The sequence below is a fragment of the Achromobacter sp. CSND-B12 genome (assembly GCF_052906545.1).
In genome coordinates, this window is sequence record NZ_JBREGJ010000001.1 from 3,665,023 (window position 1) to 3,722,121 (window position 57,099).

The 57,099-nt window shown below is 69.2% G+C and carries 48 protein-coding genes (2 of these 48 cut by a window edge); 29 read left to right on the plus strand and 19 right to left on the minus strand.

The window, feature by feature from the left end; translation table 11 throughout:
* The 3 genes in view from maiA to gtdA are tightly spaced (at most 59 nt apart) and all read right to left on the minus strand, a layout consistent with a single transcriptional unit that may run on beyond the window.
* A protein-coding gene (maiA, locus tag ACUTAG_RS17235) for a maleylacetoacetate isomerase (protein WP_006386926.1) crosses the window boundary here: on the minus strand, window positions 1–348 show its 5' portion. The gene continues 291 nt to the left of window position 1, outside the view; the window shows 348 of its 639 coding nt (coding positions 1–348); its start codon is at window positions 346–348; its stop codon lies off the left edge, out of view.
* A gap of 12 nt (window positions 349–360) precedes the next feature.
* A complete protein-coding gene (locus ACUTAG_RS17240; protein WP_047993004.1) occupies window positions 361–1,059 on the minus strand; it encodes a fumarylacetoacetate hydrolase family protein in 699 nt (232 codons plus the stop codon).
* Between the two features lie 59 nt (window positions 1,060–1,118).
* Entirely contained in the window at window positions 1,119–2,171 is a 1,053-nt protein-coding gene (gene gtdA, locus ACUTAG_RS17245) for a gentisate 1,2-dioxygenase (protein ID WP_020925339.1), read from the minus strand.
* A gap of 169 nt (window positions 2,172–2,340) precedes the next feature.
* On the opposite strand from gtdA, the gene ACUTAG_RS17250 reads away from it, so the two are divergent.
* Together ACUTAG_RS17250 and ACUTAG_RS17255 are read left to right on the plus strand one after the other, a co-directional pair.
* On the plus strand, window positions 2,341–3,276 hold the full coding sequence (locus tag ACUTAG_RS17250) for a LysR family transcriptional regulator (protein WP_006386930.1): 936 nt from the start codon (window positions 2,341–2,343) through the stop codon (window positions 3,274–3,276).
* Window positions 3,276–3,833: a hypothetical protein gene (locus tag ACUTAG_RS17255; RefSeq protein ID WP_006386931.1), complete on the plus strand. Its 558-nt coding sequence runs from the start codon at window positions 3,276–3,278 to the stop codon at window positions 3,831–3,833. The genes ACUTAG_RS17250 and ACUTAG_RS17255 overlap by 1 nt, the downstream gene beginning before the upstream one ends.
* 43 nt (window positions 3,834–3,876) lie before the next feature.
* Here the strand turns inward: ACUTAG_RS17255 and glpK are convergent, their stop codons facing one another.
* Window positions 3,877–5,400, minus strand: a complete 1,524-nt coding sequence (glpK, locus tag ACUTAG_RS17260; protein WP_429927867.1) for a glycerol kinase GlpK — start codon at window positions 5,398–5,400, stop codon at window positions 3,877–3,879.
* Window positions 5,387–6,841 (minus strand): DHA2 family efflux MFS transporter permease subunit, encoded by a 1,455-nt coding sequence (locus ACUTAG_RS17265; protein WP_446650252.1) that lies wholly within the window; start codon window positions 6,839–6,841, stop codon window positions 5,387–5,389. Before ACUTAG_RS17265 ends, glpK begins: the two co-directional genes overlap by 14 nt.
* A gap of 98 nt (window positions 6,842–6,939) precedes the next feature.
* On the opposite strand from ACUTAG_RS17265, the gene ACUTAG_RS17270 reads away from it, so the two are divergent.
* From ACUTAG_RS17270 to ACUTAG_RS17285, 4 genes are all read left to right on the plus strand, one after another.
* Window positions 6,940–7,128 (plus strand): DUF3460 family protein, encoded by a 189-nt coding sequence (locus tag ACUTAG_RS17270; protein WP_006386935.1) that lies wholly within the window; start codon window positions 6,940–6,942, stop codon window positions 7,126–7,128.
* 16 nt (window positions 7,129–7,144) lie between these two features.
* A complete protein-coding gene (locus ACUTAG_RS17275; RefSeq protein ID WP_024067627.1) occupies window positions 7,145–8,035 on the plus strand; it encodes a segregation and condensation protein A in 891 nt (296 codons plus the stop codon).
* A gap of 46 nt (window positions 8,036–8,081) precedes the next feature.
* A complete protein-coding gene (gene panC / locus ACUTAG_RS17280; protein ID WP_060720760.1) occupies window positions 8,082–8,936 on the plus strand; it encodes a pantoate--beta-alanine ligase in 855 nt (284 codons plus the stop codon).
* 125 nt (window positions 8,937–9,061) lie between these two features.
* Complete coding sequence (locus ACUTAG_RS17285; RefSeq protein ID WP_148317636.1) at window positions 9,062–9,466, plus strand: response regulator transcription factor; 405 nt, start codon at window positions 9,062–9,064, stop codon at window positions 9,464–9,466.
* A gap of 133 nt (window positions 9,467–9,599) precedes the next feature.
* Here ACUTAG_RS17285 and ACUTAG_RS17290 read toward each other — a convergent pair whose 3' ends face one another.
* Window positions 9,600–10,376 (minus strand): copper resistance protein NlpE N-terminal domain-containing protein, encoded by a 777-nt coding sequence (locus tag ACUTAG_RS17290; protein ID WP_148317634.1) that lies wholly within the window; start codon window positions 10,374–10,376, stop codon window positions 9,600–9,602.
* A 182-nt stretch (window positions 10,377–10,558) separates the two neighbouring features.
* Between ACUTAG_RS17290 and ACUTAG_RS17295 the strand changes: the two genes are divergently transcribed.
* The 8 genes from ACUTAG_RS17295 to ACUTAG_RS17330 all read left to right on the plus strand — a co-directional run bounded on the left by ACUTAG_RS17295 (window position 10,559) and on the right by ACUTAG_RS17330 (window position 23,350).
* Window positions 10,559–11,416 (plus strand): prepilin peptidase, encoded by an 858-nt coding sequence (locus ACUTAG_RS17295; protein ID WP_020925331.1) that lies wholly within the window; start codon window positions 10,559–10,561, stop codon window positions 11,414–11,416.
* Window positions 11,417–11,489: 73 nt separating this feature from the next.
* Window positions 11,490–12,137: a dephospho-CoA kinase gene (gene coaE, locus ACUTAG_RS17300; protein WP_006386940.1), complete on the plus strand. Its 648-nt coding sequence runs from the start codon at window positions 11,490–11,492 to the stop codon at window positions 12,135–12,137.
* Window positions 12,138–12,179: 42 nt separating this feature from the next.
* Window positions 12,180–12,932: a cell division protein ZapD gene (zapD, locus tag ACUTAG_RS17305; protein ID WP_026383627.1), complete on the plus strand. Its 753-nt coding sequence runs from the start codon at window positions 12,180–12,182 to the stop codon at window positions 12,930–12,932.
* A 137-nt stretch (window positions 12,933–13,069) separates the two neighbouring features.
* Entirely contained in the window at window positions 13,070–14,347 is a 1,278-nt protein-coding gene (locus ACUTAG_RS17310; protein ID WP_035200201.1) for an MdtA/MuxA family multidrug efflux RND transporter periplasmic adaptor subunit, read from the plus strand.
* 15 nt (window positions 14,348–14,362) lie between these two features.
* Window positions 14,363–17,461, plus strand: coding sequence for an MdtB/MuxB family multidrug efflux RND transporter permease subunit (locus ACUTAG_RS17315; protein WP_148317632.1), 3,099 nt, complete (start codon window positions 14,363–14,365; stop codon window positions 17,459–17,461).
* Window positions 17,458–20,568 (plus strand): multidrug efflux RND transporter permease subunit, encoded by a 3,111-nt coding sequence (locus tag ACUTAG_RS17320; protein WP_058665359.1) that lies wholly within the window; start codon window positions 17,458–17,460, stop codon window positions 20,566–20,568. The genes ACUTAG_RS17315 and ACUTAG_RS17320 overlap by 4 nt, the downstream gene beginning before the upstream one ends.
* A complete protein-coding gene (locus ACUTAG_RS17325; RefSeq protein WP_240294716.1) occupies window positions 20,565–22,142 on the plus strand; it encodes an efflux transporter outer membrane subunit in 1,578 nt (525 codons plus the stop codon). Before ACUTAG_RS17320 ends, ACUTAG_RS17325 begins: the two co-directional genes overlap by 4 nt.
* Before the next feature lie 209 nt (window positions 22,143–22,351).
* Entirely contained in the window at window positions 22,352–23,350 is a 999-nt protein-coding gene (locus tag ACUTAG_RS17330; RefSeq protein WP_148317630.1) for a Bug family tripartite tricarboxylate transporter substrate binding protein, read from the plus strand.
* A 73-nt stretch (window positions 23,351–23,423) separates the two neighbouring features.
* Here the strand turns inward: ACUTAG_RS17330 and ACUTAG_RS17335 are convergent, their stop codons facing one another.
* The 13 genes from ACUTAG_RS17335 to ACUTAG_RS17395 all read right to left on the minus strand — a co-directional run bounded on the left by ACUTAG_RS17335 (window position 23,424) and on the right by ACUTAG_RS17395 (window position 37,632).
* Window positions 23,424–24,677: a D-amino acid dehydrogenase gene (locus ACUTAG_RS17335; RefSeq protein WP_006386947.1), complete on the minus strand. Its 1,254-nt coding sequence runs from the start codon at window positions 24,675–24,677 to the stop codon at window positions 23,424–23,426.
* A 50-nt stretch (window positions 24,678–24,727) separates the two neighbouring features.
* Window positions 24,728–26,227, minus strand: a complete 1,500-nt coding sequence (locus ACUTAG_RS17340) for an N-acyl-D-amino-acid deacylase family protein (protein WP_020925323.1) — start codon at window positions 26,225–26,227, stop codon at window positions 24,728–24,730.
* Between the two features lie 7 nt (window positions 26,228–26,234).
* Window positions 26,235–26,900: a TetR/AcrR family transcriptional regulator gene (locus ACUTAG_RS17345; RefSeq protein WP_020925322.1), complete on the minus strand. Its 666-nt coding sequence runs from the start codon at window positions 26,898–26,900 to the stop codon at window positions 26,235–26,237.
* A complete protein-coding gene (locus tag ACUTAG_RS17350; protein ID WP_107316713.1) occupies window positions 26,887–27,816 on the minus strand; it encodes a DUF6963 family protein in 930 nt (309 codons plus the stop codon). Before ACUTAG_RS17350 ends, ACUTAG_RS17345 begins: the two co-directional genes overlap by 14 nt.
* A gap of 9 nt (window positions 27,817–27,825) precedes the next feature.
* The gene (locus tag ACUTAG_RS17355; RefSeq protein WP_006388536.1) at window positions 27,826–28,725 is read right to left on the minus strand and encodes a carbohydrate ABC transporter permease; all 900 of its coding nucleotides are present in this window, start codon (window positions 28,723–28,725) and stop codon (window positions 27,826–27,828) included.
* On the minus strand, window positions 28,715–29,659 hold the full coding sequence (locus ACUTAG_RS17360) for a carbohydrate ABC transporter permease (RefSeq protein ID WP_262352240.1): 945 nt from the start codon (window positions 29,657–29,659) through the stop codon (window positions 28,715–28,717). The genes ACUTAG_RS17355 and ACUTAG_RS17360 overlap by 11 nt, the downstream gene beginning before the upstream one ends.
* Window positions 29,656–30,777 (minus strand): ABC transporter ATP-binding protein, encoded by a 1,122-nt coding sequence (locus ACUTAG_RS17365; protein ID WP_047992993.1) that lies wholly within the window; start codon window positions 30,775–30,777, stop codon window positions 29,656–29,658. The genes ACUTAG_RS17360 and ACUTAG_RS17365 overlap by 4 nt, the downstream gene beginning before the upstream one ends.
* Before the next feature lie 4 nt (window positions 30,778–30,781).
* On the minus strand, window positions 30,782–32,218 hold the full coding sequence (locus ACUTAG_RS17370) for an ABC transporter substrate-binding protein (protein WP_148317628.1): 1,437 nt from the start codon (window positions 32,216–32,218) through the stop codon (window positions 30,782–30,784).
* A 297-nt stretch (window positions 32,219–32,515) separates the two neighbouring features.
* Window positions 32,516–33,478, minus strand: a complete 963-nt coding sequence (locus ACUTAG_RS17375) for a Nudix family hydrolase (protein WP_020925317.1) — start codon at window positions 33,476–33,478, stop codon at window positions 32,516–32,518.
* The gene (locus ACUTAG_RS17380; protein WP_020925316.1) at window positions 33,471–34,337 is read right to left on the minus strand and encodes an ATP-binding protein; all 867 of its coding nucleotides are present in this window, start codon (window positions 34,335–34,337) and stop codon (window positions 33,471–33,473) included. The genes ACUTAG_RS17375 and ACUTAG_RS17380 overlap by 8 nt, the downstream gene beginning before the upstream one ends.
* Window positions 34,338–34,637: 300 nt before the next feature.
* Window positions 34,638–35,864, minus strand: coding sequence for a bifunctional glutamate N-acetyltransferase/amino-acid acetyltransferase ArgJ (gene argJ / locus ACUTAG_RS17385; RefSeq protein ID WP_148317626.1), 1,227 nt, complete (start codon window positions 35,862–35,864; stop codon window positions 34,638–34,640).
* Between the two features lie 122 nt (window positions 35,865–35,986).
* On the minus strand, window positions 35,987–37,027 hold the full coding sequence (locus ACUTAG_RS17390; protein WP_047992990.1) for a hypothetical protein: 1,041 nt from the start codon (window positions 37,025–37,027) through the stop codon (window positions 35,987–35,989).
* Window positions 37,028–37,137: 110 nt separating this feature from the next.
* Window positions 37,138–37,632, minus strand: coding sequence for a MarR family winged helix-turn-helix transcriptional regulator (locus ACUTAG_RS17395; RefSeq protein ID WP_006388545.1), 495 nt, complete (start codon window positions 37,630–37,632; stop codon window positions 37,138–37,140).
* A gap of 260 nt (window positions 37,633–37,892) precedes the next feature.
* On the opposite strand from ACUTAG_RS17395, the gene ACUTAG_RS17400 reads away from it, so the two are divergent.
* From ACUTAG_RS17400 to ACUTAG_RS17470, 15 genes are all read left to right on the plus strand, one after another.
* A complete protein-coding gene (locus ACUTAG_RS17400) occupies window positions 37,893–39,056 on the plus strand; it encodes an ABC transporter substrate-binding protein (RefSeq protein WP_006388546.1) in 1,164 nt (387 codons plus the stop codon).
* A 152-nt stretch (window positions 39,057–39,208) separates the two neighbouring features.
* Complete coding sequence (locus ACUTAG_RS17405; protein WP_006388547.1) at window positions 39,209–40,129, plus strand: branched-chain amino acid ABC transporter permease; 921 nt, start codon at window positions 39,209–39,211, stop codon at window positions 40,127–40,129.
* Complete coding sequence (locus ACUTAG_RS17410) at window positions 40,129–41,100, plus strand: branched-chain amino acid ABC transporter permease (RefSeq protein WP_392388249.1); 972 nt, start codon at window positions 40,129–40,131, stop codon at window positions 41,098–41,100. The genes ACUTAG_RS17405 and ACUTAG_RS17410 overlap by 1 nt, the downstream gene beginning before the upstream one ends.
* Entirely contained in the window at window positions 41,097–41,897 is an 801-nt protein-coding gene (locus tag ACUTAG_RS17415; RefSeq protein WP_058665353.1) for an ABC transporter ATP-binding protein, read from the plus strand. Before ACUTAG_RS17410 ends, ACUTAG_RS17415 begins: the two co-directional genes overlap by 4 nt.
* On the plus strand, window positions 41,897–42,601 hold the full coding sequence (locus ACUTAG_RS17420) for an ABC transporter ATP-binding protein (protein ID WP_006388550.1): 705 nt from the start codon (window positions 41,897–41,899) through the stop codon (window positions 42,599–42,601). Before ACUTAG_RS17415 ends, ACUTAG_RS17420 begins: the two co-directional genes overlap by 1 nt.
* A gap of 217 nt (window positions 42,602–42,818) precedes the next feature.
* Entirely contained in the window at window positions 42,819–44,813 is a 1,995-nt protein-coding gene (siaA, locus tag ACUTAG_RS17425) for a biofilm regulation protein phosphatase SiaA (protein WP_024067650.1), read from the plus strand.
* Window positions 44,814–44,836: 23 nt separating this feature from the next.
* Window positions 44,837–45,376 carry a biofilm regulation protein kinase SiaB gene (gene siaB / locus ACUTAG_RS17430; RefSeq protein ID WP_006388552.1) on the plus strand — a complete coding sequence of 180 codons (540 nt, stop codon included), beginning with the start codon at window positions 44,837–44,839 and terminating at the stop codon, window positions 45,374–45,376.
* Window positions 45,377–45,414: 38 nt separating this feature from the next.
* Window positions 45,415–45,792: a biofilm regulation phosphoprotein SiaC gene (siaC, locus tag ACUTAG_RS17435; protein ID WP_006388553.1), complete on the plus strand. Its 378-nt coding sequence runs from the start codon at window positions 45,415–45,417 to the stop codon at window positions 45,790–45,792.
* A complete protein-coding gene (gene siaD, locus ACUTAG_RS17440; protein WP_006388554.1) occupies window positions 45,789–46,586 on the plus strand; it encodes a biofilm regulation diguanylate cyclase SiaD in 798 nt (265 codons plus the stop codon). Before siaC ends, siaD begins: the two co-directional genes overlap by 4 nt.
* A 39-nt stretch (window positions 46,587–46,625) precedes the next feature.
* Window positions 46,626–49,202 (plus strand): sensor domain-containing protein, encoded by a 2,577-nt coding sequence (locus ACUTAG_RS17445; protein ID WP_223203282.1) that lies wholly within the window; start codon window positions 46,626–46,628, stop codon window positions 49,200–49,202.
* A gap of 1,137 nt (window positions 49,203–50,339) precedes the next feature.
* Entirely contained in the window at window positions 50,340–52,691 is a 2,352-nt protein-coding gene (locus ACUTAG_RS17450; protein WP_148319513.1) for a bifunctional salicylyl-CoA 5-hydroxylase/oxidoreductase, read from the plus strand.
* Window positions 52,688–53,479 (plus strand): SDR family NAD(P)-dependent oxidoreductase, encoded by a 792-nt coding sequence (locus tag ACUTAG_RS17455; protein WP_020925307.1) that lies wholly within the window; start codon window positions 52,688–52,690, stop codon window positions 53,477–53,479. The genes ACUTAG_RS17450 and ACUTAG_RS17455 overlap by 4 nt, the downstream gene beginning before the upstream one ends.
* A gap of 38 nt (window positions 53,480–53,517) precedes the next feature.
* Entirely contained in the window at window positions 53,518–54,375 is an 858-nt protein-coding gene (locus ACUTAG_RS17460) for an enoyl-CoA hydratase family protein (RefSeq protein WP_047993559.1), read from the plus strand.
* 2 nt (window positions 54,376–54,377) lie between these two features.
* Window positions 54,378–55,547 carry an acyl-CoA dehydrogenase family protein gene (locus tag ACUTAG_RS17465; RefSeq protein WP_020925305.1) on the plus strand — a complete coding sequence of 390 codons (1,170 nt, stop codon included), beginning with the start codon at window positions 54,378–54,380 and terminating at the stop codon, window positions 55,545–55,547.
* 60 nt (window positions 55,548–55,607) lie between these two features.
* A protein-coding gene (locus tag ACUTAG_RS17470; protein ID WP_058665312.1) for an AMP-binding protein crosses the window boundary here: on the plus strand, window positions 55,608–57,099 show its 5' portion. The gene runs 149 nt beyond the window's last position; 1,492 of the gene's 1,641 nt are visible here — the first part of the coding sequence; the start codon lies at window positions 55,608–55,610; its stop codon lies off the right edge, out of view.

Genomic DNA, 57,099 nt, shown 5'->3' on the forward strand with positions numbered 1-57,099 from the left:
CTGCAGGTAGCGCAGGATGCGCATGTTGTTGACCGGGTGGATGTCGCAGGCGATGGCGTTGGCCAGTTCCAGCACCCGCGCGCGTTCGCGCGGCGCGGCCGGGATCAGGCGCGGCTCGGGGTGCGTAGCGTCCAGGTAGTCGATGATGGCGAGCGATTGCGACAGCTGGAAATCGCCTTCCGTGAGCAGCGGCACGCCGGCCGACGGGTTCCGCGCCACGTAGTCGGCGGCGCGCTGCTCCTGTTTGCGCAGGTTCACCGGCACGATGTCGACCGGCAGACCCTTGAGCGCCAGCGCGATGCGCACGCGATACGAGGTGGAACTGTTGAAGAAGCTGTGCAGTTGCATGGGCGGGCTTCCTCAGGCGATCCGCACGCTTAGCGTGCCCAGGCCGTCGACGCCGCCGACCATCGTGTCGCCGCGCACCACCGGGCCCACGCCTTCGGGCGTGCCGGTATAGATCAGATCGCCGGCTTCCAGGCGGAAGTACCGGGACAGGTAGGCGATGGTCTCGGCCACCGACCAGATCAGCTTGCCGATGTCGCTGCGCTGCTTGTCGGCGCCGTTGACCTGCAGCCAGATGCCGGCGCGGTGGATGTCGCCGGCCTGCGCGGCGGGCACCAGCGGGCCGATCGGCGCGCTCTGGTCGAAGGCCTTGCCCAGTTCCCACGGGCGGCCGGCTTCGCGCATCTTCATCTGCAGGTCGCGGCGCGTCATGTCCAGGCCGACGGCGTAGCCCCACACGTGTTCCAGCGCGGCGTCGACCGCGATGTTGGCGCCGCCCTTGCCGATGGCCGCCACCAGTTCGATTTCATAGTGGAAGTTGGCGGTCTCGGACGGATAGGGCAGCGTCAGCGTGGCGTCCCGCGCCACCGGCACCACGGCGTCGGCCGGCTTGCAGAAGAAGAAGGGCGGTTCGCGGTCGGGATCGAAGCCCATCTCGCGGGCGTGGGCGGCGTAGTTGCGGCCGACGCAATAGACGCGGCGCACGGGGAAGCGATCCGGGCTGCCGGCGACGGGCACGGCGACGGGGTCGGCGGGAGCAAACACGTAAGACATGAATCAACCTTTGAAGGCGGAACGGAAAGGGGGAGGGCGGGCGCCGCGGCCCGCCCGCGTCAGGCGGTGCGTTCTTCGCGCCACAGGCCCAGCGCGTCCTGCACCGGGCGGTCGGAATAGCTGAACAGGGTGGCGTCTTCCAGCGCCGCCAGCTGCACCGGCTGCCACGACGGCGCCACGAACACGTCGCGCGGGCCGAAATGGAATTCGGCGTCGCCGACGCGGGCGATGCCGCGGCCTTCCACCACGCTGTAGACGGTGGAATCGGTGCTGCGATAGACCTTGCCCTGGAAGCCGGCCGGCAGCAGCTGCATGAAGGTGGCCATGGTGGGCATGGGGTAGCCGCCCGTGGCCGGGTTCAGGTAGCGCAGCTTGACGCCGTCCCAGGGGTCCAGCTCGCCATGGCGGTAGAGCGCGTCCAGCGCCTCGCGGCTGCGCTCGTAGGGATAGTTGAAGATCGGCGAGGTGCCGCTGGTGGCGCGGTGGCGCACCGGCGCCATGTTGTGGCCGTAGCGCGCCATGCTGTCGCCTTCGGGACGCGTGACCGGCTGGGTGGCGGACGGATAGTTCTCGGCGAAGCCGGCGTCCAGGAAGCGCAGCAGCGGGATGTCCAGGCCATCCAGCCAGACCACCGGTTCGCCGCCGTCGACGGTCTCGGCGTTGCCGTGGTCGTGCCAGGTCCAGGACGGCGTGATGATGAAGTCGCCCGGATGCATGGTGGTGCGCTCGCCATTGACGGCGGTGTAGGCGCCGCGGCCTTCGACGATGAAACGCAGGGCCGACTGGGTGTGGCGGTGGCTGGGCGCGATCTCGCCCGGCAGGATCAGTTGCAGGCCGGCGTACAGGCTCTGCGTGATGCTGGCCTGGCCGGGCAGGCCCGGGTTCTCCAGGATCAGCACGCGCCGCACGGCTTCCTCGGCGCTGATGAGCGAGCCGGAAGCCAGCACGTCGTCGCGCACCTCGTCGTATTTCCAGATGGCGGGCACGCAGCGCGGCGCGGGCTGGCGCGGCACCAGGTTGTGCAGCGACTCCCACAGCGGGGCCATGTGCTTCTGGGCGATGCGCGCGTAATAGGCGGCGCGATCCGCGCCGGGGGGGTGACCGTCGGGCATGTCTGTCTCCTGGGGCCGGCGTCGGGGCCGGCTTCTGTGGGCCCGACGCGGCGGGCGCGGCGGGGCCTGATATGGAGACGATTATGCGTAACGAGCTATGTGTTTTGAAATGAAATTATCTTATTATCCATACCAATAACTATATGGATAAGAGACCAAAGGGGACTCCATGGACTGGACTCACCGGTTGCGCCTGCGCAACCTGAAAATGCTCCTCAGCCTGGCCCAGACCCGCAACATCAGCCACTCGGCCGCGATGCTCAACACGACCCAGCCGGGGTTGTCGAAATGGCTGAAGGATCTGGAGGACGACATCGGCCTGCCGCTGTTCGAGCGCCATGCGCGCGGCCTGCGGCCGACGCCGCATGGCGACGTGCTGATCGCGCACGCGCAGCGGGTCGAGGCGCAGCTGGACCGCGCCAGCGCCGACATGGCCGCGCTGCGCGAGGGCGGCGGCGGACGGGTGGTGATCGGCGCCTCGGGCGCGTCCGCGTCGGACACCGTGCCGCTGGCGGTGATGAAGCTGCTCGAACGCATGCCGCAGGCCCGCGTGAAGCTGGTGGAGGGCACCACCGACCGCCTGCTGGCGCAACTGGCGCAGGGCGACCTGGACATCGTGGTGGGCCGCTCGGCGCCCGAGCATCATGATCCGGCCATCCGCTTCGAGGCCCTGTACCTGGAGCCGATCCATCTGGTGGCGCGGCCGCGCCATCCCCTGTTCGCGCTGGAGCAGCCGGGCTGGCCCGAACTGCTGTCGTACCGCTGGATCCTGTGGCCCAAGGGCACGCCGATCCGCAACGCGGTCGACGCCGCGCTGGCGGCGGCCGGCCAGGCGCCGCCGGCCGATCATGTCGAATCCAATTCGGTCACCATCAACCTCACCCTGATCAACAACAGCGACATGATCGGCGTGGCCTCGCATCGCGCCGCGCTGCGCTTCACGCAGATGAAGGCGATGCGCATCATCCCGGTGCGGCTGTCGGGCTTCGGCTCGGTGGCCATGTACTGGCGCGAGGACGCATTCAGGCCGACCGCCGTGCAGGAGGCGATGGCCGCGCTGCGCAACACGGTGGCGGAACATGCGCCGGGCGTGACGAGGCTCTGATGGCGCCATCCGGGCCCGGACTGAATGCGCTGATCGCGCAATGCCGCCGGCTGGAGGCGGCGCTGCGGGACGAGGCGGGCGCGCCGGACACGTCAGCGGCCATGCACCGCTTCGTCGCCGAGATGGATGCGCGCGCCGCGCCGCCGGGGCTGTGGTCGCCGCTGGCGCTGGCCGTATTGACGATGGTCGGCGGCATCGGTGTCGGCATCGGCCTGTTGAGCCTGCTGCTGCGGCCGGCCGGGCCGGCCCTGGCCGCCTTCGCGCTGGTGCTGGCCTGCGCCGTCACGGCCTTGGCGCTGGCGATCGGCGTGGTGGCGTTCATGGGCGGCTACAGCCTGGGGCTGGTGCTGCTCAAGCGCACCGCGCTGGCGTTGGCCACTGCCGGCGCGCTGGGCCTGATCGCCTGGTCGCAGGGCGACATGCGCGCGGTCGGCCCGGTGGTCGCGCTGCTGGGCGGCGCCGGCGCGTGGCTGCTGATGAACAGCAATGCGTTCTATCTGTTCGCCGGCTATCGCATGGCGTTGCGGGTGATGCAGGCGCAGGCGCGGCGGCCGTGAGCCGCCGTTGGCGCGGGCGAGGCGAGGACCGCCCGGCCGGCCATCACTTGGCCGTGTTGGACCAGCCCTTGGACAGTTCCACCGCCTGGCGCCAGCGCCGCATGCGGGCCTCGCGCACCGAGTCCGGCCAGGCCGGTTCGAAGGTGCGCTCGGCCTGCCACTTGGAGGCGAACTCGTCCTGCCCCGACCAGAAGCCGACCGCCAGGCCGGCCAGCCCGGCCGCGCCCAGCGCGGTCGATTCCGGCACCCGCGGGCGCACCACCGGCACGCCCAGCAGGTCGGCCTGCATCTGCATCAGCAGGTCGTTGCGGGCGGCGCCGCCGTCCACCCGCAGCTCGGTCAGCGCGATGCCGCTGTCGCCGTTCATGCAGGTCAGCAGTTCGGCGCTCTGCAGCGCGATGGATTCGAGCGTGGCGCGGGCGATGTGGGCGCGGGTGGTGCCGCGCGTCAGGCCGACCAATGTGCCGCGGGCGTAGGGGTCCCAGTGCGGCGCGCCCAGGCCGGCGAAGGCCGGCACCATGAAGACGTCGTCGGTGTCGGCCACGCTGGCGGCCAGCGATTCGATTTCCTCGGAGCGCTGGATGATGCCCAGGCCGTCGCGCAGCCATTGCACCGCGGCGCCGGCGACAAATACGCCGCCTTCCAGCATGTAGGCCGCACGCCAGCCGTCCTGGCCCGCGGTGGGCATGCCCCAGCCGACGGTGGACAGCAGGTGGTTGCGCGACTGCACCGGTTTGTCGCCCACGTTCATCAGCATGAAGCAGCCGGTGCCGTAGGTGTTCTTGGCCATGCCCGGCTTGAAGCAGGCCTGGCCGAAGGTGGCGGCCTGCTGGTCGCCGGCCACGCCGGCGATGGGAATGGAGCCGCCCAGCCATTCGGGCAGGGCTTCGCCCACCACCGCGCTGCTGGGCGCGATGGATGGCAGCACGCTGCGCGGAATGTTGAGCAGCGCCAGGATCTCGTCGTTCCAGTCCTGCGTATGCAGGTCGAACAGCATGGTGCGCGAGGCGTTGCTGGGGTCGGTGCTGTGCACCGCGCCGCCGGTCAACTGCCAGATCAGCCAGGTGTCGACGGTGCCGAAGGCCAGTTCGCCGCGCTCGGCCTTCTGGCGCGCGCCGGGCACGTGATCCAGCAGCCAGGCCAGCTTGGTGCCCGAGAAATAGGCGTCCAGCACCAGCCCGGTGCGCGATTGCAGGAAGTCGGCGTGGCCGTCCTGGCGCAGCTGGTCGCACATGGGCGCGGTGCGGCGGTCCTGCCAGACGATGGCGCGGGCCAGCGGGCGGCCGCTGGCGCGCTCCCAGATCAGGGTGGTTTCGCGCTGGTTGGTGATGCCGATGGCGGCTACGTCGGCGGCGCTGGCGGCGGCGTTGCGCAAGGCCTCGCGCGCCACGTCCAGCTGGCTGTGCCAGATTTCGCCGGGGTCGTGCTCGACCCAGCCCGGTCGCGGGTAGTGCTGGCGGAATTCACGTTGGCCGATGCCGCGCACCACGCCGTCGCGATCGAACACGATGGCGCGGGAGCTGGTCGTGCCCTGGTCCAGGGCCAGGATAAATTCATTCGTCGTCACTGTTCTTGGCGCCGTTCAGGTGTGCCCCGGCCAGCGGGTCGAGGCGTCTAAAGGAGAAGGCCGAAGCCGCGCACATCAGGCCGATGACGATGAAGCCGGCGATCACGTCGCCGACCGCCAGCGTTTCGGCCCCGCGCAGGGTCATGCTGATGTTCAGGGTCACCGCGGCCACGCCCACGCCCAGGCTGATGCCCAGTTGCTGCGCCATGGCGGCGAAGCTGCTGGCGCGGCTCATCCTGGCCGGGGGTATGTCGGCATAGGTTAGCGTATTTACGCCGGTGAACTGCAGCGAGCGGAAGAAGCCGCCGATCAGCAGGATGGCGATCATCAGCCAGACCGGGGTGGACGGCGTGAACGTGGCGCAGACCACGATGAAGGCGCCGGTCAGCACCGCGTTCACCGTCAGCACGCGGCGAAAGCCGAAATGCCTGACGATGGGCGTGGCGACGAATTTCATCAGCAGCGCGCCGGCGGCGCTGGCGAAGGTGATCAGGCCGGCCGAGAACGGCGACAGGCCGAAGCCCACCTGCAGCAGCATGGCCAGCAGGAAGGGCGTGGCGCCGACCGCGAAGCGGCACAGGTTGCCGCCCAGCGTCGAGATGGCGAAGGTCGGGATGCGCATCAGCGCCAGATCGATGATGGGGTGTTCGGTGCGGCGCGCATGCCAGCCGTAGAGCAGGCCGCAGGCGATGCCGACCGCGATCAGGCCCAGCAGCAGCGGTAGCGGCATGACGTCGCGGCCGATGGCCTCGAAGCCGCTGACCAGCGTGGCCAGGCACACCGCGCTGAGCAGGAAGCCGAGCCAGTCCAGGCGCGGCGCCGATTCTTCCTTGATCTCGGCCACGTAGCGCAGCACCAGCGCGATGCCGAGCACGCCAATGGGGATGTTGATCAGGAAGATCCAGTGCCACGACATGTACGTGACCATGAAACCGCCCAGCGGCGGCCCGATCACCGGCCCCAGCAGCGCCGGGATCGACAGGAACGACATGGCTTTGAGCAGGTCCTGCTTGGGCACGGTGCGCAGCAGGATGATGCGGCCCACCGGCACCATCATGGCCCCGGCCATGCCCTGCACCACGCGGGAGACGACCAGCTGCGGTAGGTCCTGCGACAGGGCGCAGGCCACGGAGCTGAGGGTGAACAGGCCGATGGCGGCGATGAAGACGCGGCGCGCGCCGTAGCGGTCGGCGGCCCAGCCGCTGACGGGCACGAACACGGCCACCGACAGCAGGTAGGAGGTGATGGCCACGTTCAGCCGCACCGGGGTTGATCCCAGGGCCCGGGCCATGGCCGGCAGGGCGGTCGCCACTACGGTTGCGTCCAGCATCTGCATGAACAGCGCGCAGCCGACGATGAAGGGAATCATGCGCGCCGCGCGTGCCGCGTCCGGGGTCGAGGGAGGAGCGGGATTGGCTGCGGCTGCTGATTCTGCGGACATGGCGGAGGAGGGCGGAGGGACCTGGAAGATTGTAACGCCGGGTCTCGGCCCCGGGTGCAGTAAACTGGCGGCATCCGAAACCCACTGAAATTGGTGCCATGGCGACCAACTACGAATCCGAGATCACCAAGTTCCTGAAAGACTACAAGCAGTCGCATCCTGGCACCGAAGAGCGCCAGCGTGAAGGCCGCGCCCGTCTCTGGGACAAGCCGCAGGACGCGGAATTGCTGGAAGGCTTCCGCGCGGCCCGCGTGCCGCAAAAGCCGTACGTGTATCAGGCCGACTGATACCGTTGCGGCAGCCATGGCCCACAACCCCTCCGTCCCGGGCGACGCCCTGGCCGCGCTAGTGGAACCGCCCGTCGACAGCACGCCCGATACCGTTGACAGCGTCGCCTTCGCGCGCCTGTACGGCGAGCCGCTGTTCCAGATGCCGACGGACCTGTACATCCCGCCGGACGCGCTGGAGGTGTTCCTCGAGGCCTTCGAGGGGCCGCTGGACCTGCTGCTGTACCTGATCCGCAAGCAGAACTTCAACGTGCTGGACATCCCCATGGCGGATGTCACGCGGCAGTACCTGTCGTACGTGGAGCAGATCCGCATCCACAACCTCGAACTGGCCGCCGAGTATCTGCTGATGGCGGCCATGCTGATCGAGATCAAGTCGCGCATGCTGCTGCCGGTCAAGAAGACCGACACCGGCGAAGAGCCCGAGGATCCGCGCGCCGAGCTGGTGCGCCGCCTGCTCGAGTACGAACAGATGAAGCTGGCCGCGCAGAAGCTCGACGCCATGCCGCAGCTGGGCCGCGACTTCGTCAGCAGCCACGCGGTCGCCGACCTGAGCGTCGAGCGCATGCTGCCCGACGTCAGCGTGGACGACCTGCGCGCCGCGTGGGCCGACATCATGAAGCGGGCCAAGCTCAACCAGCACCATCACATCACCCGCGAACAGCTGTCGGTGCGCGATCACATGACGCACATCCTGCGGCGCCTGAACGACGTGCGCTTCATGGAGTTCGGCGACCTGTTCATGGAACGGGTGCGCGAAGGCGCGCCGGCCGCGGTGGTGGTGGTGCACTTCATCGCCATGCTGGAACTGGCGCGCGAGTCGCTGCTGGAAATCACCCAGGCCGAGCCCTACGCGCCCATCTACGTGCGCCTGGCCTACACCAGCGTCGCGGCGGTCGCGGCCTGATCCGATTCCCCCCCCCGGGCTGTGCGCCCAACCCCGGAGATTCCCCTTGAAAGTCGTCCACACCATCCAGGAACTGCGCGACCACCTGCGCGGCCAGAACCGTGTCTCGTTCGTGCCCACCATGGGCAACCTGCACGAAGGCCACCTGGCGCTGATGAAGCTGGCGCGCCAGCACGGCGATCCGGTGGTCGCCAGTATTTTCGTGAACCGCCTGCAGTTCGGGCCGAACGAGGATTTCGACCAATACCCGCGCACCCTGGCCGCCGACATCGAGAAGCTCGAGCGCGAGCGCGACGTCTACGTGCTGTTTGCGCCCAACGAACGCGAGATGTACCCCGAGCCGCAGAATTACCGCGTGCAGCCGCCGGACGACCTGGGTGACATCCTCGAAGGCGAGTTCCGCCCCGGCTTCTTCGCCGGCGTCAGCACCGTGGTGCTCAAGCTGTTCTCCTGTGTCCAGCCGCGGGTGGCGGTGTTCGGCAAGAAGGACTACCAGCAGCTGATGGTGGTGCGCAACATGTGCCGCCAGTTCCAGCTGCCGGTGGAAGTGCTGGCGCACGAGACCGTGCGCGCCGACGACGGCCTGGCGCTGTCCTCGCGCAACCGCTACCTGAGCGACGCCGAGCGCGCCGAGGCCCCGGCTCTCTATGCCGCGCTGCGGAACGTGGGCCAGCGCCTGGCGGCCGGCGAGCGCGACGCCGCCGAGCTGGAACGCGAGGCCACCCAGCACCTGACCGATCGCGGCTGGAAGGTGGACTATATCGCCCTGCGCCGCCAGCGCGACCTCAAGCGCCCGGAAGCCGCCGACCTGCAGGCCGGCGAGCCGGTGGTGGTGCTGGCCGCCGCCAAGCTGGGCGCGACGCGCCTGATCGACAACCTGGAGCTGTCCTACACGGCCTGAGGCCGCGCCGGGCCGGCTACGCCGTGCCGTGCCGCGCCCGGCCCCCTGGCAAAATTGCCAGCTTACGCCGCCCGCCTCGGCACGGCAGACTCTCTGCAAGTCTTCATTGCAGAACATAGAGTCCCATGCCCGTCCCCCATCCCGATCTCCCTGTCATCCTGGCCACCCTGACGCCGCGCGAGCGCGAGATCGTCGCCTACGTCGCGGCCGGGCAGCCCAACAAGGTCATCGCGATCGACCTGGCCATTTCATTGCGCACCGTCGAAGCCCATCGCGCCCGCATCTTCGCCAAGCTGGGGGTGCGCAACGCCATGCAGCTGGCGTGCCGCCTGTGCGCCTACGCGCGGCAGGGCCTGTCCCCGGTGGCGGGCTGCGGCGCGCCGGGCGAGGGCCAGGCGCCGGCCGGGCCGGCGGCGTCGGCGGAGCCGGCGCGAACCGGCGCGGGCTACGCGGTGGCGGCCACGCCGATCGATGTGATCATCTCCGATTGTTCGGCGAGTCTCATAAACAAAGGGTTTTGGAGTAAGTAGACGCTTACATTCGACTGGAGCATGCGCGGCGTTCCTGCCAACCGAAAAGCACAGGGCCCGGCGGACGGGGTGTCCGACGGGCCCTGTGGTGGCAGGTCTTCGGTTCAGGCCGGGCGGATCCGGCCTGCCGGGTTCAGGGGCACTGGGGCGCCTTGGCCTTGGCCAGCTCGTCGATGGGATCGAGGTCCGGCTGGCGGGTCAGGTTGTAGTTCAGGTTCGGCGTCTGGCCGGCGACGGAGCGCACGCGCAGCACGTTATTGGCGGCGACGACGAATTCGACCCGCACGTTGCCCTGGCCGTCGAGCAGGATGACGCGCGGCGGGCGTTCGTCGGTGGCGTCCCAGCAACCTTGCTCGACCACCGGCGCGGCCTTCTTGGGGTCGTTTTCCAGGTAGGCCGTGCGACCGCGCCAGCGGCCATTGGGTGCCAGCGTCAGCGTGACGCGCTGCGCCGTGCACTGCATGGCGGGGGAGAAACACGGCAGGGTGCCCATGTAGGTCTGCGGTTGCGGCACCAGGCTGTTGGCCGCGGCGCTCTGGGCAGAGGCCGGCGCCACGGGGGCCGGCGCCGCGCCGGAGGAAACCGAGCCGCTGTCGGCGCCTTCCGGCACGGCCTGGCCGTCTTCGGTGGTGGCGGCGCCCTGGGCCGCGGCGGCCGTCTGGCTCGGCGTCTTCTTCTGGTCGGGCTTGAGCGCGATCTGCACCTGCGACGGCGCCCGCAGCACCGTGCGGTAGCCGGCGCCGGACCCCTGGTACTGGGCGTCCGTGACCGTGCTTTCGACGGGAGGATCGTAATAGCCTTCGGTGCGCTGCTGGGCACACCCCGCGGCCCCCAGCGCCGTGCCCGCTAGCAGCAGCCCCATGATGCTGAGTTTGCGGGGGCGGGTAAGGATTTCGACGCGCGCGGCCATGGCAGCTGATCCGTAAGTTGAGTCTGTCTCCGATTTTACGCACTTATGCGAAGATTCGATACGATCCCCCCTCACCCAGAAAGGCGTTGCCGGCACTTTATGCACAAATTACGACACGGCCCCGGGCCTCATGCCCGCCGCCCCGGCGTCGAGACCGGACAACGGCCGCCGAGGGACCGCTTATGACGACTTTGTGGCACGTCTTTCCCGTGCCGCTGGCGCCGTTCGTCGCGCTGGCCGCGCTGGCCGGCCTGTTCGCGGGGGGCTGGCTGACGCGCCTGACCCATCGTCTGCCGCGCATGATGGAGCACGAGTGGCAGGCGCAATGCCAGGAGGCGGCCGGCAAGCCGCGGTCCGCCGCCGCTTACGGCCTGCTGGCGCCGGCGGCCCACTGCCCCGCCTGCCAGGCGCCGGTCACCGGTTGGCGGCGCCTGCCGCTGCTGGGCTGGCTGGCGCTGCGGGGCCGTTGCGCCGCCTGCCACGCGCCGATCGGCTGGCGCTATCCGGCCATCGAGTCGATGACCTGCATCCTGTTCGCCGCCTGCGCCTGGCGCTTCGGCGCCACGCCGATCGCGCTGTGCGCCATGGGCTTGTCGGCGGCGCTGGTGGCGCTGGCCTGGATAGACCTGGAGACGACCCTGCTGCCCGACGCGATCACCCTGCCGCTGGCCTGGGCCGGGCTGCTGGTGAATCTGTTCGACGCGTTCACGCCGTTGTCGATGGCGGTGGTGGGCGCGGTGGCTGGCTACGTGTTCCTGTGGGTTATCTTTCATGCATTCCGCCTGCTGACCGGACGCGAGGGCATGGGCTTTGGCGATTTCAAGCTGCTGGCGGCGCTGGGCGCGTGGTTCGGCGTCGGCGCCTTGCCGATGCTGCTGCTCGCCGCGTCGGTGGCGGGGGTGGTGGTCGGCGGCGCATTGACGCTCAGTGGCCGCGCCAGCCGGGGACAGGCGCTGCCGTTCGGCCCCTATCTGGCGCTGGCGGGCGTGGCCGTGCTGCTGCTGGGCGGGGAGCAGGGCCTGGGATGGTTGCTGCACTGAGCGCGCGAAGCGCCGCCCGGCAGGAGGCGATGCGCGGAACCGGCCGAGGCAGGGCCGCGGAGGGATGAAGACTATGTTCAAGATTGGTTTGACCGGCGGCATCGGCTCCGGCAAGTCGCGCGTGGCCGACATGCTGGGCGAATGGGGCGCGGCGGTCGTCGACACCGACGAGATTGCGCGCGCGCTGACGGCGGCCGGCGGCGCCGCGATGCCGGCCATCGAGCGCGAGTTCGGGCCCGGCGCCTTGACGCCTGCCGGCGCGCTCGACCGCGACTGGATGCGTGAACGCGCCTTTGCCGATCCACGGGTGCGCCAGCGCCTCGAAGCCGTGCTGCACCCGGTCATCGGCCAGGAAACCGAGCGCCAGGCCGAGGCCGCCCACGGGCACTACCTGGTATTCGTGGTGCCGCTGCTGGTGGAGTCGATCGCGCGTTGGCGCGACCGGGTCGACCGCATCTGCGTGGTCGACTGCGATCCGGAAACGCAGGTGGCGCGCGTGCGTTCGCGCAGCGGGCTGACGGACTCAGCCATCCGGCGTATCATGGCGGCACAGGCTGCGCGGGCGAGTCGGCTCGAAGTCGCGGACGACGTCATCGACAATGGCGGCGCGACATCACCCGAACAATTGCGCGCGCAGGCGAAGACCCTGCATGACCGCTGGCTGGCGCTGGCGGCCACGACGGGCCGGCAAGCCCCGGGCTTGGCCGGCACCCCTGAATAATCTCGGCCCGCGGGCCGACCTCCGATGGGCCTGTTTACCAGCGTGATCGTTTTCGAATATCCCTTCAATGAGCGCATTCGCGCTTACCTGCGGCTTGAATACCTGTTCGACAGGTTGTTCTTCTTTGCCCGCGAGGGGGATTCACGGCAGCACCAGGTCGCGGTCAGTTCGCTGTTCGATCTGCTCGACGTGTGCGAACGCACCGACGTGAAAGGCGCGGTGCTGCAGGATCTCGAACGCCAGCGCGTGGCGCTGGTGGGGTTGCGCGATCATCCCGGGGTGGCGCAGGACGCGCTCGAAGGCATGCTGCGCGAACTCGAGAAAGTGGTGGCGGCCCTGGCCGCGCCCGGCAAGACCGGCCAGTCGCTGCGCGAGAACGAATGGCTCACCAGCCTGCGGGGCCGCCTGTCGGTGCCGGGCGGCGCCACCCAGGTCGACATGCCGTCGTACTACGCCTGGCAGCACAAGCCGGAAGCGGCGCGCTGCGCCGACCTGCAGGCCTGGCTGGCGCCCTTCATTGCCCTGCACGACGGCCTGACCCTGGCCCTGCGCCTGTTGCGCGAATCCGGCCGCAAGGCCGACATCGTGGCCGAGCAGGGCGCCTACCAGCAGATGCTGGGCGGCAAGCAATACCAGCTGCTGCGCGTCTGGATCGACCCCGACCAGGGCGTGTTCCCTGAGATCAGCGCCAACAAGTACATGATCTGGATCCGCTTTTCGACCCAGGACGGCGAGTTCAAGCCCCAGCAGGTGGCCCGCAGCATCCCGTTCCAGATGACCCTCTGCAACTCCTGACCCTGACGCAATGCCAGGGGGGGCGATACCGCCCCGATTCCTGTTGCGGCCTATTTCAGCGGCAACGGACAATGACGGAAATGTCGGCCGTCTAGGTCACAATACGGCTTTCTCCGTCAGTGCCGGAACCGTTTCCCATGTCCGATAGCCGCCCCGTTTCGTCGCCTTCCCGCTGGACCCGCCGCAGAATCATCGGGCTGGCGGTGCTTTTGCTGGTGGCGGCCGGCATCGCCTGGTGGGCGCTGCGGCCCGCGACCGCGCCAGGCAATGCCGGCGGCGGACGCCCGGGCGCGGGCGGGCGGCCCAACATGGCCGCGGCGATGGCCAATATGGCGGTGCCGGTGCGGGTGGCCAGCGCCGTCACGCAGGACATCGACATCTATCTCAAGTCGCTCGGCACCGTCACCGCCTACAACACCGTCACGGTGCGCAGCCGCGTCAGCGGCGAACTGGTGGACGTGCCGTTCCAGGAAGGGCAGCGGGTCAAGGCCGGCGACCTGCTTGCCCAGGTCGACCCGCGCGCCTTCCAGGTGGCGCTGGACCAGGCCCGCGGCACCCAGATGCAGAACCTGGCGCTGCTGGAAAACGCGCGCCGCGACCTGCAACGCTACCAGGCCCTGTTCAAGCAGGACTCGATCGCCAAGCAGCAGGTCGACACCCAGGCCGCGCTGGTGCGGCAATACGAAGGCACCATCAAGAGCGACCAGGCCAATGTCGACAATGCCCGCCTGCAGCTGGACTACGCCCGCATCACCGCGCCGATCAGCGGCCGCCTCGGCCTGCGCCAGGTCGACCGCGGCAACCTGGTGTCCAGTTCGGACACCAACGGCCTGGTGGTGATCACGCAGACCCAGCCGATCTCGGTGGTGTTCACGCTGCCCGAGACGCAATTGCCCGAAGTGCGCGCCGAACTGGCCCAGGGCCGCACGCTGGCGGTGGAGGCCTATGACCGCGCCGACACCCGCCGCATCGCATCCGGCACGCTGGAGACGCTGGACAACCAGATCGACGTCACCACCGGCACCCTCAAGCTCAAGGCCAGGTTCGACAACCAGGATGACGCCCTGTTTCCCAACCAGTTCGTCAACGTGCGCCTGCACGTCCTGACGCGCAAGGGCGTGACCGCGATCCCGACGGCGGCGGTGCAGCAGGGTTCGGCCGGGGCCTTCGTGTTCCTGGTGCAGCCGGACGATACCGTGCAGGTCAGGCAGGTCAAGCTGGGCGCCATCAACAATGGCATGGTGGCCGTCAACGAAGGCCTGCAGCCGGGCGACCGCGTCGTCACCGAGGGCACCGACCGCCTGCGCGCCGGCGCCAAGGTCGAGGTCGTGGGCGGGGGCGAGGTGATCCCCGCCGCCAAGGACAAGTCGCTGGGCGGGGGCGCGCCGGCGGGCACCACGCCCGCCACGCGCTGATCGAGGGGCCGCCCCGTGAGCCCGTCGCGCCTGTTCATCCTGCGGCCCGTGGCCACCACGCTGTCGATGGTGGCCATCCTGATCGCGGGCTTCATCGCTTACCGCATGCTGCCGGTGTCGGCGCTGCCCGAAGTCGACTACCCCACCATCCAGGTGACCACGCTGTATCCGGGCGCCAGCCCGGACGTGATGACGTCGCTGGTGACCTCGCCGCTGGAACGGCAGTTCGGCCAGATGCCGGGCCTGAACCAGATGTCGTCGACCAGTTCGGGCGGTGCCTCGGTCATCACCATGCAGTTCAACCTGACGCTGCCGCTGGACGTGGCCGAGCAGCAGGTGCAGGCCGCCATCAACGCGGCATCCAACCTGCTGCCCAGCGACCTGCCGGTGCCGCCGACCTACAACAAGGTCAATCCGGCCGACGCGGCGGTGCTGACGCTGGCCATCACCTCGCCCACCATGCCCTTGCCGCAGGTGCGCGATCTGGTCGATACGCGGGTGGCGCAGAAGCTGTCGCAGATTCCGGGCGTGGGCCTGGTGAGCGTGGCGGGCGGGCAGCGCCCGGCCGTGCGGGTGCAGGTCAATCCGCAGGCGCTGGCGGCCAATGGCCTGGGGCTGACCGACCTGCGCGCCGCCGTGGTGGGCGCCAACGTCAATCAGCCCAAGGGCAACCTGGACGGGCCGCTGCGCTCGACCACCATCAACGCCAATGACCAGCTCAAGTCGCCGACCGACTACAACGACCTGATCATCGCCTACAAGAACAACGCGCCGCTGCGCCTGTCGGACGTGGCGCGCGCGGTCGAGGGCGCCGAGGACACGCGCCAGGCCGCCTGGGCCGGCGACAAGCCGGCCATCCTGCTGAACATCCAGCGCCAGCCCGGCGCCAACGTCATCGACGTGGTCAACCGCATCCAGGCGCTGCTGCCGCAGCTGCGCGCCGCGCTGCCGGCCACGCTGGACGTGACGGTGGTGTCGGACCGCACCCAGACCATCCGCGATTCGGTGGCCGACGTGCAGTTCGAGATGCTGCTGGCCGTGGCACTGGTGGTGATGGTGACCTTCGTGTTCCTGCGCAGCCTGACCGCGACGCTGATCCCCAGCGTGGTGGTGCCGCTGTCGCTGGTGGGCACCTTCGGCATCATGTACCTGGCCGGCTTCTCCATCAACAACCTGACGCTGATGGCGCTGACCATCGCCACCGGCTTCGTGGTGGACGACGCCATCGTCATGATCGAGAACATCGCCCGCCACATCGAAGAGGGCGAGACGCCGCTGCAGGCCGCGCTCAAGGGCGCGCAGCAGATCGGTTTCACGCTGATCTCGCTGACCTTCTCGCTGATCGCGGTGCTGATCCCGCTGCTGTTCATGACCGAGGTGGTGGGGCGGCTGTTCCGCGAGTTCGCCATCACGCTGGCGGTGTCGATCCTGATTTCGCTGGTGGTGTCGCTGACGCTGACGCCGATGATGTGCGCGCGCCTGCTGCGTGCCGAATCCGAGCAGAAGCACGGGCGCTTTCACCAGGTCACCGGCGCCTTCATCGACCGCACCATTGCCGCCTACGACCGCATGCTGCAGAAGGTGCTGCGGCACCAGCCGTTGACGCTGCTGGTGGCCCTGGCCACCTTCGCGCTGACGGTGCTCCTGTACATCCTGGTTCCCAAGGGCTTTTTCCCGCAGCAGGACACCGGGCTGATCCAGGCCATCACGCAGGCGCCGCAGTCCATTTCGTTCACCGCCATGGCCGAGCGCCAGCAGGCGGCGGCGCGGCTGGCGCTGGAGGATCCGGACGTGCAGGCGGTGTCGTCGTTCATCGGCGTGGACGGCAGCAACGCCACCCTCAGCGCCGGCCGCATGCAGATCGCGCTCAAGCCGCAGGCCGAGCGCAACGGCGACCTGCGCACGGTCATGGCGCGGCTGCAGCAAGCCTTCGGCAAGCAGGACGGCCTGACGGTCTACATGCAGCCGGTGCAGGACCTGACCATCGAGGACCGCGTCAGCCGCACCCAGTACCAGATGACCCTGTCCAATCCGGACCTGAAGGTGCTGAGCGAATGGACGCCCAAGCTGATCGACCGGCTGCGCCAGGTGCCGGGCCTGAAGGACGTGACCGATGACCTGCAGGACGACGGCCTGCAGACCTGGGTCGAGATCGACCGCGACGCCGCCTCGCGCCTGGGCATCACCGCCTCCGTGGTGGACGAGGCGCTGTACGACGCTTTCGGACAGCGCCTGATTTCGACCATCTTCACCCAGTCCAACCAGTACCGCGTGGTGCTGGAGGTGCAGCCGCAGTTCCAGATGAACCCGGCCGCGCTGGGGCAGATCCACGTGCCGACCTCGACCGGCGCGCAGGTGCCGCTGTCGTCCATCGCCCGCATCACCGAGGGCAAGACGGTGCTGGCGGTGAACCGGCTGGACCAGTTCCCGATGGTGACGGTGTCGTTCAACCTGGCGCCGGGCGCGTCGCTGTCGGCCGCGGTCGAGGCAATCACCGCGGCCGAGGCCGAGATCGGCATGCCGGCCAGCGTCGAGACGCGCTTCCAGGGGGCGGCGCTGGCGTTCCAGAATTCGCTGTCGAGCACGCTGTGGCTGATCCTGGCGGCCATCGTCACCATGTACATCGTGCTGGGCGTGCTGTACGAAAGCTATATCCACCCGATCACCATCCTGTCGACGCTGCCGTCGGCCGGGGTGGGGGCGCTGCTGGCGCTGCTGATCAGCGGCACCGAGCTGGACATGATCGGCATCATCGGCATCATCCTGCTGATCGGCATCGTCAAGAAGAACGCCATCATGATGATCGACTTCGCGCTCGACGCCGAGCGCAAGCGCGGCCTGTCGCCGCGCGCGGCGATCCATGAGGCGGCGCTGCTGCGTTTCCGGCCGATCCTGATGACCACGCTGGCGGCGCTGTTCGGCGCGCTGCCGCTGATGCTGTCCACGGGCACCGGCGCCGAGCTGCGCCAGCCGCTGGGCCTGGTGATGGTGGGCGGCCTGCTGCTGAGCCAGGTGCTGACGCTGTTCACCACGCCGGTGATTTATCTGATGTTCGACCGCGTGTCGCGGCGCTGGCGCGGCATGCGCGAGGCGCGCGCCGGGAGCGCGCCGTGATCCTGTCGGCGCCCTTCATCGTCCGGCCGGTGGCGACCACGCTGTTGTCGCTGGCGGTCGTGCTGGCGGGCATGCTGTCGTTCTTCCTGTTGCCGGTGGCGCCGCTGCCGCAGATGGACATTCCCACCATCTCGGTGTCGGCCAGCCTGCCGGGCGCCAGCCCGGAGACCATGGCGTCCAGCGTCGCCACGCCGCTGGAGCGCTCGCTGGGCAGCATCGCCGGCGTGACCGAGATGACCTCCAGCAGCTCGCAGGGCTCGACCCGCGTGACGCTGCAGTTCGACCTGTCGCGCGACATCAACGGCGCCGCGCGCGACGTGCAGGCGGCCATCAACGCCGCCCGCTCGCTGCTGCCCACCAGCCTGCGCAGCAACCCCACGTACCACAAGTCCAATCCGTCGGACGCGCCCATCATGACGCTGGCGATGACGTCCGACACCCTGAGCCAAGGCCAGATGTACGACCTGGCCTCGACCATCGTGGCGCAGAAGCTGGCGCAGGTCGATGGCGTGGGCGAGGTCACGGTGGGCGGCAGTTCGCTGCCGGCGGTGCGCGTGACCGTGCTGCCGGGCGCGCTGGCCAATCGCGGCGTGTCGCTGGACGAGGTGCGCACGGCGCTGGCCAATGCCAACGCCAATCGGCCCAAGGGCGTGCTGGAGAACGACCAGTACCACTGGCAGATCATGGTCAACGACCAGCTCAGCCGCGCCGAACAATACCGGCCGCTGATCGTGGCCTGGCGCGACGGCGCGCCGGTGCGGGTGTCGGACGTGGCCAAGGTCGAGGACTCCGTCGAGGACCTGTTCCAGACCGGTTTCTACAACCAGCGCAACGCGATCCTGATGATCGTGCGGCGCCAGGCCGACGCCAACATCATCGAGACCGTGGACGCGGTGCGCGCGCAATTGCCGACGCTGCTGGCACTGATGCCGGCCGACGTGCAGCTGACCGTGGCGCAGGACCGCACGCCCAGCATCCGCGCCTCGCTGCACGAGGCCGAGCTGACGCTGATCATCGCGGTGGGTCTGGTGGTGCTGGTGGTGTTGCTGTTCCTGAGGCGCTGGCGCGCGGCCATCATTCCCAGCGTCGCGGTGCCGGTGTCGCTGATCGGTACCTTCTGCATCATGTATCTGTGCGGGTTCACGCTCAACACCATTTCGCTGATGGCGCTGATCGTGGCCACCGGCTTCGTGGTGGACGACGCCATCGTGGTGCTGGAGAACATCATGCGGCACGTCGAGAACGGCATGTCGCCGATGCGGGCGGCGCTGCGCGGCTCGCGCGAGGTGGGCTTCACGGTGCTGTCGATGAGCCTGTCGCTGGTGGCGGTATTCATCCCGATCCTGCTGATGGGCGGGGTGGCGGGGCGCCTGTTCCGGGAATTCGCGGTGACGCTGTCGGCATCCATCATGGTGTCGCTGGTGGTGTCGCTGACGCTGACGCCGATGATGTGCGCGCGCCTGCTCAAGGCCGAGCCCAAGGAACCGAAGCCGCCCGGCCGGCTGGCGCGCTGGGCGGAACGCGGCTTCGACTGGATGCAGGACGGCTACCGCCGCAGCCTGGCGTGGGCGCTGGCCCATGGCCGGCTGATGATGCTGGTGCTGGCGGCGGCGGTCGGCCTGAACGTGTACCTGTACACCGTCGTGCCCAAGGGCTTCTTCCCGCAGCAGGACACCGGCCAGCTGCTGGGCTTTTTCCGGGTGGACCAGGGCACCTCGTTCCAGGCCACGGTGCCCAAGCTGGAAGCGCTGCGCAAGGTGGTGCTGGCCGATCCGGCGGTGCAGAGCATGACCGGCTACGCGGGCGGGCGCGGCGGCAGCAACAGCAGCTTCATGCAGATCCAGCTCAAGCCGCTGGGGGAACGCAAGGTATCGGCCGACCAGGTCATCAACCGGCTGCGGGCGCGATTGCAGAACATGCCGGGCGCGCGCATGTTCCTGGTGGCGCAGCAGGACATCCGGGTCGGCGGCCGCCAGAGCCAGGGCTCGTATGACTACACCCTGATGTCCGGCGACCTGCAATTGCTGCGCGCCTGGATGCCCAAGGTGCAGCAGGCCATGGCGAAGGTTCCCGAGATCACCGACGTCGATACCGACGTCGAGGACAAGGGCCGCGAAATCAACCTGGTGATCGATCGCGACGCCGCCACGCGGCTGGGCGTGAGCATGGCCACCATTTCCACGGTGCTGAACAATTCCTTCAGCCAGCGCCAGGTGTCGGTGATGTACGGACCGCTGAACCAGTACCACGTGGTGTTGGGGGTGGACCAGAGGTTCGCGCAGGACATCGAGTCGCTCAAGCAGGTCGAGGTCATCACCTCGACCGGCGCGCGGGTGCCGATGGCGGCCTTCGCCCGCTTCGAGAACGCCAACGCGCCGCTGAGCGTGCAGCATCAGGGCCTGTTCGTCGCCGACACGGTGTCGTTCAGCCTGGCGCCGGGCGTGTCGCTGGGCCAGGCCACCGCCGCTATCGATGCCGCGGTGGCGCGCATCGGCCTGCCGTCGGATCAGATCCAGGCTGGTTTCCAGGGCACGGCGGCGGTGCTGCAGCAGACCCTGGCGCAGCAGCCCTGGCTGATCCTGGCGGCGCTGGTCACGATGTACATCGTGCTGGGCATCCTGTACGAGAGCTTCGTGCATCCGCTGACGATCCTGTCGACGCTGCCGTCGGCCGGGCTGGGCGCGCTGCTGGCCCTGCTGCTGGTGCGCACCGATTTCACGCTGATCGCGCTGATCGGGGTGTTCCTGCTGATCGGCATCGTCAAGAAAAACGCCATCATGATGGTGGACTTCGCGCTGGAGGCCGAGCGCAACCAGCACATGGCGCCGCGCGAAGCCATCTTCCAGGCCTGCCTGACGCGGTTCCGCCCCATCATGATGACCACCATGGCCGCCATATTCGGCGCCTTGCCGCTGGTGCTGGCCACCGGCGCCGGCGTCGAGATGCGCCAGCCGCTGGGCATCACCATCGTGGGCGGGCTGGTGCTGAGCCAGATTCTCACGCTGTACACCACGCCCGTGGTCTATCTTTACCTTGACCGCTTCCGCCTCTGGGCCGCGCGCGGGCGCGCCCGGCGCGGCGGGGCCGCTTCGATAGAACAACCATGATCCGCAACGCCAAGCTTTTTCCCCACGCATTCCTGCCGCGCGCCGGCCTGACGCTGGCGCTGTGCGCGGCGCTGGCCGCCTGCGCCGTCGGCCCCGACTACCAGCGCCCCGCGCTGGACGTGGGCGCGGCCTACAAGGAAGGACAGGTCGAGGTGCCAGGCTGGAAGCGGGCCGAACCGCGCGACGACGTCGACCGCGGACAATGGTGGCGCGTCTACGATGACGCCACGCTCAACGGACTGGTGGACAACCTGAATGCGTCCAACCAGACCATCGCCCAGGCCGAGGCCAACTACCGGCAGGCGTTGGGGCTGGTGCGTGGCGCGCGCGCCGGGTTCTTCCCCACGGTGGGCGCGGGCGCCGGCCTGACGCGCTCGGGCAGCGGCGGCGGCAACGGTTCGTCGTCCTCGTCGGCCGGCGGCGGCAATGTGTCCAACCAGTACTCGCTGACCGGCAACGTCAGTTGGGAACTGGATGTGTGGGGGCGGGTGCGCCGCAGCGTCGAGTCTTCCGAGGCCAGCGCCGCGGCCAGCCTGGCTGATCTGGCCGCCACGCGCCTGAGCGCGCAGGCAGCCCTGGTGCAGGCCTATCTGCAATTGCGCGTGCTGGATGAGCAGAAGCGCCTGCTGGATGCCACCGTGGCGGCCTACGAGAAGTCGCTGCAGCTGACGCAGAACCGTTACAACGTCGGCGTGGCGGGGCAGTCGGACGTGGCGGTGGCGCGCACCCAGGTCGAAAGCACGCGCGCGCAGTCGATCGACCTGGACTGGCAGCGCGGCCAGTACGAACATGCCATCGCGGTGCTGATGGGACAGGCGCCGTCGCGCTTCAGCCTGCCGCCGGCGCCGTTTTCGCTGCAACTGCCGCAGATTCCGGTGGGCCTGCCGTCCGAGCTGCTGGAGCGCCGTCCCGACGTGGCCGCCGCCGAGCGCCGCGCCGCCGCCGCCAATGCGCAGATCGGCGTGGCGCAGGCGGCCTGGTTCCCCAACCTGACCCTGTCCGCCGACGGGGGCTTTCGCAACGGCCAGTTCGCCGAGCTGCTGACCGCGCCGGCGCGCTTCTGGTCGCTGGGGCCGGCGCTGGCGTTGACGATTTTCGATGGCGGCGCGCGCCAGGCGCAGGTCGAGCAGGCGCGCGCATCCTACGATGCGCAGGCGGCCGCGTACCGGCAGGCGGCGCTGACAGGATTGCGCGAGGTCGAGGACTATCTGATCCAGCTGCGGGTGATGGAAAACGAACAGACGGTGCAGCGCCGCGCATTGGAGTCGGCGCGCGAATCGCTGCGGCTGATGCAGAACCAGTACAAGGCCGGGCTGGTCGATTACCTGAGCGTGGCGGTGGTCGACGCCACCGCGCTCAGCAATGAACGCAGCGCGCTCAGCCTGTATGGCAACCGCCTGATTGCCAGCGTCAACCTGATCGTCGCGCTGGGCGGAGGCTGGCAGGGGCTGGCGCCGGCGCAGGGCGGCGCCGCGGCCGGCGGCCAGGCCGCTGGCGCGCCGATGGCCGGCGATCGGCCGGGCGCGGGCCAGAGCGTGGCGCCGGCCGGCGCGCAGCCGGCCAGCCAACCTTAGTAGGGATAACGCCCGACTCCTCCTTCTCCCGATTGACAAGCCGGGGCCTCGGGTTCCTAATGCGGAAAAAGTGACCGTATGGTCACGTCGGGCGTCAGCCCACGATGCGACACCCCGCCCATGGCGAGGCCGGCCGCGTCGAACCGCGAAGTACCGATGCACCCGATTCCGTTTGATCAATCGAACACTTCACACGAAGGGGAAAGAGGATGGGCAGGTTGTTTCGTGCAGGGACCGGCGCCGCCGCGGCGTGCGCCGGCGTGATCGCGATGGCGGCAGGCATGGCCGCGCCGGCGGCCGCGGCAACGTGGCCGCAGCGGCCCATTACGCTGATCGTGCCGTTCCCGCCCGGCGGCACCACCGATATCTTCGCGCGCACCATCGCCGAGCACATGCGGCAGGCGCTGGGCCAGTCCATCGTGGTCGAGAACAAGCCGGGCGCCGCCGGCAACCTGGGCGTGGCCGCCGCGGCCCGCGCCCAGCCGGACGGCTACACCATCGTGCTGGGTTCGGTCGGCACCCAGAGCGTCAACCAGTTCCTCTACAGCAACATCGGCTTCAATCCCGCCACCGACCTGGTGCCGCTGGGCATGATCGCGTCCACGCCCAACGTGATGGCGGTCGCGGCCGGCTCGCCGTGGCGCACGCTGCAGGACGTCATGGCCGCGGTGAAGAAAGACCCGGGCAAGTATTCCTACGCCTCGCCCGGCATCGGTTCGTCGGTGCACCTGACCGGCGCCTATTTCGAGTCGATGGCCGGCCTGCAGATGCTGCACGTGCCATTCAAGGGCTCGTCGGCGGCGATTCCCGCGGTGATCGGCGGCCAGGTCGACATCCTGATGGACAACCTGCCCAGCTCGATGGCCGCGCTCAAGTCGGGCGACCGCCTGCGGGGCATCGCGGTCACGTCGGCCGAGCGCAGCCCCGCCGCGCCCGACCTGCCCACCATGGCCGAAGCCGGCCTGCCCGGTTTCGAAGTCACCGCATGGTCGGGCCTGTATGCGCCGCGCGGCACGCCGGCGCCGGTGGTCGACAAGCTGATCGCGGCGATGAAGCAGGCGCTGCAATCGCCGGCCCTGAAGCAGTCGCTGGCGCAAGGCGGCGCCACTCCGGGCAACCTGTTCGGCGCGGATCTGGCGGCCTTCGAGGTGAAGGAGCGTGACAAGTGGGGCAAGCTGATCCAGAGCCGCGGCATCAAGGCGGACTGAGGCGGCCAGGCCGGCCGCGATCTTCCGCAAGCGCCGGCCTGAAGCGCCGGCGGTGCGGGGCCGGGACGGGCCTTCAGGCGGCCAGCGCGAATGCCGCCGGATCGACGGCGGGGCGGCGCCCGCGCATCAGGTCCACCAGCATCCGAGCGCTGCCCGCTGCCAGCGTGAAACCCAGGCCGCCATGCCCGGCGTTCAGCCACAGATTGCGCCACGGCGTGGCGCCGATCAGCGGCTTGCCATCGGGACGCGCGGGGCGCAGGCCGGCCCAGGGCTGCGGCGCGCCAGCGGGATTCAGGCGCGGGAAGAAGCGCGCCACGTCCGCCTCCAGGCTGCCGGTGCGCAGCCGGTCGATGGCCGCATCGGCGGCGCCGATATCGACCATGCCCGCGACCCGCAGCCGCTGCCCCAGCCGCGCATAGACGACCTTGCGGCCGATATCGCTGATGCTCGACATCGGCGCGACGCTGTCGGGCGTCAGGGTGTACGTCAGGCTGTAGCCCTTGAGCGGATAGATGCGCAGGTCCAGTCCGATGCGGCGCGCCAGCGCCTGGGCGCCGATGCCGCCGGCCAGCACGTAGTTGTCGGCCCGCAGCTCGCCCCGCGGCGTGTCCAGCGCGACGATGCGGCCGTTCTCGCCGCGCAGCGCCGTGACTGGCGTGTCGAAGTGAAAGTCCACCGGGCCGGGCGTGGCGCGCAGCAGCCGCTCCAGTTCCGTGCACAGGCGCAGGCAGTCGCCGGCATCCTCGGTCGGCGTGTAGATGGCGCCGGCGATGCTGGCGCCGATGTCGGCCAGCGCCGGCTCCAGGTCCAGGCAGGCCTGGCGGTCCAGCGCGCGCTGCTCGCAACCGAGCGTGGCCTGGTAGTCCATCTGCGCCAGCGCGCGGCCATAGGCGGCGGCGTCCTGGTACACCAGCAGCTTGCCGCGCGAACTGAAATCGAAATCGGGCCGCTCGCGGCCGACCAGCTCGTGCACGCACTGACGGCTGTAGAGGCCCAGCGCCAGCAGTTCGCGCGTGGTGGCGCGGCTCTTGCCGCGGGTGCAGGCGCGCAGGAAGTCCAGGCACCAGCGCCATTGCGCCGGATCCAGCCGCGGCCGCCAGCGCAGCGGCGTGTCGCGCCCCAGCAGCCAGGCCGGCAGCTTGGGCAGCACGGCGGGGTCGGCCAGCGGCGCGACGAAGCTGTAGCTGAGCTGGGCGCCGTTGGCCCGGCTGGTGGCCAGGCCCGGGCCCGGGCTGGCGTCGACCACGCTGACCCGATGGCCCTCGCGATGCAGGTAGTAGGCGGTGGCCATGCCGACCACGCCCGCGCCGATGACGATTGTGTGCATGATGCTCCGGAAGAGGGGCGGCGTGCGCCGACGACGCCGGATGGCGGGGTTCAGGCAGCCCAGGCGGGCGTCTCGAAACCGGGCGCGGCGCGTTCTGCGCCGCGCAGCAGGCGGCCGGGCCGGGCGCCGGTGGGCGCGCCGCCTTCTTCCACCAATTGGCCGTTGACCAGCACCGCCTGGATGCCGGCGGACGGTTGCAGCGGTTCGGCGAAGGTGGCCAGGTCGGCCACCACGGCCGGGTCGAACACCACCACGTCGGCATAACAGCCGGCGCGCAGCACGCCGCGGTCGCGCAGGCCGAACTGGGCCGCCGTCAGGCTGGTCATGCGGCGGATCGCCTCTTCCATGCCCAGCACCCGCATCTCGCGCACGTAGCGCCCCAGCACCCGCGAGAACGCGCCCCACAGGCGCGGATGCGGCCGCTGGTCGTGGGGCAGGCCGTCGGAGCCGATCATCACGCTGCCATGGCCGATGACGCGCTTGACGTCGTCCTCGTCCATCGAGAAGTAGATGGCGCCGCCGGGCGACAGTTCCTCGGCCAGGCGCTGCGGATCCTTGCCCTCGCGCGCCGCCAGTTCGCGCAGGTCCACGCCCTGGATCTCGGGCCGCGTCTGCGACCAGGTGACGATGATCTTTTCGCCGGCCGGCACGCGGCGCGGCTCCAGGATGGTGGACGAGGCGGCGTAGGGGTAGACGTCCATGCCCAGCGGCTGGTCGGCGCGGGCGCGATCGAACAGCGCCAGCGTTTCGGCGGTGCGGCCGTGGTTGTGCTTGCCGGTGACCTTGTGGTGCGACAGGATCGCCGGCACGTCGGCGGCGCGGCCGATCAGGAAGGCTTCTTCCATGGCGTCGCAGACGTGGTCGGCCTCGTCGCGCAGGTGGGTGGTGTACAGGCCCTGCCAGGACGACAGCGGCTCGGCCACCCCGATCACCTCCTCGGTGCTGGCGTGCATCGCGGTGGGGTAGTACAGGCCGGTGGACAGGCCCGCCGCGCCGGCGGCCATGGCCTGGTCCAGCGCATGGCGCATGGCGGCGATCTCGCGCTTGTCGGCGGGCCGGTCCAGGCGCTCCATGGCCGACACCCGCAGGCTGGAATGGCCCACCAGCGCCAGGCTGTTGACCGCCGCCGGGCTGGCGTCGAGGGCAGCGGCGTAGTCCTGCATGCGGGCGTACAGTTCGCCGGTGTGCTGCGCCAGCAGGTTCAATGGCGGCGGCACCGTATCGCCGGGCGCGTGCACCGGCGCCAGGCTGATGCCGCAGTTGCCGGTGACCACGGTGGTGACGCCCTGGCTGACCTTGGGCCGCATCAGCGGCGAGCCGAGCAGGGCGCGGTCATCGTGGGTGTGGCAGTCGATGAAGCCCGGCGCCACCACCCGGCCGCTCGCGTCGATGCGGCGCCGCGCCCGCCAGCCCGAGCCGTCGCCGATGGCGGCGATGCGTTCGCCGTTGATCGCCACGTCGGCGCGGCGCGCGGGGCCGCCCAGGCCGTCGGCGATCAGGCCGCCGCTGATGATGAGGTCGTATTCCTGCGGGTCGGGTTGCGCGGGCATGGGCGTGTCAGGTCTCGGTGTCGGCGGGCGGCCGGGGTTTCTTGCGGCGCGCTTCCAGGTTGGCCAGGGATTCTTGGTTGAGCGTGTCGGGAAAGCCGTGCTTGACCAGGTGTTCGAGCGCGCCATTGATGCGGTCCCAGCCTTCCTGCGTGCGCAGCGGCACGCCCAGGAAGTGGCTTTCAGTCTTGGCGCGCAGCATCAGGTACAGCACGCCCGCCAGCATCACGCTGACCACGGCGGGCGCGTCCATGTCGTCGGTCAGGCCGTCGACGCGGTCGATGAAGCCGCGCGCGGCGCGTTCGCGGCGTTCGGCCAGCGGCGCGGACACCTCGTTGCGTTCGATCAGTTCCCAGCGCCGCACCTCGCGCAGCGTCTCGTTGCCGGCCAGCGCGTCGATCTGCGCGCGCAGCATCGACAGCACCAGTTCGCCGGGGCTGCGCTGGCTGGATTCGTCGGCCGCCAGCAGACCCGGGTTGCGGGTCCAGAAATCCTGTTCCTGCATCCAGGCCAGCATCAGGCCGGGCATGCCGTCGAAATAGCGGTAGATCAGTTCCTTGCTGACGCCGGCGCGCTTGGCGATGGCGTTGATGCCCACGCCGCCCATGCCGGTTTCCTTGATCTGGTCTTCCAGGGCCTGCAGTATCTGGCGCTCGGTATTCTCACGTCGGGACATTGGCCGGTTCCTTCATGATGAGGAGGGAGCGGGCGGGGTCCGGCAGACCGGATACCCGACCGTCGGCCATGTCCACAACCAGTTCGCTGACGGTATGGCCGATATGCCTGCCATCTTGCCAGACTTCGCTGCCCAGGTAGACGGCATTGGCGCGCCGCCGCGTCGCCGGCAGCGACGGATCGGCCTGTTCGATGCCGGTGACGCGCAAGCGGTCGTCCACCAGCACCCGGTCGCGCGGGCCGGCGCTGATGGCCACGGGCGCGCGCAGGCTCAGGGCGCGGTAGGCGCCGACGCCGCCGGTCAGCAGGTGCCAGGCCAGATCGGCCATGGCCTCGGCCAGGGGCGGGCAGGGGAAGATCGAATTGTGCAGGACCGCCAGCCGGCAGGCGCCGTCGTCGCGCCAGGCCTGTCCCTGGTCGGGCCGGCGCGCCACGCGGGCGGTGTTGCCCCAGGCCAGTTGGCCCGACGCGGACAGCGCGATCAGGCCGGCGTCGACTTCCGGGTGGGCCCGCAGCGTTTCGGCCACGGCGACCCCCGCGGCCTCGCCCGCCGCCAGGCGCCGCAGCACGGCCTGGTTCAGCGGCACGCCGTCGGCGCCGGGGCGGTTGGGCAGGCGGTGGCCGGTCACCAGGCCGACGCCGTCGGCGCCGGGCAGGAACTGCGCCAGCGGTTCGGGGCGGTCGGGGCCGCTTTCGATCAGGGCGGCATGGCGCGCCCGCAGCCAATCCGGCGGCAGGTCCAGCGCGGTCACGCCGCCGCGCTGGACGGTCGCGTGCCGCGCGCGGCCCTGCTCGTCCAGCACCGCGAACACGGCGAAGCCGCCGATGGCGCCGTGCCCCAGCAGCTCGGCGCCCAGGGCGGCGGCGCGTACCGCCGCGCCGGCGTTCGGTCCGTAAGCCGCGATGCCGATGGTCATGCCTGGTTCCTAGTCCGTATTGCTCGTCACGGGATCGACGATGTTCAGGTTGGTGATGAAGCGCTGGAACAGCATGGCCAGCGCCAGCGGCGGCAGGGCGGCCAGCATGCTGGCGGCGGCGAACAGCCCCAGGTCGGCGCGAAAGCCCGGCATCAGCGGCGACAGGCCCAGCAGCGCCGCCGACAGCGTCTGCGCCGAGGTGCCGCCGGTCAGCACGATGGCGAACAGCAGGTCGTTCCAGCCCACCAGGAAGGCGATGATGAAGGCCGCCGCGATGCCCGGCAGCGCCATCGGCAGCGTCACGTGCCGCAGCATCTGCCAGCGGGTGCAGCCGTCCATGCGCGCGGCCCGTTCGATCTCGACCGGCAGCGAGGCGAAATAGCCCATCAGCACCCACGACAGCAGCGGGATCACGGCGGTCAGGTAGACGATCCACAGCCCGAACAGGCTGCCGGCCAGGCCGATGGCGGCGAAGAACACGTAGTAAGGAATCAACAGCGCGATCGGCGGCAGCGTGCGCGAGGCCAGCAGCACGTACAGCAGCGGTCCCTTGAACGGGAACTCGAAGCGCCCCAGCACGTAGCCGGCCAGCGTGGCGATGGCGGTGCCGGCGGCCGCGGCCGGCAGCGCCACCAGCGCGCTGTTGACGAAGCCGGCCATGATGGCGCGGGTCTGGCCGCCGAAGATCGAATCGGAACTGGACAGGCCCAGCACCCGCAGGTAGTTCTCGAAGGTGTAGCCGCCCGCATGGTGCGCCACGCCCATGATGATGGCCGACTCGTCCATGAACGAGGCCTTCAGCGTCCAGTACAGCGGGAACAGGCACCAGAACGCCACCAGGGCCACGCCCGCGCCCACCAGCCAGGGGCGCCAGCCTTCGCCGGCCACGCGGGCCGCGTCATTGCGCATGGTTGCCTCCTTGCGGGCGCTTCTTGCGGATCAGCATGAAGTAGGCGGTGGCCAGCAGCAGCGACAGCACCGTCAGCAGGAACGCGGCGGCCGAGGCCAGGCCGTACTTCGAGAACTCGAAGTTGTAGCGGAAGATCAGCAGCGGCAGGATCTGCGTCGACGTGCCGGGTCCGCCGCGCGTCAGCGAGAACAGCAGGTCGAATTGGCGCACGGCCTCCACCGTCATTACCACCAGCACGATCAGCGTGGTGTGTTGCAGGTGCGGCAGCGTGATGTGGCGAAAGCGCGCCAGCGGACCCGCGCCGTCCACCCGCGCGGCGCGGTACAGGTCGCGCGGAATGGTCTGCAGCGCCGCCAGGTAGAAGAAGCTGCCCAGCGGCGCGACGTGCCAGACGAAGGCCAGCGCCACCCAGAACAGGGCCCAGTCGCTGCTCAGCCACACCGTCCCCGGCCCGGCCAGCCCGAGCGGCGCCAGCAGTCCCGTGAGCGCGCCGAAGCTGGGGTTGAGCAGGAACGAGAACACCGTCGCCGTCACCACCTGCGACATGGCCCACGGCAGCAATGCCAGGCCGCGCACCAGGCCGCGCAGCGGCATGTCCTCGTTCAGCACCAGGGCGATGCCCAGCGCTGCCACGAACGAGCCGGCCACGCACATCGCCACGAAGCCCAGGCTGCGCCAGATGGCGTCGGTGACGGCGCTGTCGGACAGCACCTCGGCATACAGGTCGGCGCCGACGAATTCCTGGGTCCGCAGGATCGCGTTGGTGTCGTGCAGGCTGAGCCAGAACGAGTAGCCCAGCGGCACGCCGATGATGAGGGTGTTGAGCGCGTACACCGCGATGATCACCGTGAGCGCGAAGCCCAGGTCCGACATCTCCTTGCCGCCGCGCGCGGGCAGCGGCAGGGACGCGCGCGGCAGGCTGGCGGCGCTCATGCGCGCGGCTCCTCGCCGCCATGGACCCGCAGGCCGGCGGCGTCGAACAGGTAGAGGCGGGCCGCGGGCAGCGCCAGCGCGATCGGCGCGCCGACTTCGTAGCGCTGTTCCGGCGACAGGCGGGCGCGCAGGCGCGGGCCGTCCTCGCCGGCGGTGATGATGTCGACGAACTGGTCCGATCCGACCGGTTCCACCGCCCACACCTGGCCTTGCAGCAGCAAGCCGTCGCCGGCCAGCGGCGCCGGCGCCATGGCCTCGGGGCGGATGCCGATCGCCGCCTGGCTGCCCGCCGGCAGCCGGCGCGCGGCGGCCGCCAGCGCGGCGGGCAGCGGATAGGCGCCGCCCGTGGTGCGCAGCGCCGGCGCGCCGTCTTGCGCTTCCAGCGTGCCGCGCAGGAAGTTCATGCCGGGGTTGCCGATGAAGTCCGCCACTTCCATGGTCGCGGGGCGACGGTAGATGGTGTCCGGATCGGCGAACTGCAGCAGGTTGCCGCCCGACATGACGGCGATGCGGTCCGCCAGCGTCATGGCCTCGACCTGGTCGTGGGTGACGTAGATGAAGGTCGCGTTCAGGCTGCGATGCAGGCGCTTGAGCTCGACCCGCATGTCGGTGCGCAGCTTGGCGTCCAGGCTGGACAGCGGCTCGTCGAACAGGAACAGGTCGGGGTCGCGCACCACCGCGCGGCCGATGGCCACGCGCTGGCGCTGCCCGCCCGACAGCTGGTAGGGCTTGCGGTCCAGCATCGATTCCACCCGCAGCAGCGCGGCCGCCCGCTCGACCTTGCCGCGCACTTCGGCGGCCGGCAGCTTCTGCATGCGCAGCGGAAAGCCGATGTTCTCGCGCACCGTCATGTGCGGATACAGCGCGATGCTCTGGAACACCATGGCCACGTTGCGCCGGTGCGGCGGCACCTGGTCCACGCGCCGGTCGTCGATGCGGATCTGGCCGCCGGTGGGCGTGTCCAGGCCGGCGATCATGTTCAGCGTGGTGGTCTTGCCGCAGCCCGATGGCCCCAGCAGCACCACGAACTCGCCGTCGCGGATGTCCAGGTCGAGCGAGCGCACCGCCTGGAAGTGGGTGTATGACTTCTCGATGCCTTGCAGGGAGACGCTGGCCATGTCATCAGCTCCGCTTGAGGATCTTGGCGTACTTCTTGTACAGGCCGTCCCAGCGCGCGCGCAGCTCGGTGGCCACTTGCGCGGGCGTGCGGGTGCCCTTGATCAGCATGTCCTGCGCGATCATCTCATGCATGCCGGTATCCCATTCCTGGTACCAGGGGGCCTTCAGGATATTGGCGGCCACGGCCTTCTCGCGCCCCTCGAACAGCCATTGGTAGACCTGCTCCCGATGCGCCGGGTACATCCATTTCATGATGGCGGCGCGGCTTTCGGGATCGCGGTAAAGCTCGGGAAAGGGCACTTCCAGGTTGGCCTTGGCGATCCAGTTCTTGTGCGTGGTCAGTTGCCCGGCGCGGTCGCGGTAGCCGAAGTACTTCACCAGTTCCCACAGCGCGGCCTGCTCGGCGTCGCTGCGCTTGCGCGTCGACATGCACAACAGCGCATGCCCCACCAGCACGGTGTCGTGGGTGGCGCCCGGCACCACCGGGTTGTAGCTGGAGTATTCGGCGATCTGGCTCTTGGCGGGATCGTTGTAGTTGAAGCTGTAGTAATCGATGTTCAGGTGGAAGGCGTGCTGGCCCTTCATCCAGGAGCTGGAGGTCTCGGTGCCCGACCACGTCAGCACGGCGCGCTGCACCAGCTCGTCGTCCCACCAGCGCTTCCAGTCGCTCAGCACCTTGGTCAGCGGCGTGTCGGGGCCGAAGGTCGCGCGCAGCTCGCCGTCGACGAAGCGCTCGCCCTCGGCGAAGCATTGCGCGATCAGGGCCCATGGCAGGCCGGTCCAGGCGTTGTACCAGGGCATCAGCATCGGGTGCTGCGCCAACCCTTTTTGCTTGATTTCGCGCGCCTGCTTTTCGACCGTGGCCCAGTCCCGCGGGTAGTCGGCGGCGTTGGCGGTGCCCCCGTAGCCCGCCTCGCCCAGCATCTTCTCGTTGCGGAACAGCGCGTAGGGGCCGCCGTTGTAATAGGTCAGGCCGAGGTAGCGGCCGTCGGTGGCCTTGGCGTCCTCGACGATGCCGGGGAACATCTGCTTCTGGATGTCCGCCAGCCCGGGCATGTCGTCGATCGGGCGGATCCAGCCGGCCGCGTACCAGCGCGAGGCCTGGCCGCGCTGCGCATAGAACATGTCCAGCGGCGCCTTGGCGGCCAGTTGGGTTTCCAGCACGGCGGCGTAGTCGCCGGGGATCGGCGACAGATTCACCGGCACGCCGCTTTCCTGCGTGAAGCGGGCGGCGCCCTGTTGCACGATCTCGCTGCCCCAGGGCCAGAAGGCGAAGGTCAGCGGCGAGGCGGCCTGTGCCAGCGCCTGAAGGGGCCAGCCGCCGGCCGCCAGCCCGGCCGCGCCGGCCAGGCCCGCGGCGCCGCGCAGGATGAAGTCGCGACGCTGGGCGTCGGCCGGAACCGGGTTGGGGCGGCCATCGGGATGGAGGGGCTGGGGCATGCTGGACTTCCTTGTGGTGGGATCGACGACAAAGAAACGGTGCAGCAAAAGCGATGAAGCGGGATGGCGGCGCGATGGCGCCAGCGGGCGGGCGTCGGGGTGTTGAACCGGTTGCTCCGCCTCGTGTTCGGCGAGCTGGCCATCCGAAGTGACCATGTGGTCACATCAGTAGCGAAGATAGGACCTGGCCACCTTTCGCGGCAAGGGGGGAGTTTCCCTAGGACGTAAAAAAAACCGGCGCGGCGCGCCGGTCATGGACAGGGCGGCGGACCGGCGATCCCGCCTGCGCCGCCCGCGTCAGATCAGGCCGCGAATGCCGGCGATGCCGTGCGCGCCGTGGCGCAGGGCCTGCGAGACCGTCTGGGTGGATTGGCCGCCGAGCGCGAAGACCGGGATGCCGGCGTCGCGGTTGCCGGCGACGAAGCCGTCCCAGCCCAGCGTCGGCGCGCCGGGGTGCGAGGGCGTGTCCAGCACCGGGCCGAGCACGGCGAAGTCCGCGCCCAGCTCGCGCGCTTGCACCACCTGGGCGTTGTCGTGCACCGAGACGCCGACCAGGGCGCCTGCCCGCAATTCGGGGCGCGAGGTCAGCCTTGCGGCGTCGGCGCTGCGCAGGTGCACGCCGTCGGCCTCGCGCCACCAGGCGGCCGGATGGGCGCTGTTGACCAGCACGCGGGCGCCGGCGGCACGGCAGCGCTTGACGATCTGCTGCAGCGCCTCGTGCAGCGAGGCCGAGGCCGGGCCGTCGGGCCACTGCGGTTCACGCAGTTGCACCAGCCTGACGCCGCGCGCCAGCGCCGCGTCCAGCCGGCCCAGGAACGCCGACAGGCCGGCGCGCGAGCCGATCGAACTGATGCCATAGACGGTCGGTAGTTGCAGCCAGCGCAGCGGCGGCAGGGTGGCGGGCAGCAGGTCGCCGACGGACGCGGCGTTGGCCGGGTCGACCCATTCCAGGCGCTGGTTCTCCAGGCTGCGCGGCTCGCCTTCCCAGCCGGTGACGTGGCAGAACGCCAGGCGCACCGTGGTGTGCGGGTAGGCGTGCACGTAGGTCACCCACGGGCGAGATTGCGTCACGCGGATGCCGATCTCTTCCTGCAGCTCGCGCGCCAGCGCCTGCAGCACGGTCTCGCCGGGTTCGAGCTTGCCGCCGGGCAGCTCCCACCAGCCCGACCAGGGCTTGCCTTCGGGGCGTTGCCCCAGCAACAGCATGCCGTCCGGACGCAGGATCAGGCCGGCGGCGACATCGATGATTTTGTCAGACATGGCGGGCAGCCCAGTCACGGGCGAATTGATAGGCGACGCGTCCCGAGCGCGAACCGCGCTCGATGGTCCATTGCAGCGCCTCGGTGCGGGACGGTTCGATCTGGTCTTCCGGGCAGCCCAGTTCGCGCAGCCAGTGGTAGACGATGTCGAGGTAGTCGTCCTGCTTGAAGGGATAGAACGACAGCCACAGGCCGAAGCGCTCGGACAGCGAGATCTTCTCCTCGACGGTTTCGCCGGGGTGGATCTCGCCGTCGGGCTGGTGCTTGGCCTGCAGGTTCTCGCTCATGTATTCCGGCATCAGGTGGCGCCGGTTGGAGGTGGCGTAGATCAGCACGTTGTCGCCCGAGGCGGCCACCGAGCCGTCCAGCACGGACTTGAGCGCCTTGTAGCCGGCCTCGCCTTCCTCGAACGACAGGTCGTCGCAGAACACGATGAAGCGCTCGGGGCGCGCGGCCACCAGTTCGACGATGTCGGCCAGGTCGCCCAGGTCGGACTTGTCGACCTCGATCAGGCGCAGGCCGCGGTCGCCGTAGGCCGCCAGCATGGCCTTGACCAGCGAGCTCTTGCCGGTGCCGCGGGCGCCGGTCATGAGCACGTTGTTGGCGGGCTTCTTCTCGATGAACTGCACGGTGTTGCGGTCGATGATGCCCTTCTGGCGCTCGATGTGCTGCAGGTCTTCGAGTTCGATGCGGGCCACGTGGCGCACGGCGTCGAGCCAGCCGCGCGAACCGCGCTTGCGCCAGCGGAACGCGTGGGCGTTCCAGTCGATGTCGGGAGGGGCGGGCGGCAGCCAGGCTTCGAGCTGGGCCAGGACGCGCTCGGCGCGCTGGATGAGGGTGGTGAATTCGGTCGCGGTCACGGTGTGATCCTGGAAGAGCGAACGGGCGGGCCCGGCACCGGGCCCGCGTCGCATTCGCGGGCATCGTCGGAAGAAGAGGGCGCGTATCCCGCCGCAAGGCGTCGTGGGGACGCGCGCCGCTCAACGGTTGTCACCTGCCGGGGACCGCGGTGGTGCCACGGATTCCCCGGGGGCAGTGACCGGCGATGGGTAAGGCGCAGCCACTGGATTTCATTGCTGCCGCCATCCCGCGAGGCCCGGCGCGCAACTGAACGCCGTCGCTTCGCGCCCGGGGTCAGCCGGGCGGATGGCGGGTCTTGATCAGGAACGGTAGTCGGCGTTGATCGACACGTACTCGTGCGAGAAATCGCAGGTGTAGACGGTGTCGCTGACCTGGCCGCGGCCCAGCGCGATGCGCACGGTGATCTCGGCCTGCTTCATCACGCGCTGGCCATCGGCCTCCTGGTAGGCCGGGTTGCGGCCGCCGTCCTTGGCCACCAGCACGTCGTCGAGCCACAGGCGGATCTTCGACACGTCCAGGTCGTCGATGCCGGCATAGCCGACCGCGGCCAGGATGCGGCCCAGGTTGGGGTCCGAGGCGAAGAAGGCGGTCTTGACCAGCGGCGAGTGGGCCACGGCGTAGGCCACCTTGAGGGCTTCCTCGGTGGTGCCGGCCTCTTCCACGCGGATGGTCATGAACTTGGTGGCGCCTTCGGCGTCGCGCACGATTTTCTGCGCCAGTTCCAGCGCGGCGGCGGTCAGGGCCTGGCGCACGGCGGCGTAGGCGGCGTCGGACTCGGCGTTGACCTCGACCCCGGACTTGCCGGTGGCGACGATGATGAACGAGTCATTGGTGGAGGTGTCGCCGTCCACGGTGATGCGGTTGAACGAGGCGTCGGCGATCTCGACCGCCAGCTTGCGCAAGAGCGGCTGGGCGATGCCGGCGTCGGTAGCCAGGAAGCTCAGCATGGTCGCCATGTTGGGGCGAATCATGCCGGCGCCCTTGCTGATGCCGGTGAATGTGACGGTCTTGCCGCCGATCTGGACGCGGCGCGACGAGATCTTGGGCAGCGTGTCGGTGGTCATGATGCCGTGCGCGGCGCTGGACCAATGGTCGGCGCCGAGGTTGGCGATGGCGCCCGGCAGGCCGGCGAACAGGCGGTCCAGTGGCAGCGGCTCCAGGATCACGCCGGTCGAGAACGGCAGCACCTGGGCGGCGGGCACGCCGAGCAGGCGGCCGAGCTCGGCGCAGGTGTCCTGGGCCTTCTTCAGGCCTTCGGCGCCGGTGCCGGCGTTGGCGTTGCCGGTGTTGATGACCAGCGCGCGGATCGGGCCGCCGTCGGCCAGGTGGGCCTGGCAGACCTGCACGGGGGCGGCGCAGAAGCGGTTGCGGGTGAACACGCCGGCCACGCTGCTGCCTTCGGCCAGGCGGAATACGGTCAGGTCGCGTCGGTTGGCTTTGCGGATGCCGGCCTCGGTGACGCCGATTTCAACGCCGGCAACAGGGAAAATTTCGGACTCGGAGGGGATCTGCAGGTTAACGGCCATGACTTCGTCTCATGAATGAGCAGGACGGAAATCGCCGCCAGGGCACGGCGGCGCGCGGGGGAAAGCTTCGTATTATCCCACTGCTTTGCGACAGCCGGCGGCGGCCGCCCGAAAGCCGGCTGTCAGGGGGCGGTGCGCATGGCGGCCACGTCCAGCACGCCGGCCTCGCGGTTGGACAGGATGGCCCGCACGCGGCCGTCCGGCGCCTGCAGCACCGACATGCCGGCCGCGATTTCCTTGCCGTCGGCCTGACGGGCCGAGCGCCCGCGCGAGGGCGAGAACAGCAGGTCGCCGGGCTGCACGCCGGGCACCCGCGGGCCGGCGGTCAGCATGCGGGTGCCGGTGGGGTAGGTGATGCCGCCCAGCGCGCTTTCGCGGCCCAGCAGCCCCTCGAACGCCAGCAGGCGGCGCTGGGCATCCAGTGTCATGTCGACTTTCAATAGCGGCATGCCGGCCACCGTCAGCGGTTCGCTGCCTTCGGCGCGCAGCAGCCAGCGGGGCGCGGGGCTGGCGGGATCGGGGGCGCTGCCGCGCGCCGCCTCGTCGACCTTGAGCCAGGCGCCGGGCGGAACCGGCTGCTGGTTCAAGTTGTTGCCGATGGCCAGGTGGCAGCTGGAAAAGCGCGGCTGGCCGCCCTGCATGACGAATTCGACCCGGTGGCCGTGGGCGCAGAGCCAGCCGTCCAGGGCCTGGTCGCGGTCGATCTCGACGGACAGGCTCTCGGGCTGGCGGCTGGTGGCCGGGTAATGGAACAGGCGGGTGGCGCGCACGCCCTGCACGGTCGCCGGCTGGCCATCCGGGAAGGTGGCGCGGTCGAACGAGGCCGGGTCGCCGGGCGTGGCCAGCCGCAGCGCCGTGCCGGTCGGCATGTCGACGCCGGCCAGCCGGGTGGGCTGGGCCAGCACCAGGTTCAGGCTGGCGCCCAGGCGCGCGTCGCGCTGGGCGGCCAGCCACTGGCCCAGTTGCTGGTAGGGAAAGATGCCGCCGACCAGGGCCAGCAGCGCCATCAGGATCGTGCCGCCGCGGCGATGGTCGCCCAGCCAGAGGCGGGCGCCGCGGCTGGTGGCCAGGACGGCCAGCCAGGTCAGCAGCGTGGACAGGCAGGCCAGCGAGACCGCCATCAGCACGTAATAATTACCGCCAGGGAGAGATACCGGAATCATGGCGGCAATTATGCGCCAAAGCGTTGCCGTTTTTTGAGGCTGGCGCCGCGTCCGGGCGACGCCGGTGCGCCGTCGGTCGGCGGGCGGCGCCGGGCGCGGCTCGGACCCGCTCAGTCCTTGGCGTTGGCCGAGCGGGTGGCGATGACCTGCAGCTTCAGTTCGCCAAGCGCCTGGAACAGCGCGTTGCGGCTGCCTTCGGGCAGTTCGCCGAACATGGACTTGACCCACGACTCATGCGCCCGGGCCATCCTGGCGAAGCTCTTCCTGCCCTGCGGCGTCAGCTTGATGAGCGAACTGCGGCGATCGGACTCGACCTTGGTGCGCACCACCAGGCCTTCTTTTTCGAGTTGGTCGGTGATACCGGTAATATTGCCGTTGGTGACCATCATGTGGCGCGACAATTCGCCCATCTTCATGCCCTTGGGGGCGCGCTGCAATTGCGCCATCAGGTCGAAACGGGGCAGGGTGGTGTCGAATTCGTTGCGCAGCCGGCTGCGGATCTCGCCTTCGATGAGATTGGCGCAGGTCAGCATGCGCAGCCACAGGCGCAGCGCATGGTGATCGTCGGGGGCGGCGCGGGATTCCAGGTCGGGGGCGTCTGTCATGGTCGGGAGGTTACCGGGAATGCGTGGAGAGGTCTGTATTCGTGAGTCACTGGTAAAAACCCTAGACTTGTTTTGCCGGATACTTTAAACCTAAACTATGAACCACGCCAGTTCTCCCCTTGCCGCACCACGGGATCGGCTGCTGCGGGCGCCGGTCTGACGCGCCGCCTGAACGGGTCGGCAGGCCGGGCATAGAAGTCCTTCGAATCGCAATCCCAGAAAAACACCCTCTGCGCGGCTCGCGCACGGAGCACACCACCATGCGTTTCATCACTTCCCTCGTTGCCGCCGCCGCGTTGGTTCCGGCACTGGCGCACGCCGACCCGGTCAAGGTCGGCATCGCGAATGACATTTCCGGCCCGTTCTCGGCCCTGGGCGCCGAAGCCCGCGACGGCTTCAACCTGGCCATCAAGCAACTGGGCAGCAAGCTGGGCGGCCAGCCCGCCGAGTTCCTGCAGACCGACATGGGCGGCAACCCGGACCAGGCCCGCCAACTGGTGACGCGCTACATCCAGCGCGACAAGGTCGATTTCTTCACCGGCCCGATCGGCTCGAACGTGGCGCTGGCCGTCGGCCCGGCGCTGTTCGCCGCCAAGGTGCCGTACCTGTCGAACAACCCGGGCCCCAGCCAGTTCGCCGGCGCCCAATGCAATAACTACTGGTTCGGTTCGTCCTACCAGAACGACGCCTTCCACGAAGCCGCCGGCAAGGTCGCGGCCGACCGCGGCTTCAAGAAGATGTTCATCATGGCCCCGGACTACCCGGCCGGCAAGGACGCGCTGGCCGGCTTCAAGCGCGGCTACAAGACCGCCCCGGGCGACGAGGTCTACACCAAGCTCGGCCAGATCGACTACGCCGCCGAAATCGCCCAGATCCGCGCCGCCAAGCCGGACGCGGTCTATATCTTCCTGCCGGGCGGCATGGGCATCAACTTCGTCAAGCAGTTCGTGTCGGCCGGCCTGTCGCAGAGCGTCAAGCTGATCGGCCCGGGCTTCTCGGCCGACGAGGACGTGATCCAGGCCGTGGGCGAGCCGATGCTGGGCATGTACAACACGGCGCAGTGGGCGCATGACCTGGACGTGCCGCAGAACAAGGCCTTCGTCGAGGCCTTCCGCAAGGAATACAACGGCCGCTACCCGTCGGTGTACGCCGCCCAGGCGTATGACGTCATCATGGCCATGGACGCCGCCGTCAAGCAGGCCGGCGGCAAGGCCTCCGACCGCGACGCCATCGTCAAGGCGCTGGCCAAGGCCGACTACCCTTCGGTGCGCGGCAGCTACACCTACGGCAAGAACCACTACCCGATCCAGGCCTACTACCTGCGCGTGGTCGACAAGGACGCCAGCGGCCGCATCACCAACAAGCTGGTGGGCAAGGTGTTCGACAAGTACCAGGACGTCTACGTCGGCGACTGCAAACTATAAAAGGCGGCGGGACGCGTAAAGCGTCGCGGCTACACGATGTAGCCCGACCCCGCGGGGTCGCGCGGATCCGGCTTCGCCGGTCCGTCGCGACGCCCCTTGAGGGGCAAGCGCGCAGCGCTGCGGGGGCGGGTCTACAGCAGAGGGGATTTTTCATGACGTTCACGCTCATCGTCGAGCAATTGCTGAACGGTCTGCAGTTTGGGTTGATGTTGTTTCTGATCGCGGCCGGGCTGACCCTGGTGTTCGGCATCATGGACATCATGAATCTGGCGCACGGCTCGCTCTATATGGCAGGCGCCTATGTCGCCGCCGAAACCATGCAGCGCACGGGGTCCTTCACCGCCGCCGTCCTGGTGGCCGCCGTCGCCACCGGCCTGGTCGGGGTGGCGCTGGAACTGACGCTGATCCGCCGCCTGGCGCTGCGCGACCACCTGGCGCAGGTGCTGGGCACCTACGCCGTCATCCTCATCGCCAATGACCTGGTCAAGATGATCTGGGGCCCGGCCCCGGTCATGCTGAACATGCCGGCGCTGCTGTCCGGGCCGGTGCGCCTGCTGCCAGACCTGCTGTATCCCGCCTACCGCCTGATGATCATTGTGTTCGGCGTGGCCTCGGCCGTGGGGCTCTACTGGTTCGTGACGCGCACCCGCGCCGGCGTGCTGGTGCGGGCCGGCGCCTCGAACCGGCAGATGGCCACCCTGATGGGCGTGCGCGTGCCGCTGCTGTTCCTGGGCGTGTTCGTGCTGGGCGCCATGCTGGCGGCCGTGGCCGGCGCGCTGCTGGGCCCGATCACCTCGGTGCAGGTCGGCATGGGCGAGGAAATCCTGATCCTGGTGCTGGTGTGCATCGTCATCGGCGGCATCGGCTCGATCCGCGGCGCCTTCGTCGGCGCGCTGCTGGTGGGCATGGTCGACACCGCCGGGCGCGCTTTCCTGCCGATGCTGCTGCGCCAGGTGTTCTCGCCCGCGGTCGCTTCCAGCGTCGGCCCGACGCTGGCGGCCATCGCCATCTACGTGCTGATGGCGGCGGTCCTGGTGTTCCGGCCTTCCGGCCTGTTTCCGGCGCGAGGCTGATGATGCGGACTGCTTCGATCCTCTGGACCCTGGCCCTGCTGGCCGCGCTGGCGGCGTTCCCGCTGGTGGCGCCGGCCCTGGGCCTGGATTTCTATATCTCCTTCGTGCGGCGCGTGCTGATCTACGCGCTGGCCGCCACCAGCCTGAACCTGATCCTGGGCTACGGCGGCATGGTGGCGCTGGGCCACGCGGCTTTCTTCGGCGCCGGCGCCTACGCGGTCGGCATCCTGGCGATGTCGGGCGTGACCTCGGCGCTGGTGTCGTGGCCGGTGGCGATGCTGCTGGCGGCGCTGCTGGCCTTCGTCACGGGCGCGATCTCGCTGCGCACGCGCGGCGTGTACTTCATCATGATCACGCTGGCGTTCGCGCAGATGCTGTTCTACATCTTCATCTCGCTGCGCCAGTACGGCGGCGAGGACGGCCTGAACCTGCCGGGTTACTCGTCGCTGCCGGGCATCGACTTGGCCAACGACGTGGCGTTCTACTACCTGGTGCTGGTGATCTTCGCCGTGATGATGTGGCTGTTCGGGCGGGTGACGCTCTCGCGCTTCGGCACCGCGCTGCAGGGCATCCGTGAAAACGAGTCGCGCATGGAATCCATGGGCTATCCGGTCTACCGCATCAAGCTCACGGCCTTCACGCTCAGCGGCGCGGTGGCCGGGCTGGCCGGCGCGCTGCTGGCCAACCACAACCTGTTCATCTCGCCCAGCCTGATGCACTGGACCCAGTCGGCCAACCTGCTGATCATGGTGCTGGTGGGCGGCATCGGCCTGCGCTACGGCGGCGTGGCCGGCGCGGTGGTGATGCTGGTGCTGGAGGAAGTGCTGCGCCAGTGGACCGAATACTGGCACCTGCCCCTGGGCGTGCTGCTGCTGTGCGTGGTGTTCGGCGCGCCGCGCGGCCTGGTGGGCCTGCTCGGCCCGCTGTTCGGCGGTCGCGCCGCCACGCAAACCGGCAAGGCGGGATCATGAACCAGACGCATACTCCCACGCAGGCGCCCGCCCTGCAGGCCAGCAACCTGGTGCGCCGCTTCGGCGCGCTGGTGGCCACCGACAACGTCTCGATTTCGTTGAACCCGGGCGAGATCCACGCCCTGATCGGCCCCAATGGCGCCGGCAAGTCGACCCTGATCCACCTGCTGTCCGGCACGCTGGCGGCCGATTCCGGTTCGCTGGCCGTGGACGGCCGCGACGTCACCGCCATGAACGCGCACCAGCGCGTGGCGGCGGGCCTGTCGCGCTCGTACCAGATCACCAACATCTTCAAGCAGTCCAGCGTGCTGGACAACCTGGTGCTGGCGGTGCAGGCCCATGCCGGCAGCAGTTTCCGCTTCTGGAAGCCGCGCGCCGCCGAGTCGGCCCTGTACGAGCAGGCCCGCGAACTGGCGCGCGAATGCGCCATCGACGCCAGCCTGCTGGGCCGCGCCGCCGGCACCCTGCCGCACGGCGAACAGCGCAAGGTGGAGTTCGCGCTGGCCCTGGCCGCGCGGCCGCGCGTGCTGCTGCTGGACGAACCCATGGCCGGCATGGGGCCCGACGAGACCCTGCGCCTGACCGACCTGATCGAATCCCTGCGCGGCCGCGCCGCCATGCTGCTGGTCGAGCACGACATGCAGGCGGTGTTCCGGCTGGCCGACCGCATCTCGGTGCTGGTCTACGGCCGTGTGATCGCCACCGGCACGCCGGACGAGATCCGCGCCAACCCGGACGTGCGCCAGGCCTATCTGGGTGACGACGAGACGGCGCCCGCGCGCCAGGAGACTGCCTGATGCTCAGCATTGAATCGGCCCAGAGCGGCTACGGCGCCAGCCAGGTGTTGTTCGGCGTGGACCTGCAGATCGGCGCGGGCCAGGTGGTGACGCTGCTGGGCCGCAACGGCATGGGCAAGACCACGCTGTTGCGCACGCTGTTCGGCCAGCTGCCGCTGCGCGGTGGCAGGATCCATTTCGCCGACCAGGACATCAGCGGCTGGAGCCCGGACCGCATCGCCCGCACCGGCATGGCCATCGTGCCCGAGGGGCGCCAGTGCTTTCCCAACCTGACGGTGCGCGAGCACCTGACGGCCTTCGTGGCCGCGCGCAATCCCGCCATCGGCGAGCCGTGGACGCCCGAGCGCGTGTTCGAACTGTTCCCGCGACTGGGCGAGCGCGCCCGCAACATGGGCAACCAGCTCTCGGGCGGCGAGCAGCAGATGCTGGCCATCGGCCGCGCGCTGGTCACCAACCCGCGCCTCTTGATCCTGGACGAGGCCACCGAGGGCCTGGCGCCCAAGATCCGCGAAGAGATCTGGAACTGCCTGGCGCGCTTGCGCCAGGCCGGCCAGACCATCCTGGTGATTGACAAGTACGTCGAGCGCCTGTTGAGCCTGGCCGACCGCCACGTCATCCTGGAACGCGGCAAGGTGGTCTGGACGGGCGACTCCGCGGCGCTCGATGCCGACCGCGGCCTGTGGGAACGCTACCTGGGCGTGTAGCGCGAAAGCCGCAAATGCGGCGCGGGCCGCGGTGTTTCTTTCGATATAAAACGCAATAAACGCGAGGTTTGTCCGGATCGGCAGTAAATAGGCTGACCTTTGGCAAATCCGCGTGTTTACGCCTGTTTCCATTCATCCCGTGGTTCTCTACACTTAGCGCGCCGTGCGTACCGCGTGGATGCGTCACGTCTTAACAAGCTGTCAGGGAAGACTTCGCATGGCGAAATGGGGTTTGCGCAAAAAATCATTGATGGCGCTGTTGCTGGCCTGCCTGGTCGCGCTGGCGCCGGCCGCGCTGATCGGCTGGCAGGTGCTGGACGGCGTGCGCGATCACTTCGGCCGCGCCTTCGCCGACAACTTCACGCAGCTGAACCGCCAGCGCATCCTGGCCCCGGTGTCGCGCGAGCTGGCGCTGTCGCAGCGGCTGGCCGACAGCGAGGTCACGCGCCGCTGGCTGCGCAATGAAAGCGACCCGGCCGCGCGCGAACTGTTCTTCCGCGAGGCCGACGGCTACCGCCGCGACCTGCTGGGCCGCGCCTATTTCATCGCCAGCGCCGCCACCGGCCATTACTACTTCAACGACGACCAGCCGCTGTCGGAAGCGCCGCGCTACACGCTCAGCCGCCAGGCGGCCGACGACGGCTGGTTCTACAACTCGCTCAAGGCGGGCGCGCGCTACAACATCAACGTCAATCCGGACCTCAAGCTCAAGACCACGCGGGTCTGGATCAACGTACAGGTGCGCGACGGCGACAAGGTCATCGGCCTGACCGGCGCGGGCCTGGACGTGGGCGGCTTCCTGCGCGACTTCGTCAACAGCGGCCAGCCCGGCGTGACGCCCATCATCGTCGACGAGGATGGCGCGATCCAGGCGCACATGGATCCGACGCTGATCGCCTACAACTCGGGCGCCAGCGGCACGCAAGGGGCCAGCGGCCGCGGCATGGTGTTCAACCTGCTCGACCCCGGCAGCGGCCGCGACGAACTGCGCTCGGCATTGCATGCGGCCCAGGCGGACCCGCAATCGGTGCAGTCGGCCTGGGTCTCGATCGACGGCGTGCGCCAGCTGGTGTCGGTGGCCTACATGCCCGAGCTGCACTGGCACGTGCTGACGGTGGTCGACCTGGGCGCGGCCCGGGTGCTGGACACCGATTGGCTGTGGCCGGCCGCCATCGGCCTGGTGCTGCTGTTCGCGGCCCTGCTGCTGTGCTTCGGCTATGCCATCGAGCGCCTGATGCTGCGGCCGCTGCGCCGCCTGCAGCAATCGGCCCGCGCCATCGCCAACGGCAGCTACGACGTGCGCCTGCCGCCGGGCGGACAGGACGAGATCGGCGACCTGAGCCGCGCCTTCGGCGTCATGGCCGACAAGGTGCGCCAGCACACCGCCGAGCTCGAAAGCAAGGTGCGCGAGCGCACCTCCGAGCTGGAGGATGCCAACCGCGCCATGGCCGCCGCGCACAAGAAGATCGGCGATTCCATCGACTACGCCAGCCTGATCCAGCGCGCCATCCTGCCCGACCGCCAGCTGACGCAGTCGCTTGGCGCCCACCACTTCGTGCTGTGGAAGCCGCGCGACGTGGTCGGCGGCGACTTCTACGTGTTCCGCTCGGACGGCGCCAACTGCCTGCTGGGCATCATGGACTGCGCCGGCCACGGCGTGCCGGGCGCGCTGATGACCATGCTGGCGCGCGCCGCCATCGACTTGGCGATCACCGAGGCCGGCCCGGCCGATCCGGCCGGCATCCTGACGCGCACCGACAGCGCCATCCGCGCCATGCTGGCCGACGCCCAGCTGCCGCGGGCGCTGGCCACCAACACGGACGCGGGGCTGGTATATATTGACCGCCAATCCGGCAGCTTGCGGTATGCCGGCGCCAAGATCAGCCTGTACGCCAGCGACGGCGAGACCCTGCGCGAAGTGCCCGGGGGCAAGCGCGCGCTGGGCGACAAGCGGATCGGGACTTACCAGAACATCGAATTGCGCATGGAGCCGGGTTGGACCTATTACCTGGCGACCGACGGCTTCCTGGACCAGGCCGGCGGCGAGCATGGCTTCGGCTTCGGCAACACGCGTTTCGCCGAAATGCTCAAGAGACACGCGCGGCAGCCGTTAACCGACCAGGCGGCGGCCTTTACCGAGGCCCTGGCCCGGTACCAGGGCGAGATGCCGCAGCGCGACGACATTACCTTGCTGTCTTTCCGTTTCGAATAATCGTTATCAGGGCGGTAACTCCCATGAATGCCTCCGATCTCTACGCATTGGGCGAGCGGTTCGACCAGAATCGCACGCTGTTGTGCTTCAACGGGCCGATCTCCCGCAGCCTGATCGAGGAAATCGGCAATGCGCTGAAGAACTACCTGAACGCCGAGCATGCGCGGCCGGCCGAAGCCATGGACGTGTTCTCGGTGTACATCGAGATGATCCAGAACATCCGCCAGTACGCCGCGCAGAACGGCGACGCCGACGCCGCCGCCACCGTGGTCATCGGCCGCCGCGACGAGAGCCGCTACGTGGTCTCCGCCGGCAACCTGGTCAAGGCCGAGGACGGCCACAACCTGGTGGCCCGCATCCAGCAGCTGGCCGCGCTGGACAAGGCCGCCCTGAAGGCCGAATACAAGGCCCAGCTGCACAAGCCGCGCACGCCCGGCGTGGCCTCGGGCGCGGGACTGGGCCTGATCGATATCGCCCGCCGCGCCGGCGCGCCGCTGGAAGCCAGCCTGACGCCCGCGGCGGGCGAGGGCCGGGCCTTCTTCAGCCTGAGCGTCGTGATCTGACCGCGCCCGCGAGCCATAGACCCTTTTCGGAGTTATTGATGAAAGACCTGAACATTCCCGGGACCCAGTCCACGCCCGCCATCACCGCCGACGCCGCCGCCGGCGTGCTGGCGATGCGCGGCGACTCCTACCCGGAGAATTCCTTCGAACTGTTCGGCCCCGTCATCGAGTGGGTGGAAGCCTACCTGCTCAACGGCACGGCGCCGCTCAACCTGGAACTGGAGCTGCTGTACCTGAACACCAGCAGCATCAAGTCCGTGATGGACATCTTCGATCTGCTGGAAGCCGCTCACGCCAAGGGCCGCGGCGTCAGCGTGACCTGGTTCTACGACATGCGCAACGAGCGCGTCGGCGAACTGGCCGAGGAGTTCAAGGAAGACTGCACCTTCCCATTCTCGGTCGTCGGCCGCCAATGAAGCCCGGCAACGCCGAGCTGGACGAACGCATCGCCGCCTTGCTGGCGGATCCGGCCTACGCCGGGCATCCGTTGCGCGAGGCCTTGCAGGACCTGTGGCGCCACACCGCCGAGCAGATGTCGCGGATCGAACGCATCACGCACCTGTCGGACGCCTACCAGTCCATGGCGCACCAGCGTGAAATGGGGCTGTGCGAGCAGTTCGACCGCCAGCTACGGCGGCTGGCGCGCATTGCGCGCATCTCCGACCACTACCAGAACATGATGCGCGACCTGAACGCGACGCTGGAAGAAACGTCGCGCCGCGATCCGCTGACCGGATTGCTGAACCGCCGCGCCCTGATGGAGCTGATCAAGCAGGAAGTGCAGCGCGCGGCCCGCGGCGGCCAGGCTTTCGTGGTCGCCATGCTCGACGTCGACCACTTCAAGGCGGTCAACGACCGCTACGGCCACGAAGTCGGCGACCGCGCCCTGGTCGAGCTGGCCGGCGCGATGCGCCACAGCGTGCGTGAATACGACCTGTGCGGCCGTTGGGGCGGCGAGGAATTCCTGGTGCTGCTGCCGGCCACGCCGCCGGAAACGGCGCAGGGCGTGATGGACCGGCTGGTCGGCGCGGTGCGCGCCCTGGCCATCGACGTCGGCGCCGACGTGCTGCGCCTGACGGTCAGCATCGGCATGGCCTATCACCAGCTCGGAGAAACCTTTTCAGAAACGCTCAGCCGGGCGGACCAGGCCTTGTACCTGGCCAAGCAGGACGGACGCGACCGCGTCGCACTTGGATTCCCCCGGCGCTGAATGAACCCGGAGCCGCTGTCTTCCGGTATGGAGCCCCTTATGCTTGATTCTCATCCAGGCGGTTCGAGCGCGGCCCCGCAGGGCGCCGCGTGGCAGGTGGGCAACTATCTGGCGACGATGGACCGGGCACTGCTGCTGTTCGACTTCGATGCCGCCGGCTCCCTCCTGAACGCGAACGACAACTTCCTGGCCGCGCTCGACTATTCCCGCGCCGATGTGGCCGGATTGCGCCACGACCTGCTGTGCGACAGCATGGACGAAGGCAAGGGCATCGCCAGCGCCGAGCAGATCTGGGCGCGGCTGCGTCGTGGCGAGTTCTTCTCGGGCACCTGCCGCTATCGCAAGCGCAGCGGCACCTCGGTGTGGATCGAGGCCACCTATCTGCCGATGCGCGACGAAAGCGGCGAGGTCCGCCGCATCGCGGTCATCTCGCGCAAGTCCATCGCCGACGCCGAGCGCCAGGAGGAAATCCGCCTGCTGCTGCTGGGCATCAACGAAACCGGCAACGCCGTGGCCGTGTCGGGCCGCGATGGCCGCATTGTCTACGTCAACGACGGCTTCCAGCGCATGCTGGGCTTCTCGCGCGCCGACGCGCTGGAGCAGGAGCTGGGCGAACTGCTGGCCGGCGGCCGGCCCGACGGCGGCACGCGCGAGGAACTGGACCGCCGCATCGCCTGCCGCGAGGGCTATCACAAGGATGTGCTGGTGTATGACCGGGGCGGCAAGCCGCTATGGGTGTCGGTCATGGCCAATTCCGTGTTCGACGAACGCGGATCGCTGGTCAACATCGTCGACGTGTTGACCGACATCACGCCCACCAAGGTGCACGAGGTGCTGCAACGGCGGGTGCTGCAGGCCATGGTCAACGAGGCCTCGGTGGTGGAAGTGATGAACATGGTCTGTCGCGAGGTCGAGCGCCTGGCGCCCGAGGTCGCGGCCACGGTGCTGCGGGTCGACGAGGCCGGCAAGCTGCGCCCGCTGGCCGCGCCCAGCATGCCGCCCGCCTACGCCGACGCCCTGGACGGCGAGGCCATCGGGCCGCAGGCGGGCGCCTGCGGCACGTCGGCCTTCCTGGGGCGCCCGGTGATCGTGCCCGACATCGCCACCGACCCGCTGTGGGACAACTACCGCCACTTGCCGCTGCCGGAGGACATCAAGGCCTGCTGGTCCTCGCCGATCAAGTCGAGCGACGGTCGCGTGATCGGCACGTTCGGCTTCTACTTCCGCGAACGCCGCCTGCCGGACGATTTCCATCATCGCCTGGTCGACGTATGCGTGTACCTGTGCGCGCTGGCGCTGGAGCGCGAAGAGGCCCGCGCCCGCATCCGCCAGCTGGCGTTCTACGACGAACTGACCGGCCTGCCGAACCGCAACCTGCTGCTGGCCCAGGCCGAACAGGCCATCGCCCGCGCCGAGCCCGAGCGCAAGCGCGTGGCGGTGCTGTTCCTGGACCTGGACCGCTTCAAGCAGGTCAACGACACGCTCGGCCATCCCATCGGCGACGCGCTGCTGCGCGACATCGCCCAGCGCCTGCGCCGCCTGGCGCGCGCCACGGATATTGTCGGCCGCCTGTCGGGCGACGAGTTCGTGATGCTGATGCCCGATTTCGAGCATGGCCGCCTGACGGCCGCCGCCGAGCACATCCTGGTGTCGCTGTCGCATCCCTTCGTGGCGGGCGGCATCACGCTCAATCCGTCGGTGAGCATCGGCATCAGCGTGTTCCCGGAGAACGGCCGCGACATGGACACGCTGCTGCGCCACGCCGACATGGCGATGTACCAGGCCAAGACAGCCGGGCGCAACCGCATTTCGTTCTTCAGCGCCGAGATGAACCGCCAGGCCCAGGAACGCCTGGCGCTGGAAGCGGCATTGCGCGATGCGCTCGAGGGCCGCGCGTTGCGGCTGCACTACCAGCCGCAGGTGGGGCTGAAGAATGGCAGCCTGTATGGCGTGGAGGCGCTGGCCCGCTGGCGCCATCCGACGCTGGGCGATATTTCGCCGGCCCGGTTCGTGCCGCTGGCCGAGGAGTGCGGGCTGATCGGCGACCTGGGCGACTGGGCGGTGCGCGAGGCCTGCTCGCAGCTGTCGATCTGGCGCAACAACGGGTTGCGGGTGCCATCGGTGTCGGTGAACCTGTCGGCGACCAATTTCCACAACCTGAACCTGCCGCGGATGATTGCGGCGACGCTGGCCGAGTTCGGGCTGGCGGCGTCGGACCTGATGCTGGAGATCACCGAGGGCGTGGTGCTCGACGCCACGGCGGGCACGCTGCGCACGATCGCGGAGCTGCACCGCCTGGGGGTGCGCCTGTCGATGGACGATTTCGGCACGGGCTATTCCAGCCTGGGGCATTTGCGGCGCTTGATCGTGGACGAACTGAAGCTGGACCGCAGTTTCGTCCAGGGGCTGGAGAGCGATGACGCGGCCCGGGCGCTGACGAGCGCGGTGATCCGGATCGGGGAGAGCCTCAGCCTGCCGGTGGTGGCAGAGGGGATCGAGAATGAGGAGCAGCGGCGCTTCCTGATCGAGCAGGGGTGCGCGGCGGGGCAGGGGTTTCTGTTTTCGCCGCCGTTGCCGGCGGGGGATCTTGAGGAGTGGCTGCGGGCTAGGGGGTGAGCGGTTTGCATTTTTTTCGCGGGGGGGTTCTTAAGGCGCGCGTGTCGGGGTCGGTGGGGGATGGCGGGGCTACGATTGCGGTCCGGAGCGTTCGCTCCGGACTGCCCCGGGCTCAACCTCGTCCGCCTTCGGCTCCCTACGGTTTCCGCCGGGCGCATCTACACGCCCCGCCATCCCCCACCGACCCCGCCACGCGCTCGCGATGAGGCTTAGCCTCGGGCTTTGGGGCGGACGGTGTGCTTGGCGTTTTGGCGCACATCGGGGCTGGAGGGAGGGTCTTGCGGGGCCCGCCGCAAGCCGGCCGCGCGGGCGGCCTTTTGCGGCTTACGCGATGTCTTGCGTCGGAATGATGACGCTCTCGCGTGTGGGGACGGCGGAACCGTTTGCTATTGATAGTCTGTTGGCATCCCGACGGCTTGTGGTCGGCGGGAGGGCGCGTCATGCGTAACATGCCGCCGAGTCAGCACGAGCAGCCTGGCGGCGTGGGCACATCGCAATCATGCGCCAATGAAACACCGCCCGCACCACGCCTGTTTGTGGTCGGCGCGAGAGGTCGTCCCACGCAGAACGCTTTACGCCGCGCCGACCACCACCGCCCCTCCCCCTGACGTGCGGAACCATTAGAAAACCGCCCACCGCCAGCGCGCAGCGCACCCGCAACACGTTCAAATGCACAGACGCCAGTTGTGGCCGCCCGCGCGGCCGCAACTGGCAGCCCCGCAGATCCCATTCCCCGCACACAGATCCAGCAGCGCGACAAGCCTAGACGCACGTAGCCCCTCGGGCGGGCGGACCCGATGGCGGGCAACCTCGATGCGCCCGAGGGAATCCGTAGGGAGCCGAAGGCGTACGAGGATGACGATGGGGTAGTCCGGAGCGAACGCTCCGGACCGCAATCGTGGGCGCCCGCCATCGGGTCCGCCCGCCCGAGGGGCGACCTACGAAGATCAACCGACGCCCACCCCCACTGCCAATCCCCCCAGCACCCCAAACCCGTCCCCAAAATCCACCCCCACGTTTCCCCCATTTGCGATCCTCCCATTCCAGGTATATATTTCAAGCCTAAACTATCAAGGCCTAAAAATAGCAGCGACCCGCCCCAAGCTTCCGGGCCGCACTTCTTGGAGCGTTACGGCAATGAAAATCGTATGCATTGGTGGTGGTCCCGCCGGCCTGTACTTCGGTCTGCTCATGAAGCTGCAAGACCCGGCCAACGAAGTCACCGTGATCGAGCGCAACCGGCCCTATGACACCTTCGGCTGGGGCGTGGTGTTCTCGGATGCCACCATGCAGAACCTGCGCGAAGCCGATCCGGTTTCGGCCCAGACCATCGGTGACGCCTTCAACCACTGGGACGACATCGACATCCATTTCAAAGGCCGCAGTATCCGCAGCGGCGGCCATGGCTTCATCGGCATCGGCCGCAAGAAGCTGCTCAACATCCTGCAGGCGCGCTGCGAAGACGTTGGCGTCAAACTGGTGTTCGAGAACTTCGTCCAGGACGACCAGGCCATCGCCCGCGAATACGACGCCGACCTCGTCATCGCCTCCGATGGCATCAACAGCCAGGTCCGCACCCGCTACGCCGACACCTTCCATCCCGATATCGACCAGCGCCGCTGCCGCTTCGTCTGGCTCGGCACCAAGAAGGTGTTCGATGCCTTCACCTTCGCCTTCGTGCAGACCGAGCACGGCTGGTTCCAGGCGCACGCCTACCGCTACGAAGACGGCATGTCGACCTTCATCGTCGAAACGCCCGAGGAAACCTGGCAGGCCGCCGGCATCGAGCAGATGAGCCAGGAAGAAGGCATCGCCTACTGCGAAAAACTGTTTGCGCCCTGGCTGGACGGCAATCCCCTGGTCAGCAACGCCTCGCATCTGCGCGGCTCGGCCATCTGGATCCGCTTCCCGCGCGTCATCTGCAACACCTGGGTCCACTGGAACCAGCTGGAAACCCGCCGCGGCAAGCGCGCCGTGCCGGTGGTGCTGATGGGCGACGCGGCGCACACCGCGCACTTCTCCATCGGTTCGGGCACCAAGCTGGCGCTGGAAGACGCCATCGAACTGGCGCGCTGCCTGAGCGGCGCCGAAGGCAGCGTCGAGCGCGGCCTGAAGCATTACGAGGAAGTGCGCAGCGTCGAAGTGTTGAAGATCCAGAACGCCGCCCGCAACTCCACCGAGTGGTTCGAGAACGTGGCGCGCTACGCCGAACTCGAACCCGAACAATTCGCCTATTCGCTGCTGACCCGTTCGCAGCGCATCTCGCACGAAAACCTGCGGCTGCGCGATCCGGCCTGGCTGGAAGGCTTCGAGCGCTGGATCGCCGAGCATGCCGGCGCCCAGGCGCCGGCCGGCCAGCGGCCGCCACTGCCCATGCTGACGCCGTACCAGGCGCGCGGCGTCAAGCTCAAGAACCGCATCCTGGTGTCGCCGATGGCCATGTATTCCTGCACCGACGGCGTGCCGGGCGACTTCCACCTGGTGCACCTGGGCGCCCGCGCCATGGGCGGCGCCGGGCTGGTGATGGTGGAAATGACCTGCGTCTCGCCCGACGGCCGCATCACCCCGGGATGCCCGGGCCTGTGGAACGACGAGCAGCAGCAGGCATTCGCCCGCATCGTCGGCTTCGTCCACGGCAACAGCGACGCCCGCATCGGCGTGCAGTTGGGCCATGCCGGCCGCAAGGGCTCGACGCAGTTGGGCTGGCAGAAGATCGACCATCCGCTCGCCGAAGGCAACTGGCCGCTGCTGTCGGCCTCGGCCCTGCCGTACATCGAAGGCGTGTCGCAGACGCCGCGCGCCATGACGCGCGCCGACATGGACGACGTGCGCGACAACTTCGTGGCCGCCGCGCGCCGCGCCCAGGCCGCCGGCTTCGACTGGCTCGAACTGCACTGCGCCCACGGCTATCTGCTGTCCAGCTTCATCTCGCCGCTGACCAACCGGCGCGACGACGAATACGGCGGCGGCCTGGAAAACCGCCTGCGCTTCCCGCTGGAAGTGTTCCGCGCGGTGCGCGCCGTGTGGCCCGAGGACAAGCCGATGTCGGTGCGGATCTCGGCCAGCGACTGGGTCGAGGGCGGCATCACGCCCGATGACGCCGTCGAGATCGCGCGTCACTTCAAGGCCGCTGGCGCCGACATGATCGACTGCTCGTCGGGCCAGGTCAGCAAGGAAGAAAAGCCGGTCTACGGTCGCATGTTCCAGACGCCGTTCGCCGACCGCGTGCGCAACGAGGCCGGCATCCCCACCATCGCGGTGGGCGCCATCTTCGAGGCCGACCACGCCAACGGCATCATCGCCTCGGGCCGCGCCGACCTCTGCGCGCTGGCCCGTCCCCATCTGGCCGACGCCTCCTGGACGCTGCGCGAATCGGCCCGCGTGGGCTATCGTGACGTGAGCTGGCCGAGCCAGTACTTCGCCGGCAAGCGCCAGCTGGAAACCAATTTCGAACGCGCCGCCGCCATGGCGCAACTGGACATCAAATGAGCACGTCCTCCCTTCCCTTGGCCGGACGCCACGCGCTGGTGACGGGCGGCGCCCGCGGCATCGGCCTGGCCAGCGCCCGCGCGCTGCTGGCGCGCGGCGCCCGCGTCACGCTGCTGGGCCGCGACGGCGGCGCGCTGGAGGCGGCCGTCGACAGTCTGGCCAGCCTGGGCCAGGTGCAGGCGGTCAGCGCCGACATCGCCGACGAGGCCTCGGTGCGCCAGGCCTTTGTCCAGGCCGAGGCCGAACTGGGTCCGGTGCTGGTGCTGGTCAATAACGCCGGCCAGGCCGTCAGCCAGCGCTTCGACCGCACCGACGCGGCGCTGTGGCAGTCGATGCTGGCAGTCAACCTGACTGGCACCTTCCACTGCATCCAGGCGGCCTTGCCCGGCATGCTGGCCGCCAAGTGGGGCCGCGTCATCAACGTGGCCAGCACCGCCGGCCTGATCGGCTACGCCTACGTCAGCGCCTACTGCGCGGCCAAGCACGGCGTGATCGGCCTGACCCGCTCGCTGGCGCTGGAGACGGCGCAGAAGGGCGTCACTGTCAACGCCGTCTGCCCCGGCTATACCGAGACCGACATCGTGCGCGGCGCGGTCGCCAATATCGTCGAGAAGACCGGCATGACGCCGGAAGCCGCCCGCGCCAAGCTGGCCGAGCGCAACCCGCAGGGCCGCCTGGTGCAGCCCGACGAAGTGGCCGAGACGGTCGCCTGGCTGGCGCTGCCGGCCTCGTCGTCCATCAACGGCCAGGCCATCGCCGTCGACGGCGGCGAAGTGATGACCGGCTGAGCCGCCGCCCACCCCTACGATTCCAGAACGGAGACACCATGAGCACGCAGCCCGAAGAGCACACCATGAAGCACCACAAGCGCCCGCTGGCCGGCTACCAGGCCCGGACGTTCCTGTGGCAGGTGTCGGCCGACGGCAAGGTCGCCACCATCACGCTCAACCGGCCCGAGCGCAAGAACCCGCTGACCTTCGATTCCTACGCCGAGCTGCGCGACCTGTTCCGCGCGCTGGTGTACGCAACCGACATCAAGGTAGTGGTGGTGACGGGCGCCGGCGGCAACTTCTGCTCCGGCGGCGACGTGCATGAAATCATCGGGCCGCTGACCAAGATGAGCATGCCCGAGCTGCTGGACTTCACCCGCATGACGGGCGACCTGGTCAAGGCCATGCGCGCCTGCCCGCAGCCGATCGTGGCGGCGGTGGACGGCGTCTGCGCTGGCGCTGGCGCGATGGTGGCGCTGGCCTCCGACATGCGCCTGGGCACGCCGGCCGCGCGCACCGCCTTCCTGTTCACCCGGGTGGGCCTGGCGGGCGCCGATATGGGCGCCTGCACGCTGCTGCCGCGCATGATCGGCCAGGGCCGCGCCTCCGAACTGCTGTACACCGGCCGCGCCATGACGGCCGAGGAAGGCGCCAGCTGGGGCTTCTTCAACGCCCTGCACGAGTCCGACGCGCTGATGGAGGCCGCCGCCAGGCTGGCCGCGCAACTGGCCGCGGGCCCCACCTTCGCCCACGGCGTGACCAAGAAACTGCTGCACCAGGAATGGAACATGGGCGTGGACGAGGCCATCGAGGCCGAAGCCGAGGCCCAGGCCATCTGCATGCAGACGCGCGATTTCCATCGCGCCTACGAGGCCTTCGTTGCCAAACAGAAGCCGGTCTTCGAGGGGAACTGATGATGCGCGACGCAAGCTGGCTGGACTGGCCCTTTTTCGACGACGCCCACCGCAAGCTGGCGCATGAGGTCGACGGCTGGTGCGAAAGCGCCCTGGGAGACGTCGACCACCACGACGCCGACGCCGCCTGCCGCAAGCTGGTCAAGGCCATGGGCCAGGCCGGCTGGCTGCGCTACGCGGTCGCCGGCGGCCCCGGCGGCGCCTGGGGCGGCGCGCTGCCCGAGGTCGATTCGCGTTCGGTCTGCATCCTGCGCGAGACCTTCGCGCGCCACGAGGGCCTGGCGGACTTCGCCTTCGCCATGCAGGGCCTGGGCAGCGGCGCGATCTCGCTGATGGGTTCGGACGCGCTGCGCCAGCGCTACCTGCCGCGCGTGGCCCGCGGCGAGGCGATCGCCGCCTTCGCGCTGTCCGAACCGGATGCCGGCTCGGACGTGGCCGCGCTGGCCTGCGAGGCCCGGCTGGAGGGCGATCACTACGTGCTCAACGGCGCCAAGACCTGGATTTCCAATGGCGGCATCGCCGACTTCTACTGCGTGTTCGCCCGCACCGGCGAGGCGCCGGGCGCGCGCGGCATCAGCGCCTTCGTGGTGGATGCCGACACCCCGGGCTTCGAGATCTCGGAGCGCATCGAGCTGATCGCGCCGCACCCGCTGGCCACCATCACCTTCGACAACTGCCGCATCCCGGTGTCGCAGCGGCTGGGCGAGGCGGGGCAGGGCTTCAAGCTGGCGATGATGACGCTGGACATCTTCCGCGCCTCGGTGGCGGCCGCCGCGCTGGGCTTTGCGCGCCGCGCGCTGGACGAAGGCCTGGCGCGCGCCAGGTCGCGCCGCATGTTCGGCCAGACCCTGGCCGACCTGCAACTGACGCAGGCCGCGCTGGGCGACATGGCCACGGCCATCGACGCCTCGGCGCTGCTGACCTATCGCGCCGCGTGGATGCGCGACGTGCAGAAACAACGCACCACGCGCGAAGCGGCCATGGCCAAGATGACGGCCACCGAATCGGCGCAGACCGTGATCGACCGCGCGCTGCAGATGTTCGGCGGCGCGGGCGTGGTGTCGGGGATGCCGGTGGAGAAGCTTTACAGGGAAATCAGAGCGCTGCGTATCTACGAAGGCGCCACCGAAGTGCAGAAGTTGATCATCGCCCGGGAACTGCTGAAGGCCTGAAGAAACCATCGAGTTTCCGCTTTCGGCAGTCAACTACACCGCATCAGCAAGGGGAATTTCATGGAAGTATCCGCCCACATCGACACTTTTGCCCGGGACAATCTGCCCCCGGGCGAACAATGGCCCGAGTTCCTGCTGGACGGCCCCGACGTGGCCTATCCCAAGCGCTTCAATTGCGCGGTTGAGCTGGTGGATGCCATGGTCGACCGTGGCCACGGCGAGCGCGTCGCGCTGCGCTGGGCGCAGGACGGCAAGCCGGCCACCATGACCTATCGCGAACTGGCGGCGCTGACCAACCGCATCGCCCGCGTGCTGGTCGAGGACATGAAGCTGGTGCCGGGCAACCGCCTGCTGCTGCGCGGTCCCAACAACCCGATGATGGCGGCGTCCTGGCTGGCCGCCATCAAGGCGGGCCTGGTGACGGTGCCGACCATGCCGCTGCTGCGCGCCAAGGAACTCAAGCAGATCATCGACAAGGCGCAGATCCAGGCGGTGCTGTGCGACGTGCGCCTGAAGGACGAGGCGCAGTTCTGCGCCCAGCCGGATCACGAACACCATTGCCCGGGGCTGGCGCAGATCGTGTATTTCAACGACACGGCGCCCGAGGCGCTGGACACGCTGGCAGCGGCCAAGCCGGATGATTTCACGGCCTGCGATACCGCCGCCGACGACGTCTGCCTGATCGCCTTCACCAGCGGCACCACGGGCGCGCCCAAGGGCTGCATGCATTTCCATCGCGATGTGCTGGCGATGTGCGACCTGTTTCCCAAGCATGTCATCAAGCCGGGCCCGGACGACATTTTCTGCGGCACGCCGCCGCTGGCGTTCACCTTCGGCCTGGGCGGGTTGCTGTGCTTCCCGCTGCGGGTCGGCGCCAGCACCGTGCTGGCCGAGCGCCTGACGCCGGAAAGCCTGCTGCAACTGATCCAGGACTTCCGCGCCACCATCGTCTTCACCGCTCCGACGTTCTACCGCCAGATGGCGGCGCTGGTGGGCAAGTTCGACCTGTCCTCGCTCAAGAAGAGCGTGTCGGCCGGCGAGGCCCTGCCCGACGCGACGCGCCAGTTGTGGAAGGAGGCCAGCGGCATCGAGATGATCGACGGCATCGGCGGCACCGAGATGATCCACGTGTTCGTGTCCAGCCCGCCCGAGTCGGTGCGCCGCGGCGCCATCGGCCGCGTGGTGCCCGGTTATATCGCGCAGATCGTGGATGACGACATGAACCCGGTGCCCAATGGCACGGTGGGGCGCCTGGCGATCAAGGGGCCGACCGGCTGCCGCTACCTGGCCGACGAGCGCCAGCGGCGTTTCGTGCAGAAGGGTTGGAACCTGCCGGGCGATACGTTCGTGCAGGACGATGACGGCTATCTGTTCTACCAGGCGCGCAACGACGACATGATTGTCTCGGCCGGCTACAACATCGCCGGGCCGGAGGTCGAGGACGCGCTGCTGCGCCACGAAGCGGTGGCCGAATGCGGCGTGGTGGGCGCGCCCGACGACGAGCGCGGCCAGCTGGTCAAGGCGTTCGTGGTGCTCAAGCCCGGCTTCGAGC

What these genes read in the sequence shown, in the direction of transcription:
- ACUTAG_RS17240 (WP_047993004.1), bottom strand. Translation starts at nt 1,059, where the DNA reads ATGTCTTACGTGTTTGCTCCCGCCGACCCCGTCGCCGTGCCCGTCGCC.
- gtdA (WP_020925339.1), bottom strand. Translation starts at nt 2,171, where the DNA reads ATGCCCGACGGTCACCCCCCCGGCGCGGATCGCGCCGCCTATTACGCG.
- ACUTAG_RS17250 (WP_006386930.1), top strand. Translation starts at nt 2,341, where the DNA reads ATGGACTGGACTCACCGGTTGCGCCTGCGCAACCTGAAAATGCTCCTC.
- ACUTAG_RS17255 (WP_006386931.1), top strand. Translation starts at nt 3,276, where the DNA reads ATGGCGCCATCCGGGCCCGGACTGAATGCGCTGATCGCGCAATGCCGC.
- ACUTAG_RS17265 (WP_446650252.1), bottom strand. Translation starts at nt 6,841, where the DNA reads ATGTCCGCAGAATCAGCAGCCGCAGCCAATCCCGCTCCTCCCTCGACC.
- ACUTAG_RS17270 (WP_006386935.1), top strand. Translation starts at nt 6,940, where the DNA reads ATGGCGACCAACTACGAATCCGAGATCACCAAGTTCCTGAAAGACTAC.
- ACUTAG_RS17275 (WP_024067627.1), top strand. Translation starts at nt 7,145, where the DNA reads ATGGCCCACAACCCCTCCGTCCCGGGCGACGCCCTGGCCGCGCTAGTG.
- ACUTAG_RS17285 (WP_148317636.1), top strand. Translation starts at nt 9,062, where the DNA reads ATGCCCGTCCCCCATCCCGATCTCCCTGTCATCCTGGCCACCCTGACG.
- ACUTAG_RS17290 (WP_148317634.1), bottom strand. Translation starts at nt 10,376, where the DNA reads ATGGCCGCGCGCGTCGAAATCCTTACCCGCCCCCGCAAACTCAGCATC.
- ACUTAG_RS17295 (WP_020925331.1), top strand. Translation starts at nt 10,559, where the DNA reads ATGACGACTTTGTGGCACGTCTTTCCCGTGCCGCTGGCGCCGTTCGTC.
- coaE (WP_006386940.1), top strand. Translation starts at nt 11,490, where the DNA reads ATGTTCAAGATTGGTTTGACCGGCGGCATCGGCTCCGGCAAGTCGCGC.
- ACUTAG_RS17310 (WP_035200201.1), top strand. Translation starts at nt 13,070, where the DNA reads ATGTCCGATAGCCGCCCCGTTTCGTCGCCTTCCCGCTGGACCCGCCGC.
- ACUTAG_RS17325 (WP_240294716.1), top strand. Translation starts at nt 20,565, where the DNA reads ATGATCCGCAACGCCAAGCTTTTTCCCCACGCATTCCTGCCGCGCGCC.
- ACUTAG_RS17330 (WP_148317630.1), top strand. Translation starts at nt 22,352, where the DNA reads ATGGGCAGGTTGTTTCGTGCAGGGACCGGCGCCGCCGCGGCGTGCGCC.
- ACUTAG_RS17335 (WP_006386947.1), bottom strand. Translation starts at nt 24,677, where the DNA reads ATGCACACAATCGTCATCGGCGCGGGCGTGGTCGGCATGGCCACCGCC.
- ACUTAG_RS17340 (WP_020925323.1), bottom strand. Translation starts at nt 26,227, where the DNA reads ATGCCCGCGCAACCCGACCCGCAGGAATACGACCTCATCATCAGCGGC.
- ACUTAG_RS17345 (WP_020925322.1), bottom strand. Translation starts at nt 26,900, where the DNA reads ATGTCCCGACGTGAGAATACCGAGCGCCAGATACTGCAGGCCCTGGAA.
- ACUTAG_RS17350 (WP_107316713.1), bottom strand. Translation starts at nt 27,816, where the DNA reads ATGACCATCGGCATCGCGGCTTACGGACCGAACGCCGGCGCGGCGGTA.
- ACUTAG_RS17355 (WP_006388536.1), bottom strand. Translation starts at nt 28,725, where the DNA reads ATGCGCAATGACGCGGCCCGCGTGGCCGGCGAAGGCTGGCGCCCCTGG.
- ACUTAG_RS17360 (WP_262352240.1), bottom strand. Translation starts at nt 29,659, where the DNA reads ATGAGCGCCGCCAGCCTGCCGCGCGCGTCCCTGCCGCTGCCCGCGCGC.
- ACUTAG_RS17365 (WP_047992993.1), bottom strand. Translation starts at nt 30,777, where the DNA reads ATGGCCAGCGTCTCCCTGCAAGGCATCGAGAAGTCATACACCCACTTC.
- ACUTAG_RS17370 (WP_148317628.1), bottom strand. Translation starts at nt 32,218, where the DNA reads ATGCCCCAGCCCCTCCATCCCGATGGCCGCCCCAACCCGGTTCCGGCC.
- ACUTAG_RS17375 (WP_020925317.1), bottom strand. Translation starts at nt 33,478, where the DNA reads ATGTCTGACAAAATCATCGATGTCGCCGCCGGCCTGATCCTGCGTCCG.
- argJ (WP_148317626.1), bottom strand. Translation starts at nt 35,864, where the DNA reads ATGGCCGTTAACCTGCAGATCCCCTCCGAGTCCGAAATTTTCCCTGTT.
- ACUTAG_RS17390 (WP_047992990.1), bottom strand. Translation starts at nt 37,027, where the DNA reads ATGATTCCGGTATCTCTCCCTGGCGGTAATTATTACGTGCTGATGGCG.
- ACUTAG_RS17395 (WP_006388545.1), bottom strand. Translation starts at nt 37,632, where the DNA reads ATGACAGACGCCCCCGACCTGGAATCCCGCGCCGCCCCCGACGATCAC.
- ACUTAG_RS17400 (WP_006388546.1), top strand. Translation starts at nt 37,893, where the DNA reads ATGCGTTTCATCACTTCCCTCGTTGCCGCCGCCGCGTTGGTTCCGGCA.
- ACUTAG_RS17405 (WP_006388547.1), top strand. Translation starts at nt 39,209, where the DNA reads ATGACGTTCACGCTCATCGTCGAGCAATTGCTGAACGGTCTGCAGTTT.
- ACUTAG_RS17410 (WP_392388249.1), top strand. Translation starts at nt 40,129, where the DNA reads ATGATGCGGACTGCTTCGATCCTCTGGACCCTGGCCCTGCTGGCCGCG.
- ACUTAG_RS17415 (WP_058665353.1), top strand. Translation starts at nt 41,097, where the DNA reads ATGAACCAGACGCATACTCCCACGCAGGCGCCCGCCCTGCAGGCCAGC.
- ACUTAG_RS17420 (WP_006388550.1), top strand. Translation starts at nt 41,897, where the DNA reads ATGCTCAGCATTGAATCGGCCCAGAGCGGCTACGGCGCCAGCCAGGTG.
- siaA (WP_024067650.1), top strand. Translation starts at nt 42,819, where the DNA reads ATGGCGAAATGGGGTTTGCGCAAAAAATCATTGATGGCGCTGTTGCTG.
- siaB (WP_006388552.1), top strand. Translation starts at nt 44,837, where the DNA reads ATGAATGCCTCCGATCTCTACGCATTGGGCGAGCGGTTCGACCAGAAT.
- siaC (WP_006388553.1), top strand. Translation starts at nt 45,415, where the DNA reads ATGAAAGACCTGAACATTCCCGGGACCCAGTCCACGCCCGCCATCACC.
- siaD (WP_006388554.1), top strand. Translation starts at nt 45,789, where the DNA reads ATGAAGCCCGGCAACGCCGAGCTGGACGAACGCATCGCCGCCTTGCTG.
- ACUTAG_RS17445 (WP_223203282.1), top strand. Translation starts at nt 46,626, where the DNA reads ATGCTTGATTCTCATCCAGGCGGTTCGAGCGCGGCCCCGCAGGGCGCC.
- ACUTAG_RS17450 (WP_148319513.1), top strand. Translation starts at nt 50,340, where the DNA reads ATGAAAATCGTATGCATTGGTGGTGGTCCCGCCGGCCTGTACTTCGGT.
- ACUTAG_RS17455 (WP_020925307.1), top strand. Translation starts at nt 52,688, where the DNA reads ATGAGCACGTCCTCCCTTCCCTTGGCCGGACGCCACGCGCTGGTGACG.
- ACUTAG_RS17460 (WP_047993559.1), top strand. Translation starts at nt 53,518, where the DNA reads ATGAGCACGCAGCCCGAAGAGCACACCATGAAGCACCACAAGCGCCCG.
- ACUTAG_RS17465 (WP_020925305.1), top strand. Translation starts at nt 54,378, where the DNA reads ATGCGCGACGCAAGCTGGCTGGACTGGCCCTTTTTCGACGACGCCCAC.